Source organism: Acinetobacter sp. YH12231 (genome assembly GCF_013417755.1).
Taxonomy (GTDB): Bacteria; Pseudomonadota; Gammaproteobacteria; order Pseudomonadales; family Moraxellaceae; genus Acinetobacter; species Acinetobacter amyesii.
Genome location: NZ_VPDJ01000007.1, coordinates 115,344 through 173,014 on the forward strand (window position 1 = coordinate 115,344; position 57,671 = coordinate 173,014).

The window sequence follows — 57,671 nt, forward strand, 5'->3', positions numbered from 1 at the left end:
TTTGGAGGTATTGCGTGTAGAAAAACGTCTGCGTCAAGAAATACAGGGGTGGGTGATTCAAATGGAGTCAGCGACTGTACGGAATACGAAGGCGCAAGAAAACTTACAACTGTTGCAACAACAACATCACTTGATGCAAAAAGCGTATAAATTAGGTGAGTTGAATCTCAATGAGCTTTTGTTGCATTCGCAGCAATTGATTGAAGCACGTAGCCGAGTCGATCAAGCTAAAGTAGATTATGCAGAAAGTATGAGTTCCTTATTACTTGATTCTCATCAATTGTGGCCTTTACATGAGATGGATAGAATTTAACAGTAATATTTACGAGCATAGTAGGGATTATAAATTTGCGCTGTAGTTTGGTAAGCAAGAGAAAAAGGTGTTATGAGAGTTCTATTGGTAGAAGATGATAGCTTGTTGGCAAAAGCAACTGCACGTGGTCTAGATCAAATGGGCTTTGTAGTTGACATTGCGAGCACAGCAGAGCAAGCGTACCATTTTTTAGTGAGTTATCATTATCACTTTATTCTACTAGACTTAGGTTTGCCTGATCGAAATGGGATTGAAATTTTAAAATCACTACGTCGCAAAAAGAATCAAGTTGGAATTATTATTCTGACTGCTCAAGATCAAGTTGATGATCGTATTACAGGTCTAGAGGCAGGAGCTGATGATTTTGTTGTTAAACCTTATGATTTACATGAGGTCGTAGCAAGGATTCATGCTGTATTACGCCGAATTTCAGGAGAGGTAGGGGACCTAATTCAGGTTGGAAATATTAGTATTAACAAAGCGAGTAAACAAGTACTGTTAAATCAAGTCGAAATTGAGTTGACACATAAAGAGTTTCATTTATTGGAGTTATTTACTCTCAATCGTGGTCGTGTAATTTCGCGTGAAAATATAGAAAATTCATTTTATGCTTATGACGTTGATGTGAGTAGTAATGTTGTACAAGTCCATATTCATAACTTGCGTCGGAAATTAGGTAAAAATATTATCCGTACAGTACAAGGTTTTGGATATATCATGGATGAACAGCATTAAATGGCTGATCCAATTCGCAGCTATTCATTAACCCAGCGCTTATCTATAATTTTACTGGCAATTACCACTAGCGTTTGGTTGGGTAGTTTAGGAAGTATTTATTGGGGAATGCAAAACACTGCCAATAATATTTTTGATAAGTCATTAGCAGAAACTGCTCATGCTTTATTGTCTACGACTCTAAGTACCCTAGATGGAAAAGTACCGCAGCATACAGTGATTGAAAAAGCTAAGGGTGAGCATTATGACCAAATTGTATTTCAAATTTGGCATCGTGATGGACAATTAATTTATCGTTCTATTGGTGTGGAAACACAGCCATTTGTTCAGCAAGATAATTTTGGTTGGATTAAACTGAATAATAATACTTATCGTAGTTATTCTGTTTGGGATAGTACGCATACAATACAGGTACAAATTGCGCAGGTTTGGACAATTCGAAAAGATATTCAGCAAGATATGTTGCTGTTTTTGATTTTGGTTTCAATCATATTTTTGCCATTATTATTATGGTTGATTATTTGCACGATCCGTCGTCATTTATTGGCTGTATATAGCATTAGTCAAAACTTAGAAAAACAATCCATTGAACATTTAAATCCAATTAAGCCAGTTGTACCGAAAGAAATAGAACCTTTAGTGAGCTCTTTAAATACCTTACTTAGTGAGATTGCTGAAAGTATGCAACGTGAAAAACGTTTTACCTCAAATGCCGCTCATGAACTCCGTACACCATTAGCTGCTATACGCTTACATGCCCAAGTACTTCAAAATGCACGTTCCAATGAGGAGTCTAAGGAAGCTGCACAGGACATTATTACAGGAGTAGACAAAGCATCAAGAATGATTACTCAGTTGCTTACATTAGCGAGGCTTGAACCGAATGCCACACAAAACAAAAGCAATATTGATTTGGTAGATATTGTTAAAGGTACAGTTGAAATGATGGGTATTCAGTTCAGAAAAGCAGGTGTAGACTTACAATTGCATCTCACCTCAGTGTGCGTTTGGGGGCAGTCAGATCAGTTGGAAATTATGTTGAGAAATATACTCGAAAATGCCATTCTTTATCGTAGTTCAATACATAAACCTATTATTAAAGTCAGTTGTGGAAGTATTGGAAATGGTAGTTTTATACAGGTTGAAGATAACGGCATAGGTCTAGATGAAGCACAAATCCCATTTATATTTCAGCGTTTTTATAGAATAAATCAAGCCAGTTCTGTAGTAGGAAGTGGTCTGGGATTATCTATTGTGAAGCAGATTATTGACTCTCATTTAGGCAAGATTACTTTACAACGTGCAAATGCAGTTGGAGGATTGATTGTCAGAATTGAATTTTTCAAAAAATTGAATATTTATTAAAACGATAGTCAAAAAAATAGATTTTATCATATTGATTTATAAATTTAATTTAAATGCTGGCGTATATCGTTGTCCACTCATAATGTTCTCTCCTATGCAAAAAGAATAGACGAAATTTGTCTAGGAGAATGGTGGCAGTCCAGGGCCTGGTTCAAGCATGACTTGAGTAATACTCGGGCTGTGCTCATGATTTGCTTGAGCATTACTTGCGGATTTTCCCCAACGTGCTTGGGCTGCATTTTTGGTTTTATCAGATTTGATTTGAAATCAAAATATGTATAAGTTTTTGTAGCTCTCAGATTATTTTAAGTCATTTTTAAGATTCAAATTTTAGGCTAAAGCATATTAAAGTCTTTGAACTAAAAAAAATGCTTAAGCTGCCTTCTTTTCCCGGTCTACGCCAGATCAAACCCCTCAGCCTTGCACGCTTCAACCTGTTACTCGCCATTTGGCTGGGACTGGTCTTAAACTTTGCTTTCTATCAGAAAATCCATCAACTGACGCCTTATACCAACCTCAAGGCAGACGCATTATTGGCGGCTACAGTCTTGGTAGTTATCGGCTTGTACAATCTGGTCTTGCAGTGGCTGAACTGGAAATGGAATGCCAAGATACTGGCCAGTGTGCTGATCATTCTGGGCGGTTTTAGTGCTTATTTTGTCAATAGTCTGGGGGTTGTTATTACGCCGGACCAGATCCAGAATATGCTGCAGACCGATGCCCGGGAAGTCCGTGATCTCTGGTCAATACGGCTGGTGATCTGGACGCTGGTCTTTGTGATTTTTCCTTTGTGTATCGTCTGGATGCTGAACATTCAGCCTGCATCTTTCGGGCGTCAATTGTTGCATAAAAGCCTGAGCAGTCTGCTTTCGGCCGTATTGATTCTAGGACTGTTATTCTGTTTTTATGTCGATTATGCAGCCATCTTCCGCGAGCACCGCGATCTGAAGGGCATGATTTCCCCGCAAAATAGTATTGCATCCACCGTATCCTACTATAAAAAGAAAGCACCTAAAGCCAATTTGCCTTTGATTCCTTATGGTGAAGATGCCCATCTGCTGCAGCAGGCTCAAATACAGAAACAACCCAAATTGATGGTGCTGGTGGTTGGGGAGACTGCACGTGCCGAGAGTTTTGCTTTAAATGGTTATGCACGCAATACCAATCCTGAACTGAGCAAGTTACCGATAATTAATTTCAATCAAGTCAGTTCTTGCGGAACTGCCACAGCTGTTTCAGTACCGTGTATGTTTTCAGGGATGACACGTCAAAACTATAATGAACAGTTGGCTAGCCACCGAGAAGGTTTGCTGGATATTGCTCAGCGGGCCGGTTATCAGGTGACCTGGATTGATAATAATTCGGGCTGTAAAGGTGCCTGTGACCGCGTACAAAAATACCAGATTCCAGCCCAACTGAAACAGAGATGGTGTGATGCTGGTGGTGAATGTTTTGATGAAATCCTGGTGGATAGCCTGAAAGATTATCTGGCGCATCTGGATAAAAACAACTCGAAACCGCAGTTAATTGTACTGCATCAGATGGGCAGTCATGGCCCCGCATATTTCAAGCGCTCCAAAGCACCATATCAGCCATTTCAACCGACCTGTAATACCAATGCCATTCAGGGCTGCAGTACAGAAGAATTAAAGAATAGCTATGATAATTCGATTGTATATACAGACCATGTTCTTGCCGAGATCATTGAAACTTTAAAGCAACAGACTCAATATCAAACCGGTTTCTGGTATCTGTCTGATCATGGAGAATCTACCGGAGAGCACGGTTTATACCTGCATGGTGCTCCTTATAGCATGGCGCCCACGCAGCAAACCCATATCCCAATGCTGATGTGGTTTTCTGATACCTGGCAACAGTATAATGCCCTGCAGCTAAACTGTTTAAAAACACAGACCGGACAGGCACGCAGTCACGATCATCTTTTCCCCAGCTTATTAAGTATGCTGGATATAAAAACGCAAGTGATTGAAGCTAAAAATGATATGCTTGCACAATGCTCATCATCATTAAAAAACAGAGCTTGAAATGCATAAAATACTGATTATTGAAGATGACTTTATGATTGCCGAGTCGACTGAAACATTGCTTAAACTGCATCAGTTTGAGGTGTACTGGGTCAATAATGGGATTGAGGGTTTAAAACAATTACAGCAGCAGGTCTACGATATTGTGCTGCTCGATTTAGGTTTGCCAATGATGGATGGCATGTTGGTGCTAAAAAATATCCGGCAGAAGTTTCCGAATTTACCGGTATTGATTATCTCTGCCCGGGATCAATTACAAAACCGGGTAGATGGGCTGAATCAGGGAGCTGATGACTACTTGATTAAACCCTATGAGTTTGACGAACTGCTGGCCCGTATTCATGCCTTAATCCGACGTGCCGGCTTAAAAAATACTGTGACAGATATGAATAAGAAATTATCACACAGTGGGCTGGAACTGGACCTGGAACAGCACATCGTATGCTTTAATGGTGAACCGATCGAGTTGTCTAATCGGGAATGGTCTATTCTCACTGCACTCCTCATGCATCCTAGCAAAATTTTTTCTAAAAACGATTTAGAAGACAAACTTTATGATTTCGATAGTGATGTAAGTAGTAATACTGTGGAAGTCTATATTCATCATCTGCGCGCCAAATTAGGAAAAGACTTTATACGGACGATCCGTGGTCTAGGATATCGCTTAGGATAGAGCATGAAGCCAAAACGTTATTCCTTACAAAAACGTCTAATTATTTATATTTCATTGTTTAGCGTGGTATTGGGCTGTGTACTAATCTTTGCAGCATACCGGATTGCACTTGAAGAAATTAATGAAGTCTTGGACAAACAGATGCAAAGTCTCGCAGAGCGCATTGCAGAAAATCGTCCAGAACCGCTACAAAGCAAGATCGATTTAGAAAAACAGTATAGTGAGGAAGATTTATTTGTAGATATCTGGTCTTATACACATACTACATTACATCCACAGGATGTTTTGGTTGCATCGGTCAAGAAAGCAGGATTCTATACGCATCAGACCCCTTACGGGACTTGGCTAACTTATATTATTCCTGGAGACCAATTGCAGATCCAAGTGAGCCAGCAAAAAAATGTCCGGCAAGAATTAGCATTGGAACTCGCAGCGAACATGTTTCTCCCTTATGTACTATTTCTTCCTTTTGCTATATTCGGTTTAAGCTGGGTAATTCGGAGAAATTTTCAGCCTCTTAATGATTTTAAAACAGAATTGGCCAGCCGTAAGGCTCAAGAATTAAAGCCGATCGCAATGAAAGATTATCCCTTGGAGCTGGAACCGACCATTCAGGAAATGAATTACCTGTTTGGCCGTATTTCCCTATCACAACAAGAGCAGCGCCAATTTGTAGCAGACTCTGCACATGAACTACGTACACCACTGACAGCTTTGAATTTACAGTTGCAGATATTATTACAGCAATTTCCACAAAGTGATGCCTTGCACAACTTGAGTCAGGGCGTCTTGAGGATGCAACATCTGGTAAATCAGCTATTAAGTCTGGCCAAACAGGAAGTCACAGATGGTTTAACTGAGCCTGTACAATCCCTGTCTCTGAATCAAATGACAGTCGCCTGCATTGAGCAATTGATCCAACTGGCACTACAGAAAGAAATTGATTTAGGGGTGGAGCAGCAACAGGAACTGTTGATTCACGGCCAAGCTTCGGCCTTGCATTCAATTATTTATAACCTGATCGATAATGCGATTAAATATAGTCCGAAGGATGGCGTAATTAACGTATCGATTTTCCAGCAAGGCCAGCAGGCAGTTTTACAGATCGAAGATAGCGGAACCGGGATTGATACTGCTCAATTCAATCAGATTCGGCAACGCTTCTACCGGATACATAATTATGCAGAAATTGGCAGTGGTTTGGGTTTGTCCATTGTAGATAAAGCCACCGAACGCTTGGGTGGAACACTAGAATTTTCCCGAAGTCTCAATCTGGGTGGCCTTTGTGTACAGGTCAAATTTCCTTTAGCCAAAGCCTAAGGGGATAGGCTTAGGGCTATTTGGGCGTTGAGGCTGCTTGATTAAACGCGCTAAGGAACAGTTTTTTCTATCTCTAATTTGTGACTAAATAGCGCATAGCCGATAACATTCAGACACCAGATAATCCAGCCAGTCCAAAGGTTATGACTCAGGAAATGCGCTCCACGCATCATTTGTGCCCAGCCCATGGCTAACCCTAAAATTACCGCAGCGATCAGAAAGAAATAAGCCCGCTTGGGGTTAGACATGCGATAAACAAAATAGCCAGCCATTAAGGAAAAACCGCTAGAGGCATGCCCTCCAGGAAAACAGTGGCCAGCAGTAGCACTAAAATCCCATAAAATACCATCATAAGTAGGAATAACCATATTCCAGGGACAGGCATGGGCTGACTGGGATTTTAAAATTCCGATCGAGGCTGTGGTCACTGCTACCATGCTAAAGAAATAGCCAAATTCCCAGCGCCGCGTATGCCAGTTCTGCCATTTTAGTGAGACCTGCCAGCCTAGAAATAATAGGATATACACCAGAATCAGCATGTCTTTAACATAACGATGATTAAGTTCTGCCAGCGCCCAATTTTGCCGAAGGGGAAATTGTCCCTGACCATCGATAAAGGGATAGATAAGCTGTAAATCAAGCACTCCTCCAATATCAAAGAAGTTCAAAAGAACCAAAAAACTGAAACTCAGTAGTAATATTTGATTTAGTAAAAAACGAGATCGCTCTGACAACATTTTAAATATTCCATTCTTGTCGTTGTAGCAAAAATGAGGTCACAATGAATGACCGATTAAAATGATGCCCCAAGTTACGGTAATTAAACTGAGTGCGACAAACTGAGCGGCACTGCCCATATCCTTAGCATTTTTGGATAACTCATGCTGTTCTATGGAAATACGATCCACTACTGCCTCAATTGCTGAGTTAATCAGTTCAACAATCAGTGCTAGCAGGCACACAGCCACCATGAGTGCTTGCTCAGCTAGACTCTCGGATATCCAAAAACTAAGAGGAATCAAAATCAGGTTAATTAGCACGATCTGCCGAAAGGCAGCTTCAGTTCGGAAGGCTGTTTTAAGACCGGCCGCGGAATAACGGGTAGCATTGAAAATACGTTGTATTCCGGAAGTGCCTTTATAGAGTGAACGATCAGGGGACATAGAAGTGATTCAGTTAAGACGAGATTTGATTAATTTAAGTTCTTAACCTTAAAACTCTCTTAAAAATGGATGTCGATTTGATCCGCATTTATCTAATCAGATTTATGATCTAGATGTGTATTTCAATCAGCTTTCATATAAAAAATTAATTTGAATGGATTGGGGAGAATTCACCTTTTGAATGTTTGTGTAAAAAAGCTGTTTATTTATTTGTCATATTCTGAAAATATTTCTTCAATTTCATCCCACTGTGGCAATTTACAATTTTTTTTATTCACTTCGAATTGTAAACCAACACCATCAAGCACACGTTCAAATATGTCAAATGAACCTGTAAAACGGCCATTTTCCATCTCTGAAATTGTTGTTTTATTGACTTTAGTTTTTTTCTGCAAGACTTTTCTGTGTGTGGCCCAATCCTTTTCTGGCCAAACGTATTTTTTTACCTATTTCACCTCGTGTAGCCATTTTTTGCTCCCCAAATTTGTTAGCTATATAGCAAACTTTTAACTAATAATAGTTAATGTTCGCTATATAGCAAACTTTTATAATGATTCTTGAATGGCTAAATTGAACTTATAAGATTCAATTTAGCCTCGAATTAAGTTAATAGAATCCATATATGTATGGCAGTTATCAATAATGAGGCAGTTGTATACCTCTTGAGAAGAGGAACTTCTTATACCTTAAATTTAAATTATTAGACAAACAATGACTTTTTTTGTGTGTAATAAGGCCTTGTATATCTTAATATTTACCCTGAAGCCGAAGCCCTTCGACTACGTTTAATATAGTAATTAATCCCTGAGTAGTCTGAATCTGTTCTATTGGAATGCCTTTGGTTAACTTATTTGGTGCCTTCATAAAATGCTGCATCCATTTAGCCTCTCCACCTGTTAAAGCATCTAGTGATATTGCAATACGAATTAAAATAATTGCGAGCTCTCCCTGACTTGAATCAGGATCTAACTCAAGCGAATTTAAAGTTTCTATTGAATCTAAATTGAGAATGATAGCAAGCTGGCCCTGTGTCAAACCAAGTTGATTTGCAGATGATAAAACAGCTTTAGCTAATACCTTTTTTTGTTTTGCAATTTTTTCTGGTGTTTTATGCATGACTGATCTCTGTTTCAGACGTTGCTGATATCTAGAGTTTATACTATTTGATTACCATTTCTCATAGTTCAAATTTTTATTACAAACAGCTTAAAGATGAGAAACTATCATGAGATACATCAGTAATTTGAATACCCCAAGTGCTTTTGCCTCTTTACCTTTGAAGCAGAATTTAATTCGCCTTTCATTTTCATTCAGGCTGAAGTTTTCTGCCCGTAATGTTAAATCCTGTAATGTCTTTTTGAGCTCTGTCTTGCTCTGCTGAGAGAGTTCTAAATGAAGATATTTTTTGGGAAATAAGCTATGAATAAAAGAAAGAAGTTTCTTCAGTTGCCGTTTTTCATTCAGTTCAAAAATTAACTGGGCTGAATTTGGCTGAACTTTTTCAAGATAAATTGAGTAGATCATATGAAGCTGTTTTTTATATTTACTTTGTACATTTGCATAACGCTCCTGGACATGGTGAATGACCTTTTTCTCCTCCTGATTGGTTGGCAACATGGTAACTAATGCAGCAGGAGTTTTCCTTAAAAAATCTGTGGTAAATAACCTCGATGATTTTTTTTGGTTTACACAGGAGGTTTTCAAATGCAGGGCTCTGGCACGTAATTTTTGTGCGATTTGCAAAGGAATGCCTTCAGGTAACAGAAGATCTTGCTCTTTTTCTACTGCAAGAATGTGATGCAATAATTCAAAAGTCATCTCTGAGTCATGAGCTCCTAGCATCAGTGAATCAGGCGATTTCTGTTGCCTTTGTTGATATTGATGATCATGTTGCCTGTAACGGTCTTTAGTGAGTTGATCAAATAAAAACTGTTTGATCGCCCGCTGCTGAACAGGATATTTAATAGAATCATCATGTTTCAGAATATTAAAATAGGCTTCTTTAGGAAGCGGGCTGTGCATTTGATTCAGCTGGTAGCTAATTGCCAGATGCATTAAATGCAGATAGCTTGAACAAGTGGTTTCAGGCGTTAGGTGCCCGGCAAAATGAGAGAGTGCATACCAGGTTTGCTGACTATTTCTGTTTCGCAACAATGCATAACGGATACGTAATTGCTCATGTGGGCTATAGTCAGTAAATGCATCTGCAAGTGTTGAGTTTTTTAAAATCAGGTAAAGATGATTAAATGCAGAATGGCGCAGACTATGGTAAGTAAAATTGTGTTCTCCAAAAACTGGTTGGATCAATTGTTTAAATAGGGAATTCACTTCATTTTCATGAGTTTCCTCTAAGGACTGTTTTAAAAATAGCGGTTGTGCAACTGATTTTCCTTGTTTTTTTAGCAGACGTTTTCTATTCTGACTATATGTTTTAAATGCATGTAATTCGTCGGCTTTAAGTAGATGATGCAGGGGAATTTTGCGGTAAGCTGAGTAGCTTTTTTGATTTTTATTGCGATTGTTGCGAATGGTGAGTATCACTGCATCTTCACTAATAAATAGATCACGTACGAAGATATTTAATGTTTCATTGATCCGTAGTCCGACTCTGAACCCTAGAATAAAAATCAGTTTAAATATATTTTTATCCTGAATCGAAATATCTTGAGTATTTTCGAGCTGCTCTAGCACGTGGTGAAAAATATGGGGCGAGATCAATGCTGTTCTGCAGATTTTTACCTGGATTAAATTATCTAGATCGATAGTAGGTGCTTTAAAAAATAAGGTCTGTTTGTGATGAAACTCCTGTAGACGTTTTTGTAAAGTCGCTCTAGTTGTTTCTTTCTTTAATAAAAGCATTTCTCCATACAGATCTTCAAAATCAGCATCTGAAAATGATGAAATATCTTTGTCTTGCGTTGCCTGCAGCCAATGGACTGCAAACTGTGAAAACATGGTATTTAGAGAACTCTGCTTAATTGGCTGAAAATCTGCTTGTATAAGCTTACGTTTAAATCGTTGCAACTGTTGGATAATTTGATTAAGGCAGTCAAGTTGTGCCTCTGTTAATTTTGAGCGCAGAATAGTCCATAGCAGTAAACGCTCCAAGGCTGGAGGTTGTTCCTTGGCATATAATTCTATGAGTCGATCGCTATAGTTTTTTGCACGAATAGCTTGACGTATTTCTACTAAAGCATCAGCTATATCCATTGAAATATTGGTTATAGAGGGAGCCTGATGGTTTTCATAAGTATTCTCAATCTTATTGTTATTAGGATGAGCTTGTTCAACCTGAACAAAATAAGCTGCTAATTGTTTTTCGAGAGGACTGGAACTGTAAATTTCATTTTTTAAGATACAAATGGACATTTGATCCAGCCCGCTGTTTTTCAGGAACTGTGTATAGTAAAAACCGTATTTTAACAGGTCTTTACAACGCACCTTTTCCTCAGGGAAGCATTCAATAATACAAGCGTTAATCAGATGTTCTGCATCTTCAATATCCGAAAATAAATCAAATTTTTGATGTTTTAGTCTGTAGATCCAGCATTTCACAATATCGTGTAGCACAAACGTTTTGGTATAGCTGACTGAAAAATCAGGGTTATTTATACGCTGATTACCGAAATTCCGGTTCGGGATATCAAGTGAAACAATATGATTCAGGTTTAAAAAACTTTGAAATTTCTTTGTTTTTAAAATGATTTTTAAAAACTTTTGCAGTTCGGCATGGTTATAAATGCCATTAAATAATATTGAACTGATCAAGCAGAAGCCAAGTGATTGGGTTGGACTGAAGTCATTATGTCGTGTCCAGTAAGCAATCATATTTTTGGCAAATTGATTAACTTTTTTACCATGTTTTAAGGTTTCAATATTTTGTAGTGGCAGAGACCTTTCGTGCCTCACGGGGGCAGCAGGCACCGGATAGTGGTGATCCGATGAAAGATTAAAGCGCTTGATATATTTAGCAAATTCTATACGTGCTATTTGGTAGCTTCGGATATTGGATTTACAGCGCTCTAAAAGCCGGTCATCAATTTGTCGATAAACTTCAGGATAATTTTCAAGTGTCATCTCTGAGCATTTTTCGCTAAATAATTGCAGAAGAAACGCTTTTCTCTCTCTATGTTTCTTTAATCGTTTGAGCGAGTGAGGATGTTTGCTCATGTAATCATTATTCCTGTGAAATTTGACATGCTTTTAAGTTCTAAAATTTCGACCAGCTTGTCTTGTGCTGCTCTAATTTGATCGTAATCTGTTGTCTCAAAACCTGAATAGCGGTTAAACAGTTCCTGCATAGCTTCGTCATGACCAAAGATGCCTTTTATTAGATCTTCATTGCAGTATTGGGCAAAAAAATAGCGAGCGAAGTGGCGGGTCCAATTGCGCTGTAATGCTATTTCAGTACAGTATTTTTGAATATCAGAAAGTTCCAGATTTCGGACATATCCTTTCGAATCGTAAAATAAGAGCAAGAGATGTTCACCATCGAAGACCTCTTGGATTGCTTGTACTTGTTCTTGCGACAGATAGGCTTTAGTGAGGTGCAGAAAATGTTTCAAATACTTTAGGTAATGCTGTATTTCATCACGGAGAAAATTATTAAAAGGTAAATAGCGTCCAATGGTACTCGAATAACGCTGCTCTTTATCTGCAACTGCCATCAATTGGTTGTCAAGGTCAATATAATCTAGATTGGGTGGGAAGGACTCACTCGGCCGTGCTGAAGTTGTCAGCATGCAAATATGCCAAAGCCAGATTGAATAATGATTTAAAGTCTGAAAGGGATTGGGATTATTCCGAACTTGGTGGTCAAGCTGGTAAAAAAAAGACTGGACGAATGGGAGATCCGGTACTTGCTGACTGCCAAACGTAATAGGGGATTTAAATTCCTCAATATATCCAGTGTCAAGCTGAGGACCAACCAGATCAAGTGTTTGAATATAAATATCTAAGATATCAATAATTTTTGTTGAAAAATAATGGCATGGAGTGTAGTTGTTAACATTCTCCCCAGCGAATAATTTACTTTCTAACTCATATCCTAGTTCATTCAATGTAATATCACTGATTAAACGAGGAAGATTTTGAGCTGTTAAAGGGAAAGTAATATCATCGCTGATTCTACGTAGATACTCTTGCACATCAGAAGCAATATCAGCTTTATCCCAATTTTTTAACTGAAAGATTTGATCTAAATAAACTTTGGGTAAGGGTATTGTAAAAGAATTACCAATGTTGAGCATATATTCTTTTAATAATGCATCTTTAAATTTAGAGTTATCAATACTTTGCTTGAAAAAACAGTTTCCATGAGTAAAACGGATTTCTTTACTTTTTGAGCTTAGAAAGAAACGAGTTCTGAATACCAGTAGCTCTTCATAATGCGTGAAACTAAATACTGAGAATAAAAGCAATGCATGAATTGGAGAGTTTTCTGCCTGTTCTAATAAAATTTGCATAATGTACTGTGCAGTAGGCAAATCGAAGACATGAGGATTTGCCTTGCTCATTAATTCATTCTTGTTTTGATGCAGAATTTTGTTTTTGAGATTATTGATCTGAGCTGTAATAGAACATTGCTCTAGTGAATTGAATTCAAAATTATGGTCTTCAACTTTTTCTATAGTTTTATCCTCACGTGGTTGTTTTGCTATACCGCGTTCAAAATGAGTCTGATGAGTTTGCTCATAATCGAGAGTTATTTTTGATGTCTTCCTAACATCGGTTTGAGGAGGCTCTTGGACGCTTGGATTATTTTGTCGGTGTCTTTTTAGACGATCTGATTGAGTATACGCATACGTATAAATAACGCGGATATTTGCCAGTTGTCCAATTTGTTTTGCTGTTAATTTTGGAGTAGAACGTTCAAGTAAATCTTTATTCTCTACTTCAGTTTCATTTAAAAACTCAAGCAGATCCTCCAAATCCATAGGAAGAGCTGGTAAGAAGCTATAAAGCCAATGGTATTCCCGCTTTGTGCTGGCTAAACGAAAACGCATACAAAGATTAGCTACAGTGGAGGCATGTTCTTGGCTATCAAGCGATTCAATACATTGAGTATTGAAAATGGCCCATTTCAGTGCATTAGCTTGATAGGCTGAAGGGGTGTTGATCACTGCAACAAGGTAATGAACCAAAGGATATTCACTGATTGATTTGTCTGCAAGTTGTTGATTTATAATATTGTTGATTTCAACGATTTCAGTAGGTTTAATGAAGTCATTGAGTTTGATTGAATCCTGATAATTTTCCAGCTTTGCTTTTGCTAATTTTTTATAGAAGTCTCGAAATGGCTCAAGCTGTAATGCCTGAGTATCTACTAAATAACTATATCCGTTCATGATGAAATTCCCGCCAGAATTTTTTCTAATGACAATGGACCTGTATAATTTGAAATAGAACTTACCGGACTTTTGGATTTAGACAGCCCTGATAGTTCTCGTAGATGATTGACAGTTAAGGCTTCCTGACCGAAAACTTCCTGAAGATGTGCAGCTAAGTATTGTTCATTTAGCCAATGTGCGATGATATCTAAGCCATGAATTGAGTGATGTAATCCGGAACACAGTAAGCCCCTTACTTCGCTTAAAGCCTGGATGGTGAATTCGTAGGAATTATTTTTCTCATAAGCTCTGAACTTCAATTCAGTTTTGTTTTTATGGTGAAAATGAGCATAGATCCAGCTGAAATGACTACTAAAAAAATAGAGATCCGGTTTATTAGTTGTAAGGAGTGGGATGTCGACATGCTGTTTAAAAGTAAAATCCAAATGATAGTTTTGCTGTTTTTCATTAAGCTGGAAAAATAAGGCGATCCAAACTTGGTAGGCGTGCATACTGTTTGGATAGCATATTAATTGCAGATTTTTTGTGGGTACGCGGTAATAGGATATGCTTTTCTTTTTTACAGACATACAGTGATACTTCCCCATATTTGTGCCAAATGGCTGAAAATAAAACAATAATATTCATATAATTTTCAATAGTGGGACAATGGCTAAAAATACCATATATTGTGTTTTTATATTATTTAAATAACTATATATAGTTATTTGTTGTTTGTAAAAGTGTGATTTAAATCAAAAATAAATAAGTTTTTTCTAAGCAGGGGACAAATTTAACTTGATTGATACCGGGAGCCGTATATGGAAATTAAACAACTGAAACAGGTAGAAGTCGTTACCGATGTTTTATGTGATGTATGCAACCAATCAACGAAATTGGAGTTTGGAACTTTATCGGCACATTGGGGCTATGGCTCCAGGCATGACGGGGAAAGATATGAGTTGCAGTTATGTGAGAAATGTTTTTTTTATGCCTTGGCGACATTAAAAAAAGAGCGAGCAGATGAGTTTATGTTTGATGAAAATTTTGACCCTTCGACCCTAGATGGGTTTGGGTTGAAGTGAACCTATCATCGTGACAGGTTCTAAGAATCCAGAAAATACTGACTCAGATTCAAGCCAGCAACTTCATTTTTAATGGCGAGTAAGGGATTCAGGAAAAATATTGCTCTTTGCTTCGATGTCACTGAGTTCAGAAAAGGCTTGAATACCGCCTGCGGCTTTAATTGCATCTAAAGCGACAGATAGAGCTTCCTGATCTGACAGGAACGTTTCATCCCATACGGTAGAAGTACCACTTTGGCTCACCACTTCCAGTGTCCAGTCACTATCAGGTAATCGATAAATTAGAATTTTAATTTGCTCATTATCCTCTTGTAAAACATGAGATAAGGGAGAGTCGATTAAATCATTTTCATCATAATCCAGAGTACTGTCATTATCAGACATCAGCGGCAGCCTTTATTGTATTTAACATCCGTCCATAGTAATGAATGAATGAAATTTTGCCTAGCGGAATGAATATTATGGGTACAAAGCGCAGCTAATTCTAAAAAATAATAGCCCCGACAATAAAACAAAATAATCCAAAAAATACCCAAATCCAGACATTCGATTTGGGTTGCTCGGTATCTGATGTATAGACAGATTGTTGTTCCTGAGCAGGATTTTTTTGGTTGCCAGCTCTGTTCGTATAAGGTCGATGCTTTGAATAAGATAAGCCTGTGCCTGGAATACCAACGCTGGTTCGGGTGCCTTTTTTGCCAATATTTAAAGAAGCACCAGGTTTGCCAATGCTTGCACTGCTGATGCCTTTATGCGTCAGATTGATTTTTAATCCAGGTAATATTTTAATACTCTTACGAAATCTGAAGCCCATATTTTTTCCATTTACAAGAACCAGTTTGGTTTCTATCTCAGTTGTCCGGATACAGTGAAATAAGAGTTTGATTCATTCATAGGACTGATCATTTGACTTATCTAGTGAAATATCAGTATGTTCTTTAACATAAGATATTGGCTTTTAGACAATGAATCAAACATCAAATTATTACAATCAACATGCTCAAGCATTTTTTGAAAATACCTATCAGGTTGAAATGGAAAGTCTTTATGCACCATTTCTAAGATATTTGCCGGAACAGGCATTGATCCTGGATTTGGGCTGTGGCTCGGGGCGGGATACTTTGGCATTTAAGAAAAAAGGCTATCAAGTTGAGGCAATTGATTATTCTACCGAGCTGGTTGAAAAGGCGAGAGAGCTGACAGGCATCGAGGTACGTCAGCAAAGTTTTTATGAGCTGAATGAAGTAGCTAAGTATGATGGGATTTGGGCCTGTGCTTCTCTTTTACACTGTGAAAGAGATCGCCTGACTGAAGTGCTGGCGCGCATATTTAAAGCATTAAAGCCAAATGGTGTGTGTTATATGTCTTTTAAATATGGAAATACAGATCGTGAGAAAGAGGGGCGTAGCTTTACTGATCTAAATGAGCAGCAAGCTCATGACTTACTCAAACAAATCGACCAGGCTTTACTTTTACAGCAATGGATTACAGTAGATAAACGTCCAGACCGTACAGAAGAGTGGTTAAATATCCTGATTAGAAAAATGCAGGCTTAGCCATGTTGTTTAGTACAGCTGAAATACCAACACCTCAAGAACAGCTGAAATTTTTGAAGCATATTCAGCAGATATTGCAGTCAGGGACTTTTACTTCGACATATAAGTTTGCTTTGCTGATAAGTATCACGCGTCTGGCGATTGAACAGGGTCAAGATACTGGTGCTGCCTTGCATTTGGAATATCAAGATATTGCTGAAAAGTTTATTGACCTGTACTGGAAACAGTCACTGCCGTTTCAGTTTAACCAGTATGAGCCTTTTACTATTCATCAAAGCACTGGTAAGCAGGCAAAGATCATCAGTGAAATTCAGAATGCACAGCAACAATTCAAAACGCTGGCTGCGTTAAGAAAAGACCAGTTTCACTGGAATCAGCTCAGAAAAGTGGTTGCAGCGACCGTCAAGCAAATGCCGGTGGTGTATTTGCAGAATCTGAATGGTCAAACCGTAGAGTTTCTCTATCATCTGCAGGATTGCAAACAGTCACTTAAGCTGTTGCCCAAGGTGATGTATTGCTTAAGACAATTCAGTGAAATTATTGAAGAGCTGTGCCAGAAGCGCTGGATTGATTTTGTCCGACTGAACAAGCAGAACCTAGTTGTACTTGATGGCTTGCCTGACCTAGATGAATTCATGTTTGCTCCAAGTCGTAATCAATTGGGGCAGGTCGCGGACTTCTTAATCGACTTACAGCAATGCCAGTGTTTTTACTGTGGCAAAAGCCTGAAAAACTCAAAATATGCCGTGGATCATTTTATTCCTTGGTCTCTATATCCTGCCGATACCGGGCATAACTTTGTTCTGGCGGACGACAAATGTAATTCACAGAAAAGCAATTATTTGGCATCCGGGCAATTCTTGGAGCAATGGATGGAACGTAATCATCTGCATGATCAGGCGATTAGTCGGGAGATTTCGCAACTCGGTTTTTTGACTGATCTGCAGCGTTCACATCGGGTTGCAGACTGGGCCTATCAGCAGGCGATTGAGCATGAGTATTTAGTTTGGTTGGGGGGCAAAGATAAACAGATATTGGCTCATCCTATATCTGGTGTCTTTTGAGACCGTTATTCTTTGCAGAGATTCTGTTATCCCAAGACCAATATTTTCAAGAACAAATTGAATATTCAGCAAGATAGTATTCTATAGACAGCTGAATTAGAGCTTTCAGCCCTTACAGACTTTTAACTGGAGGCCTTCATTCTCACAATATGCTGCTACAAAATTTAGAATATTCACCTGTTTGGAGATTGAATTGACAGATCACTTGGCTTGAGCACGGAAATTTATGTCCTTTTCCATCTTTTTACTGCTACATGATTTAGAATTTTAGGTAAAATCATTTGATTAATGATTCACTTAATTGGACTTCTATAACAATGACCCAGGTGCAACTGCAACAATTACAAAAACAACTTTGGAATATTGCCAATACTTTGCGCGGCACCATGGGCGCCGATGAATTCCGTGATTACATTCTGGGTTTTATTTTCTTTAAATATTTATCAGAAAAGTCGGTGAAATTTGCCAATGAATTGCTCGATGGCGAAGACCTCAGCTTTTTAGAATTAGATGAAAATAATCCTGAGCATGTGCCGTACATCGAAGAAATTAAAAAGAATGCCATTGCCGAAGTCGGTTATGCGCTCACACCAAAACAACTATTCCATACCTTAGCCGAGCGTGGTCGTCAGGGCGAATTCATTTTGGATGATTTAACTGCAACCTTAAAATCGATTGAACAAAGCACTTTAGGCACCGACTCTGCCGATGACTTTGCCAACCTGTTTGAAGATTTGGATCTAAACTCGACCAAGCTTGGCAATAATGCCAGTGACCGTAATGCACTGGTGGCGAAAGTCCTGAGTCATTTAGATGATATTGATTTTGATATTAGTAATACTGAAGCCGATGTACTGGGTGATGCTTACGAGTACCTGATTGGTGAGTTTGCCTCAGGCGCGGGCAAAAAAGCGGGGGAATTTTATACACCGCAAACCGTATCGACTTTACTGGCGAAGATTGTCACCCAAGGCAAAGACCGTTTACGTTCAGTCTATGATCCGACTTGTGGTTCGGGTTCGTTGTTACTACGGGTAAAACGTGAAGTTAAAGATGTCGATATGATTTACGGTCAGGAAATGAACCGTACTACCTACAACTTGGCACGCATGAACATGATTCTGCATGATGTGCATTTTGCCAAGTTCGACATCAAGCAGGAAAATACTTTAACCCGTCCGCAGCATTTAGATAAAAAGTTTGATGCGGTGGTGGCGAATCCGCCATTTTCTGCAAAATGGTCTGCCGATCCGTTATTTTTACAAGATGAACGCTTTGCCGCGTATGGCAAATTGGCGCCAAGTTCCAAAGCCGATATGGCTTTTGTACAGCACATGCTGTATCAACTGGATGACAATGGCACTATGGCGGTGGTGTTACCGCATGGCGTATTGTTCCGTGGTTCGAGTGAGGGCGTGATTCGTCAGTATTTGATTGAGCAGATGAACGTGGTGGATGCCATTATTGGTCTACCCGCCAATATTTTCTATGGTACTTCAATTCCGACCTGTATTTTGGTGTTGAAGAAAAACCGTGAGCATAGCGGCAATATTTTGTTTATTGATGCCAGCAATGAGTTTGAAAAGCAGAAGAATCAAAACAAGTTATTGCCTGAGCATTTGGATAAGATTGTTGCGGCATTTGAACAGCGTGAAAATATTGAAAAGTATGCGCATGTGGCGACCTTGCAAGAAGTCAAAGATAACGATTACAACCTGAATATTCCGCGTTATGTAGATACCTTTGAAGCGGAAGCCGAGATTGATTTAGATGCGATTGCAAAACAGCTTCAAGCTTTGGAAGTTGAGAGCCAAAAGACCGATGCCATCATTGCAGATTTTTGTAAAGAGCTAGGCATTGTTTCACCGTTTGCGGAGGTGAAGTAATGGCTGCGCCAAAGTTAAGATTTAAAGAGTTTGATGGGGACTGGAACAAAAATACTATTGGTAATTTTGTATTAAATTACAAAGGTGGTGCATCTCTAACACCAGCAGATTTTGTAGAATATTCAGATTGCGAAGTTATTCCTAAAAAAGCTATATCTTCTGGTGGATTACTTCAATTGGATAAAGTTGTTCCAACTTTTTGCACTCTTGAATTTTTTAATTCAAATCAAAATTATATTGTAGATAGTGAATATTTAATTACAACTCTACGAGATCTTGTGCCTAGTGGTCCAAGTATTGGTTATATCGTTAAATATGAAAGTAATAAAAAATATATTTTAGCTCAAGGTGTTTATGGATTCAGAATAAAAAATGATCTTAATAGAGATTTTTTAATCCAGTTCTCAAATACTTCTAAATTTAGACTACATATGCAATCTATCATGGTTGGCAGTACCCAAGTGCATATTAGAAATCAAGATTACTTTTCTACTGAGCTTTATACTCCGTCGTTACTTGAACAAACCAAAATTGCTTCTTTTCTTTCCGCAGTGGATGAAAAGATTAGCCAACTCACCCAAAAACATGAACTGCTCAGCCAATATAAACAAGGCATGATGCAAAAGCTGTTTAGTCAGCAGATTCGTTTTAAAGCGGATGATGGGAGTGAATTTGGGGAGTGGGATTTTATTGAACTAGGTACAGCTACTGATGTGACCAAATTAGCAGGCTATGAGTTTACCAAACATATTGTTTATAAAGACTCAGGTAATTTAATTGCTTTACGTGGTCTTAATGTTAAAAATAATAAATTAGATTTATCAGATGTAAAGTATATTGATGATAGTGATTTGAAAATGTTAGGTCGAAGTAAATTATATATTGATGATCTAATATTCACATATGTAGGAACGATTGGTGATGTCGCATTAATCCAAGAAAATGAAAAATTTTATTTAGCTCCTAATGTTGCTCGGATACGAGCTAATAAAGAGTTATTGAATCCTGTATATTTATTGCAATATTTTAATGAAACAAGTTTTAGGCGTAATGAAATCGAGAAATTTATTGCAACGAGTTCCCAGCCAGCTCTGTCAATGACAAATATTAGAAAATTTCACATAGCTAAACCTTGCCTAGATGAACAAACCAAAATCGCTAATTTCTTATCTGCAATTGACCAAAAAATTGAAGTCGTGGCACAGCAAATTGAACAAGCCAAACAGTGGAAAAAAGGCTTGTTGCAGCAGATGTTTGTGTAGGGGGAAAAGATGACCGATTACTTTCAAAATCTTGTATTGCAATTGCTCCAAGAACCCAGTGAGCAAGAATGGTTAGAGTTTAAAGAAAACTACCATAGTGCCGAAGAAATTGGAGAGCGTATTTCTGCCCTATCCAACGGTGCATGCATACGCAACAAGCGGTACGGTTATTTGATTTTTGGAGTGAAAGACCATGATCACAGTATTGTTGGTACTCATTTTAATCCCAAAAAACAAAAAGCCAAAGGCAATGAGGATTTAGAGTTTTGGTTACTGACACGCTTAAACCCACGCATTGACTTTAAAATTCATGAACTCGACATTGATGGTAAGCATCTTGTTGTATTTGAGATTCCAGCAACTAGCTATGCACCTGTGAGTTTTTTGCATGAAGCCTATATTCGTATTGGGAGTTATACCAAGAAACTCAAAGACTATCCTGAAAAAGAAAAGCAAATTTGGCAAAGCATGTCTTCGGATTGGAGTGCAGAGATTTGCCAAGATGCGACACTTGAAGATTTAGACCCGATCGCCATTGCTACAGCTAGACAGTTATTCATTCGGAAAAACCCACGATTAGCTGAAGATGTCCCAACTTGGGATGACCTCACCTTTTTAAACAAAGCCAGAGTCACAATTAAAGGGAAAATTACACATACCGCTATCGTATTGCTCGGCTTGCCTGAATCAGCACATTTTATTAATCCTGCGGTAGCACAAATAACGTGGATTTTAAAAAGTGCTGACGGTGTAGAAAAAGACTATCAACACTTTTACACGCCATTATTGTTAGCTGTAGATGAGGTCTATCAGAAAATTCGTAACCTAAAATATCGGTATTTGATGGATGGGACGCTTTTCCCCGAAGAAGTCGACCAATATGATCCTTATATTATTCGAGAAGCATTAAGTAATGCGATTGCCCATCAAGATTATCGTATGCGTGGGCGAATTACGATTGTAGAAAAAGAAGATTCAACTTTAACTTTTCAAAACTACGGTAGTTTTTTACCCAAATCTATTGAAAACGTAATCTTAAACGATACACCTGAACAGCAGTACCGTAATACCTTCTTGGTCAATGCCATGATGCAATTAAATCTAATTGATACCATCGGCAGTGGTATCCGCAGAATGTTCATCAAACAACGAGAAAAGTTTTTCCCTATGCCTGATTATGATTTCGCAAATAATCGCGTACAGGTCAAAATTACAGGTAAAGTTTTAAATATAGATTACGCAAGGAAACTTGCCGAACTTCCTGAATTATCTTTAGACAATATTATTGCCCTTGATCAAGTACAGAAGAATCATTTAATTAATGATGAAGATGCCTACGACCTTCGTAAAAAAGGGCTTATTGAGGGGAGAAAACCAAATTATTGTATTTCGGCAGATGTTGCACAGCATACGGATCAACAAGCTGAATATTTGGATATGCGTGGGTTAGATGATCAGCATTATGAAGGCTTGATTTTGGAATATTTAAAAAAATTTGGACAAGCAAAACGCTCAGAATTAGAAAAGTTATTGTTAGATAAACTTCCTCAGGTTTTAGATGAACCTAAAAAAATAAATAGAATCAGAAATTTAATGCAGAAAATGAGACGTAACGGCTTAATTAAAACTGAAGGAAAAACATGGAAAATAGCTAAGAAATAACTAAAAAATAACTAAACTTAGCTAAAATAGCTAAGTTTAGTTATTTTTATACATAAGTAATTGTTAAGTATTAAATTAATTCAAAGGAATAAAATGACATTCCAAAGCGAATACCAACTTGAAAATGAACTGATTAGCCAGCTCAAGCAATTGGGATATGCTGCGGTGACCATCAAGGATGAGAGTCAACTACTGTCTAACCTCAAAACCCAGATTGAACGTGCCAATGGACTAGCGCCACTATCTGATACAGAGTGGAAGCAGGTCATTAGTTTTCTGAATACCGGCACGGTATTTGAACGGGCCAAGAATCTGCGTGATCTGTTTCCAGTCAAATTTGACGATGGAACTAGCAAGCACATCTTTTTTCTGTCGGATGATCCAAGCAAGAACATCTATCAGGTCACCAACCAGATCACCATTGACCACCGCGACTATAATGGCAGAACCAGCCGTTTTGATGTGACTTTACTGGTCAATGGTTTGCCTTTGGTACAGATCGAGCTGAAAAAGCGCGGTATGGAAATCGCCGAAGCCTTTAATCAAACCCAACGCTATATTCGTGAAGCGTATTGGGCTGGGCAAGGGCTATTTGGCTTTATCCAGTTGTTTGTGATTAGTAATGGTGCCAATACCCGTTATTACTCCAACGGCACCACAGGCATCGAGTTTGCCTTTCCATGGGCGGATGTCGATAACAAACACATCAATGAAATTGTCGACTTTGCCGAAGCTTTTTTCAATCAGCAGCATCTGACCCAAATGCTGACTCAGTACATGGTGCTGCTAGAAACCACCAAAAGCTTGATGGTGCTGCGTCCCTATCAGATTTATGCAGTACAGAAAATTGTGGAGCATGTGCAAAACTCCGATCAGAACGGCTATATCTGGCACACTACAGGTTCAGGCAAAACCCTGACCTCATTTAAAGCCAGTCAGATCATCATGCAAATGCCCGATGTTGAAAAGGTCTTGTTTGTGGTCGATCGTAACGACCTCGATACGCAAACCTCACGCGAATTTAATGCTTTTAAAGCCGACAGCGTCGACAGCACCGATAACACATCGACCTTGGTAAAACAGCTCGATCAACGTCATGACAAACTGATTGTGACCACCATCCAAAAACTCAATCGAGCCATCAGTACTGACCGATATTTAGAATCGATTGATTATCTTAAAAATAAAAAAGTGGTCTTTATTTTTGATGAATGTCATCGCAGTCAATTTGGTGAGACCCATCAGAACATAAAAAAATTCTTCAGCAATGCACAAATGTTTGGTTTTACCGGTACGCCTATTTTTGAAAAGAATAGCCAAAGCAAAGCAGGTTTAAAACTCACCACAGACTACCTGTTTAATGCGTGTTTGCATAAATACGTGATTGTAGATGCGATCCGCGACCGTAACGTCTTGCAGTTCCAGATTGATTATCGTGGCAAATACACCGCCAAAGGCATGGCGACGAATGAAAGTTATGAGGAAGACGTAGAAGGCATCGATACCAAAGAACTGTATGACAACCCACAACGCCTAGAAATGATTGCCCGCTACATTGTCAATATTCACGATACCAAAACCCGTAATCGTGAATTTACCGCAATGTTCTGTGTCAGTTCGGTCGAAACACTGACCCAATATTACGACCTCTTTGAAAAGGTGCAGGCTGAAAAGCAAATTGAAGATGAAGCACAAGGTCGGATATTTAAACCGTTGACCATTGCCACCATCTTTTCGTATGCGGCAAATGAGGCTGTACCGACTGATGACTTAACTGGCTTGATTCATGAAGAAGCCGCAGATATTCCAACTCAGGTCAACTCATCCAGTCGGGATAAGCTAGATCGCTACATTGCCAATTACAACCGACAGTTCAAAACTAACTACAATTCTGGTGATCAATTTTATGCGTACTACCGCGACATTGCACAGCGCGTAAAAAACAGACAGATTGATATTCTAATCGTGGTCAATATGTTCCTCACGGGCTTTGACTCTAAGCCGCTAAATACCTTGTATGTCGATAAAAACCTAAAATATCATGGCTTGATTCAAGCATTCTCTCGTACCAACCGTGTCTATAACGATAAAAAACCATTTGGCAATATCATCTGTTTCCGCAACCTAAAACGTGCAACGGATGAAGCGCTGGCACTATTTTCCAATAAAGAAACCACCAAGATCGTCCTTGTTCCAAGCTATGCGGAAATCGAACAGGATTACCAAGCAGCGGTGAGCAAATTGTTTGCCTTAACGCCCAATTACCAATCAGTCGATGATCTTGTTACTGAAGAACAGCAACTGGAATTTATTAAAGCTTTCCGTGAAGTGATGCGCTACAACGCGCAATTACAAACTTTTATTGAGTACGATCAAGACCAAACACAACTGGATAAACAGCACTTTGCGAATTTCGCCTCTAAGTATGCTGACCTATGCCGTGCCGTTAGAAAGACGACCAAGAAAGAAAAAGTATCGGTATTGGATGATGTCGATTTTCAGCTGGATTTACTGCACAGTGACCGCATTAATGTTGGCTATATTATCAATCTACTACAGCTTGTTGTTGATACGGACTCAGAGGACAAGCGTCAGAAGTACCAAGCGCAAATTTACGATTTAATCAGTAGCGATATTAGTTTGCACGATAAGCAAGACCTCATTCAAAAATTCATTGAAGAAAACATGCCGAAGATGATCAATGGACAGAGCGTCCAAACGGCTTTTGCTGCATTCTGGGATGCTGAAAAAGAACAGGCCTATCAGCATCTTTGTAAAGAAGAAAATCTGAAACCAGAAGCGATGAAGCAGGTTCTGGAGCATTATGAGTTCACCAAACGCCTACCACGTAAAGAAGAGTTGAAGGACTTACCAAACTATAAGGTTAAGCTGTTTGAGCGGGAGAACGTGTTTAGCAATTTGCTGGCCAAGACCCGGAAACTGATTGAAAAGTTTTATGTGGGGTTTTAAATTGTCAAAGAAGTAAAGCACCTTAGTGGTGCTTTACTTCTTTAGGTGTATGCATTTGTTCCACCCTTTCTAAGACAGTGGCAGAGAACGGTGTCAACGGCATTCTAAAATTGACCCCTTTGACCTCGTATTAAGTTTCAACCTGTGGCTGAATCCCTATTCTTTTTTTATCCTTCAAACGGCTTTGTTGCACAAACCTATCTGTAAAGGCTTTTTCAGCGATATAATTTTCAAATGAAGAAGCCTACACACAAAATCTATTGCACAACCAATTGGCCCGCATATAACCGAGCACTCATGAGTCGCGGAAATATTGCCATTTGGTTTGATCCTGCTACGCAATGGTATGCTCCATCAAAAGGCAAACAAGGGCGAAATCAAACCTACTCCGACGCAGCTATCCAATGCTGCTTAATGATTAAATCCTTATTCCGTCTATCTTTACGTATGGTCACTGGCTTTGTGCAAAGTCTGATTAAACTTTGTGGATTAAATTGGACCGCACCAGATTACAGTACGCTTTGCAGAAGACAAAAACATATTGATATTGCGATTAATTATCAAAAAAGCAGTGGTGGGCTTAACTTGCTGGTAGACTCAACCGGTCTAAAGTTTTTAGGTGAAGGTGAATGGAAAAGGAAGAAACATGGACCTGAATATCGTCGCCAATGGCGTAAACTTCATATTGGTATAGATGCTGAAACCCTTCAAATACGCGCCATTCAACTCACTACAAATAATGTGAGTGATTCACAAGTGCTTGGTGATTTACTCGATCAGATTCCACAAGATGAGCAGATTGACTCTGTTTATACCGATGGAGCTTATGACACCAAGCAATGCCGTCAGGTCATTGCAGATCGGCAAGCGCATGCGGTGATTCCACCTAGAAAAAATGCGAAACCATGGAAAGATACAAAGATCAGCTCGCTAGCGCGAAATGAATTACTTCGAACAGTTAAACGTTTAGGCAGGACATTATGGAAAAAATGGTCCGGCTATCATTGCCGAAGTTTGGTCGAAACTAAGATGCATTGCATCAAATTATTGGGGGATAAACTCAGTGCAAGAAAATTTGATAGCCAAGTCAATGAAATTCATGCACGTGTAGCAGTCCTCAACAGATTTACGGAATTAGGTCGACCACTTACCCAAGTTACGCCTTAAATTTGGCTCAATTAGGGGGGCTTTGTATTTCAAATCTTTGTGCAACAAAGCCTGTTGAAACCAAAAACAGATGTAAGTAAAGAATTAATGCAAATTAACCAGTATATACCTGAGCTTATTGAGAATTAACATGAACTGATTATGCTCTGACAAAGATATATTATGGTACTAGTTTTGATTTTTTTATTAGACCTTCAAATTAATTTAATTTAGGTTCTACTTGGATTTATCAAATTATTAAATTTTTATATGTAAAAAACCAATTATCTCGGAAGATAATTGGCTTGAGCAAAGAGTTTGGCTATCCGCTTATTCGTCGATCATCCCAATAACACGGTACTACAATCAAATTGTTTTCATGTAATCGTGACCATAATCGGACACCTAAATCCTGCTGCATATTTTGGACTGTGAAATTGGAAATCAGCAGGGTAGATTTCATATTGTCATAACGGCTATACAGAACCTTATGTACCATTTCCAGACGTTTCTCATGCCGGTCATGCAAGCCATATTCATCAATCACTAATAAATCAAAACTGGAAAAATGCTCGATAACTTCCTTTTCAGAGCGTGAAGCATCTGACCAGGTATCCATCATTTTTTGAGCAATTTCTGCACTGGTATAGTAGCGTGCAGATTTTGTACTGTTATGCAGAATGTTGCGAATAATTGATGCACTCAGATGGGTTTTACCTGTACCCGGCGTACCAATCATCAACATGTTCGGGTTGTGGTCAGAAATAATCTGCTGTGCAAAGGCCTGACATAGTTTGATGGCATTGTCTTGTGCAGGGCATGCAACTACATAATTCTTGAAGCCACGATCTAGGTAGCGTTTATTGAGCCCTGAATTTTTAATTTTCTGTTGTAGCAATCGCTGTTGCAGTTCATTCTCATAGGCTGCATGTGAGTGATGAACAGTTTCTTTGGCACACAATTTACAGAGCCTGTGACCAGCAATTTCCATCAGGGGTATATGATGGGTAGCGCAAAGTGTTTCCGTTGTTTCTGCGCGAAACTGGAGTGTTTTAAGCATGGTATTCATGACTAATCTCCTAAATCCACTTTGAATTTTCTAAAAAACTCTCATTTTTTTCTTCAAAATTTGAAGATGAAGATGAAGATGAAGATGAAGATGAAGATGAAGGGCATGATTCAAGCATGGCTTGAGTAATACTCGAGCTCTTCTCAGGAGCTGCTTGAGCATTTACTTTTCGTTGCTTGGTTGATGCTTGAGCATTACTAGCGGATTTCCCCCAACGTGCTTGAGCTGCATTTTTAGCTTTATCAGATTTCATTTGCTGATTTTGCAATGCTTGGCTTTTTAAACTGCTTAAGAAATTTGAATGAATCTGCTCAGACTCGACTTCAAACAATTCTAGGGCCATCAGCGTATTTAACAAAGTTTTAGCCTTGGTGTGCTGCGGTAATTTCGTGATGCTACATACAGTAGCTAGGTCATGAGGAATGGCACCATTTTTCCAGAAATCCATCATTAACAGCAGTGCCGCACCAATTTGTTCTGCTGTCATTCGTGCAAATTTTGCCTGTAGGTCGCCAATATAGAGTGGCATCCAAATTGAAATATCTTTATGCATGTGTTCACCTTTTTTATAGGTATAGAGGGGCTAAGGTCATCAATTAGATAACCTTGTATATTTATTTGATCAGGGAGCCAGGCTCATTAACCGGATGCGGGCCTGTTGGGCCAGGTCGTCGTAATGGGCTTGCCCTTCATCCAGCATTCGCTGTAACCAGAGTCTCAATGCTTGGTGGTCATCGAAGCATTTGTTGATCTCCAGCAAAAATGCCAGATTGTGCAGTTTGGGAATGTGTAGCTCATGGATTAATTCACGAGCGACCATATCTGCTTCAAAACTGACGACCACACCACCAAAGAAAGCTTTACTATTCATGTGCAAGCTCCTCTGTATTTAGTTTTTCCAGCATGGCTTCAAAAGCACTGCCATCACGACGTGTGACGTTTGGAATGTAGCGGCTGTAAACACGGAACAGCATTTCAGTGGTCGAATGACCTAGCTGACGTGCAATCCATTCAGGATTTTCACCAGCAGATAACCAAAGTGTGGCAGCTGTGTGACGTGTCTGATAAGCACGACGAGGCGTTAATCCTAAAAAGCGCAGGATAGGGTGCCATACACGCTTATTAACTAAACGGTAGTCTAGAGGACCACCATCACGGTTGCAGAAAACAAAACTGGATTTACCATTATTTAAGCTTTTCTGTTGCAGAAAGGCTTGGTACACCCGGTCATTCATCTGGATCGTGCGGTCAGAACCATACGTTTTGGTTCCACCAAGAACACCATTCACTAACGCTTCACGGATATGGATCTCACGACGTTGCAAGTCGATATTTTTCCATTGAAGGCCATCGATTTCACTGGTGCGCATACCCGTAAAAAAGCGGATGGTGTAATAAGGTTTAAAGTCGTCACGAACAGATGTAATAATTCGCTGAACTTCTTCAAGAGAGAAAGGCGTGACTTCAATCCGACCTTCTTTCAAACTTTTTATGTTTTTGTAAGGGCTATCAAAATCATATCGTTCGGATGCGCTATCTAGTATCATACGAAGTACTGTCATAATCTGGTTGATTCGTGATGGTGAAAGGCATTCTTGGTTATTTCCGTATGTCACTTTGGCGAGGGATGAACGGAATCCAAGGATGTCTGACTTTTTAATGTTAATAACAGGAATTGTTCCGAAATATGGAGTTAAATATTTTCTAATAACAATCCTAATTTTTTCTGCATAGCTGCTACGCCATTCTATTTCTTTATCAGCAACCCATATTTCACAGTACTTAGAAAAAACAGGTGCTTTAGAACTCACTGCATTGATTTGGTTTTCAGCAGCTTTAATTTCTGCCAGTCGAGCACTTTTGGGAAAATATTTTGCATAATCAAATACACCTAAGAGCATTTCAGCTTCCATACGTTCAATCGCTTTTTCAAGTTTTTTACGATTGTTAGGTGTATCTTCCATTGCAGTTGTTTCACGGCAACGCTTATTTAAGTACCGAAAATCAATTGTAAGCTTGCCGTATCTTGTACGGATTGAGGCCATGTGATTGAACTCCTATTGTAGTTGTAGGCTATGAAGAGAGCCGAACGAGGTTTTTGTCATATCTTCCTCAATGCGTTCCCAAACAAAAAGAATTTTGCGCCCACCAAATGGGCGAATGTAATGAACGCCTTCAAGTAAGACGCTATCTTTGAGTTGATTTCGGATAGTACGCTCGTTGTAATGAATTCGTTCCGAAAGTTCTTTTGTAGTAAGATACGTGAAGTTCATATGTATATCCTTTTAAAAAGTATCACAATGATGTTATTTAAGATTACAATGCAATACTATAAGCATTTAATACATCATGCAAGTACTTTATTACACAATGGTGGTAATTAATGATAGTTTGCAATTTGCCAGTCTTATTAGCAGAACGCAGAATGAAGGTTGCGGATGTTGCGCGTGAAACAGGGATGAGTAAAACCACTCTGCATAAACTTTATAATGGTCAATCGACTCGTATTGATTTTGAAACTATTGAGAAGCTCTGTTTATTATTGAATGTAGAGGTAGGAGATCTTCTGAAATTACAAGCTGAAGAATCTTAAGACGATGAAATATTTATGAAATTAAGGTGACCAAATTTGGTCACCTTAATTTTTTTAGAGTATTTTTGATTGTGGGACAAGTATGTAGATATTGAGTAAGTAGGGCTGAATTTTAAAAACTTAAAATGATCTGTATTTATCGAGAGTTTTATTGCGTGACCAAATTTGGTCACGATCCTATTTGATCTTGTAAAAATATTGAATTGAAAATAATAGAAGTCTAATGACATAGAAATTTTCGGTGGAATAATTTTTTAAGCAGTTTTAGAAAGGGGTTCTTATCTTTTTGATTTATTGAAGGCACTTTTTGGTCACTTATGGTCACCATGCAAATTGAAGACGTTGGGATAGACGTTATTTGAAAGCAGTCTAAAAAGCTTTCTTATTTTAAAAAATCTAATAAAATCAACAATAAAAAAGCCCCCATCTTTCGATGGGGGCTTTTTGAATTTGGAGCGGGAAAGGAGACTCGAACTCCCGACCCCAACCTTGGCAAGGTTATGCTCTACCAACTGAGCTATTCCCGCGGAGTCTATCCTGTTTTTTTACTAAAAAACTGAATCGAAAAAAATTTGGAGCGGGAAAGGAGACTCGAACTCCCGACCCCAACCTTGGCAAGGTTATGCTCTACCAACTGAGCTATTCCCGCGGAGTCTATCCAATTTTTTAAATAAAAAACCGAATGAAAAAATTTTGAGCGGGAAAGGAGACTCGAACTCCCGACCCCAACCTTGGCAAGGTTATGCTCTACCAACTGAGCTATTCCCGCATAGCCACGTATAATACATTAAGGATTTTTCAGGTCAATAACTTTATGAAAAACTGTGCATCGTTTGCATAAAATAAAAACAATTTGTTTGAAAATTGGAATATTTTTGCAGGTCAAAGGCTTCCATTTTGATGAAATCATGCAATTCAGGCGGTTTCAGCAACTTTGCGACACAAGAACTTCAACAAATACAGGCTATACTAAGACCAGTTGAACTTTTTTTGAATTTGGGAGAGCCGTTTTGAGTTTAGAACAGCAATTAATTGAGCGTCTACAGACATTAGCGCCTACACATCTTGAAGTGGTGAATGAGTCCGCAGGTCATGGTGGTTATTTCCCAGGTAAAGAATCGCATTTTAAAGCTGTGATCGTGAGTGAGGCTTTTGCAGGCTTGCGTTTGGTGCAACGTCATCAAAAAGTCTATGCCGCAGCCGGTGATTTACTTAGTCCGGGGCAAATTCATGCCTTGGCCATTCATGCGTTTTTACCCGAAGAATGGAAAGGTCAAGACACCACTAGCCCTGAATGTGCGCATGCACCCAAGTCATCTTAAGGTGAGCCATGGAAACGCAATTAATCATTAAAATCATTCATATGTGTGGCGTGGCTTTAGGCTGTGCTGCCATTTTCATTCGTGCTTTTACGCTGTTTAAAGGGACGCAGGGCAATTTACCGAATCCAGCAGGTCGTAAGTTTTTTGTTGCATTGCAACATGGCTCAATGGCTTTAATTGCTGTGACAGGGATTATTTTATTGTTTATGAATAACTTTGATGTGCAGCCATGGTTCTATGCCAAAGTTGTGTTGTTTTTGGCGCTGCTGTCTTCTTTATCTAAAGCGTATAAAAAAGATGACAGTGTTTTATTGGTTCAGCGCCGTGCGGGCTTATTTATTGCAGCTATTGCACTTATTTTCATCATTACATTGGTTATAATCAAACCAGTTTTTGGATAAATGGCTTATCCACATGGCCGATTTCAAGGCTTGAGTAGAAAAACAAAGATTAGAGGGTTTTGAATGCGTACGCGTGTGGTATTTAACCAAAAAGGTGGTGTGGGGAAATCGAGTATTACGGTCAATTTAGCTGCGATAAGCGCGCACCAAGGTTTAAAAACTTTGGTGATTGATCTCGACCCTCAAGCCAATTCAAGTCAATATTTGTTGGGGGATGATGCGACGTATTCGGCAGATAAGCCTGCACTTGAACCCAATATTGAAAATTATTTTGAAGAAGTCTTGGGGACACAACAAAGTAAAGGTTTGTTGGGAAATGCCATCGGTTCGATTTTGAAAGGTCGTGCCAAAGGTTTGGAAAGTTATGTGCATGCATCACCTTATCCACGCTTAGATGTGATTCCTGCCAGTCCAAATTTAGGCGCGTTGGCACATGCCTTAGAATCTAAGCATAAAATTTACAAACTCCGCGATGCTTTGCAGCAGATGAGCGGTCAATATGATCGAGTGTTTATTGATACACCGCCGGCCTTTAACTTTTTTACCTTATCTGCGTTGATTGCGGCAGATCGCGTGCTGATTCCATTTGACTGCGATGTGTTTTCAAAACGTGCCTTACAGACCCTGATCGAAAATGTGTTAGAAACGCAGGATGATCATAATGATCATTTGGAAATTGAAGGCATTGTGGTCAATCAATTTCAGGCACAGGCGAAGTTGCCGCGCGAAGTTGTACAACAACTCAAAGATGAAGGTCTGCCTGTATTGGACAGCATGTTGCCGCCTTCGGTGCTGATGAAAGAATCTCATCATAAAAATCAACCTTTAATCCATTTGGCTGCAGATCATAAATTGACGCAAGCCTATCAATCATTGTTCAATGAAATTGAGCAAAAGTAGTATCGAGAAAAGTATGAATGCACTTAAATGTGGTCTAGTTGCTTTCACTGCTGTTGTATTGGGTGCATGTGCAAGTACGCCTAAACCAAGCTATGTTTCACCTACACAGTATCAGTCTTTGAGTTGCCAACAATTGCAAAGCGAATACAACCGAATCCACGACTATATTCAAAATGGTGTAGAAACACCGAAGCGCACAGGCGTTGGTGTCGGTGTTGGCCTTGGTGGTGGCTGGGGCAGCCGTGGAGGTTGGGGCATTGGTCCGAGTATTTCGGTCAATATGGGACAATCTTCAAATACCAAACGTACCGAACTTTCACGCGTTCTAGGTGAGCAAGAAGCGATTGTACAGGCAGCAAAATTTAAGGGTTGTCCGATTATCGTTCGCACAAATTCGGCTACTGCAGCAAAATCATAAACGGATCATGAGCAGAGGCTTAGGCCTGTGCTATGAGAAAAGTGTAATAAAATTTGTCAGTAGGCGAGGCGTCTACTGGCATTTTTTTTGAGCCAAATAAACTGCACTATTTAGAGCCAATAAAATATTTAAATCTATGAAAAAATTAAATTAAATATCATTCGTAAATTTTAATACCTTCTTCTGGTCTTGAACATTCAGCGTGAGTGCATTGACTTGTACAAGGATAAAACTGACCTAGCGCGTACTTGTTTTTTTAAATTCATTTCGGCTAAGGTGTGCGCTTTGAAACATTGTCTGGGTATTTATGATTGAGAGTTGGCTTTTTGTATTGGCAATGATTGCGGTGATGATGACGCCGGGACCTAGCAATGCACTAATGGCAAGCTCTGCACATCAACAAGGCATTGCAAAGACGTGCATGCTGATTCCTGCAGAATTATTGGGCTATTTCTATGCCATTAATTCGTGGGCGTTGATTATTCATTTAAGCGCTCCAGTGTGGCCGAATTTAATTCACTTGCTACATTTTCTCAGTATTGCCTATGTTTTATGGTTGGCTTTTCATTTGTGGAAATCGACGCATTTACACCAGTACAATCAAAAACATCCTTCAATTCAACCACGTGAATTATTCATTTCCTCATTAAAAAATCCGAAAGCGTTGCTTTTTGCTGCAGGTATTTTCCCGATTGAAACTTGGGCAAGCCCATTAAATTTTATTTTGGTTTTCGCTGTATTTAGCGTGGTTTTGCTGCCTGTTGCGTTGTTTTGGATGTCATTTGGCCGGACGATTTTGGCGGGTAAGACTCAAAAAATTAAGGCCGATCTTCTATATAAAGGATCGGCCCTGATGCTGATTTTATGTATGTTCCCTGTGGTTTTACGCTTTTTTGCTTAAAGGCGTTCACCATATCAGTTTACTTTTTTAATTTTGCTCGAATAAAACCAATCACACCCGGTAAAACACTAATAATAATGATGCCGAAGATCAGATGGGTGAAGTTATCTTTCACGATGGGCATATTGCCAAATAAATAACCCAAAGTGATAAATGAGCCAACCCAGCAAATCGCACCAATCATGTTAAAAGTCAGGAAGTACTTGTAGTTCATGCTGCCTGCACCTGCGACAAAAGGCGCGAAGGTTCGTGCAAAAGGAATAAAGCGGGCAAAAATAATGGTTTTACCACCGTGTTTTTCAAAGAATTTTTGCGTATTCACCAAATGTTGACGGTTAATAAAGCGTGATTCAATTTCAAAGACACGTGGGCCAATATATTTACCAATATGGTAATTCAGCGTGTCGCCCAAGACCGCAGCGATAAACAGCAAAATCACCAAAACCCATGGATCCATGGCACCTGTTGACGCAGCGAGCGCGCCTGCTGCAAACAGAAGACTGTCACCCGGTAAAAAGGGCATGACCACTAAACCGGTTTCAACAAAAATGATCAGGAACAGAATTGCATAAATCCATACGCCATAATTGGTAATAAACTCGAGTAAATGGTCATCAACATGTAGTATAAAATCAATCAGTTCCATGGGGCTTATATGTGTAAAATAGTGGTCTGATGCTATCAGTCTGGGGCAGCAAAGTCAGTATTAAAACGTAATTAATTATCAGTAAAATCGTTCTATATATGGAATGATGAGTATTATAAAAGCATATTTAAAGAGAATAAGAAACGACCTAATCTAAGCACATCTTTTGAACAGTATTAAAAATAGGTTTCAGTATGTTTAATCCAAATCTAGTGGTGAAAAATCTGAGTCAACAGCCGCAAATCAATGCAGTGATCAGTCTCGTTGCACGTATTTTGATGGCTTATATCTTTATTGTGGCAGGTTGGGGCAAAATTACCGCTTACACTGCAACCGGAGGTTATATGGAGTCAATGGGTGTGCCAGCTGGGCTTCTTCCGATTACTATCTTAGTCGAGCTAGGTGGCGGCTTAGCTTTATTGTTTGGTTTTCAAGCGCGTTTTGCGGCATTGGGTCTAACCGTATTTAGTTTAATCACTGCATTTTTATTCCATGGTGGTGCAGAAGATGGCATTAACTTTATGAAAAATTTGGCGATGTCAGGCGGCTTATTATTTCTCATGTTACATGGTGCAGGTAAATTCAGTTTTGATCATTGGATCGAAAAATCAAAATAAAGCGGTCATGAGTCCGAGCATCCATCAAAGCGGCGTTCTGCCGCTTTTTTCATGTCTATCGCTGATTTAAAGTAAATCAATAAAGCCCTGAAATGTGTTGTAAAAAACATCGTTTGGCTTGTGGTTTTTGCCCCTGTCCGAATAGTGTGCGAAAGTCCAAGAAAAATGTTAGAATACGGCGCTTATATTCGTTGCCTGCATAGTTGTTTGCCATGACTACCAATACCCAAATTACTGAAGACCGTATCCTGATTTTGGATTTCGGTTCTCAATATAGTCAGCTTATTGCACGTCGTGTACGTGAAGCTGGTGTTTATTCAGAAATGTACGCATTTGATATGTCTGAAGAAGACATTCGTGCATTTAACCCAAACGGGATCATTCTTTCAGGTGGTCCAGAAAGTGTTCATGAAGAAGGTAGTCCGCGCGCACCACAAGTTGTATTTGAACTTGGTGTACCTGTTTTAGGTATTTGCTATGGTCTACAAACCATGTCAGAACAACTTGGCGGTAAAGTTGAGCCAGGTACTGTGCATGAATTTGGTTATGCAGAAGTTGATATTAAAGTCCGTGATGCTTTAATTGGTGATCTTGAAGATACTAAAGACCAATTAAAAGTGTGGATGAGTCATGGCGATAAAGTGACTCAAATTCCTGAAGGTTTCCAAATCACTGCAAGCACACCAAGCTGCCCAGTAGCGATGGTTTCTGATGAAAAACGTCGTTTCTACGGTATCCAATTCCACCCAGAAGTGACACACACTGCGAAAGGTGCTGAGTTATTGTCTAACTTCGTACATGGCGTATGTGGTTGCCGTAACTTGTGGAACTCAGAAAACATTATCGATCTTCGCGTAGAACAACTGCGTGAGCAAATTGGTGATCAAAAAGTTCTATTGGGTCTTTCAGGTGGCGTAGATTCATCTGTTGTAGCTGCACTTTTACACCGTGCGATTGGCGACCAATTGACTTGTGTATTCGTAGATAACGGTTTACTTCGTTTGAACGAAGGCGAGCAAGTGATGGACATGTTTGCGAAAAACATGGGTATCCGCGTGATTCGTGCCGACGCTGAAAATCGCTTCTTAACAGCACTTGCTGGTGAAGTTGATCCAGAGAAAAAACGTAAAATCATCGGTCGTGAATTCATTGAAGTGTTTGCTGAAGAAGCACGTAAGCTTGACGGTGTGAACTTCCTTGCTCAAGGTACCATTTACCCAGACGTAATTGAATCTGCAGCAAGCAAACAAGGTAAAGCACACGTGATTAAATCACACCACAACGTAGGTGGTTTACCTGAAGATTTAGCATTCGAATTGGTTGAGCCAATCCGTGATTTGTTCAAAGACGAAGTACGCCGTTTAGGTACAACTTTAGGTCTTCCATTTGAAATGCTTTACCGTCATCCATTCCCAGGCCCAGGTCTAGGTGTACGTATTCTTGGTGAAGTGAAAAAAGAATATGCAGATATCCTTCGTCTAGCAGATGACATCTTCATGCAAGAACTTCGCGCAAGCGGCTGGTATGACAAAACTGCACAAGCATTTGCTGTATTCCAACCTGTGAAATCTGTGGGTGTCGTAGGTGATGGCCGTCGTTATGCATGGGTGATCGCGCTTCGTGCTGTAGAAACTGTGGACTTTATGACTGCACGTTTTGCACATCTTCCATACGACTTAGTAGACAAGATTTCTACACGTATCATGAACGAGATTGCAGAAGTTTCTCGTGTTGTTTATGACGTATCGTCTAAACCACCTGCTACGATTGAGTGGGAGTAAAACTGGGGTTTCACGAAGCACTGCTTCGTGCCAGTTTTACGCCAAGAGCTATGCTCGCGGCAGTTTTGGATTTCAAGAAACAACGTTTCTTGCCTAAATTACGGCAAAGGCTATGCCTGCGCCAGACTGGGGTTTTACGAAGCACTGCTTCGTGCCAGTTTTACGCCATGAACAAAATTTAAAGCACTGCTTTAAATTTTGTGCAAGATGCCTGTGGCAGTATCTCATTTAAGATATATCCAATAAAAAAAGGACGCTTCAGCGTCCTTTTTTTATATCTCAACATTCTATTTATAAACAATTGACCAACTACTATCGCTTTCATTATTCGGTTCAGCTTTGGGCTTTGCTTTATGGGTAAAGCTTTGCCAAGACTTTGTCGATTTACGTTCCGGTTTCATACTTGAATCATAGCGCTCTACACGGTTACGGCCATTTTCTTTTGCCTGATACAGCGCAATATCCGCTTGCTTAATCAGTTCAGTTAAATTTTGCTTATGTGATTTAAGCTGTGAAACACCAATGGAAACGGTAAATTGGATCGGATGATTTGCGACATTCAGCAAAGATTGATTTTGAAGCGTTAAACGAATACGTTCCGCGATCAACATTGCATCCTGTATTTGCGTTTCAGACAGAAGCACAATAAATTCTTCACCACCAAAACGAGCCAAGACATCTTTTTGGCGCATTTCTTTGCGGGTGGTTTCAGCGATACATTGCAGTACCTGATCACCAACATCATGCCCGTAATTATCATTAATATGTTTAAAATGATCGACATCAAACATCAATAAGCAAGTGCTTGCAGGCGTTGGCCATTCATGGATGCGATGCTCAGCCAATTGAACAAACTGACGACGGTTGTATAACTGGGTGAGCTCATCTGTATGCGCAAGATTTTTCAGCGTATGCATATTCCAGTCGTCAAGCAGGGTACGTAAAAAATGACGGCGTGCATTGAGCGTATTGTTCCAACTCATATGCAGGCTGATCATCCAAATAGGAATAGACACCACCACAAAAATCAGTGCTTCTTGCCATGATAAAAGCTGACTCACCGCAAAATACACCAATAGCGAAATGAGGCCCGAACAATACAAGGCGGGCTTAAATTGTGTTTGTACGCAGACATTGGCAATTAAAATAAAGATCGACGCACCATAGATATAGGACGAGACCATTGGGCTATTTGAAGCCAGTAATAAGCCAATCCAAATCGCGGTGCTGCAGACTGTCCCAATCGGTAAGATCATGTCGAGCACACGAATATCTTTTTTGTATTTAAACAGATAGAAGCTGACCAATAAGGCAGCAACAATCATGGCCACTCGAGAAAGACCTGACCAAAAGAACATGTCAGGGATAATAAAAATGTCAGCAAAAAAATAAAGAAGAAACGTAATCTGCGCCATGTAGTTTACTTGACGCAAATAAGGTAACTGATGGGCATACTGATGTTGTAGAAAATAGTTTCTAAACTGCGTAGGAATACGTGCAAAGGGATCTGCAATAGCTTGTTCAATCTCGGCACGATTGGCAAGATCACACTCAGAAAGTTTCAAAGTATGAGTATGATTTTTACGAACTTCCTGAGCAGACGAATTAGTCCGAGAACTCATTCGTACATCAACAGACATGTCCCTTCTCCATAAATGGCTTAGGACAAATTATGAACAAAAAACACACAAAAATATCTACCTGAAACTAGGGATTTTTCGAATGAATGAAAAAAAATCGTCTGATGAATGTTACAAAATATATTATTAACTTGCTGTTTTATAAGTTGAAATTTGATTGCGTCCTGCAGATTTTGCTTGGTAAAGTGCCTGATCGGCCATGCGAATGACACTTTGTAAATCTCGGTTTTTTTGACCAAATTCGGCAACACCAATTGAAACGGTAAATTTAAGTTTTTGTAGTGTATCAAGTTCTAAATAATCATCGGCTATTGCCCGTCGTAGACGTTCGGCAATATCTTGAGCCTGACGCAGGTGTGTCTGCGGTAAAAGAATTATAAATTCTTCACCGCCGAAGCGGGCAATGATGTCTTGGCTACGTAAGGTATGTCGGCACGTTTCTGCAATTTGTTGTAAAACATGATCACCAATATAGTGCCCAAATTGATCATTAATATTTTTAAATTTGTCGACATCAAAAATCAGTAATGAAAGCGGCTGTAACGGTTTGGACTGATGATGAATATGATAATTGGCAAGTTGAATAAATTGACGGCGATTGTTTAAGCCGGTCAGCACGTCGGTATGCGCCATAATATTGAGCGCTTCACGGTTCAACTGATCGAGTTTACTGTGTAAAAAAACAATTCTGGATTTTTGCGTTGAATTCCAACTGATATACAAACTAAATAACAACACAGGGGAATAGATCAAGATAAACAGTTGCAGTTGATGGATATTGCCAGAAACGGCGAAATACACCCCAATCAGCAAGATTAGACTGATACACAGAGAAATGAGCACAGCAGCTTTAAAGCGGATTTGCACACATAAATTGGCTAACACGATAAAAACCAAGGATGCATATAAATAAATCGGCACATCAGGGCTATTGGATAAATTGAGTAGACTAAACCACAGGGCAGAAGCGCCAACGATCGATAGGGGAAGCATCAAGTCAAAGAGTAAAATGCTCTTGCTATATGTATAAATGACCCATGTGATGCCCATCATCAGTAAGGTATAGGCCGTTTTTAAGCCTATCGCGAGCAAGCCCACATCGGGCAACATAAACCAATCCGCTATGGCATAAGAGAGATAGGCCAATTGTGCCACGATGTTGACTTGGAAAAAGAATTTAAAAAGTTGACGACGATGGTAGTGGAAAAATTCTTGACGAAATTGAGCAGGAACGCGAACAAAGGTTCCTTTCAAGGCTTTTTGGATCAGTGCACGTGATTCTTTCTTATACTCATTGATCATGCAAGATTACCGACAGGTGAGCATGGTTTGTATGTAAATTTATGTAACTCAAATAATCTATATTATTCTTATTTAAAATTAAACACGTTATTTCAATGATTTGTGAAGTATTTGGTATTGTTTGGTTAAAAGTGAGTGTTAATTTGTGTTACTTAGATTTACATTTCACGTGATTTTAACAAATAATTTTGCATTGGGTTTGTCTAAAGAAGCATCGATAACTGCTATCTGTATGTCATATTAGGCAACAAAAAAACGATTGTCCTATCTCTGTGATTCAGCGTATTAATGACAGCTGAAGAAGATTGAGTTAATGCAGATATAATGGAAAAAATGCATAGCTCTAGCCGATAGTCCTTGCATCGGCTTAGCCAAATTTAGGGTAAGAATATGACCAATACCAATTACACAGAAATATCTCATTCCGACGATTGTGAAAAATACGTCAATCAGTTCATTCAAGAATTTCCACTGCGCCGTGCTGAAATTGGTCAAGGCACAGTGATAAAACGTGCTTTACCGAGTCGGCATAAACGGATGATTGGGGCATGGTGTTTCCTTGACCATGCCGGTCCAGTGCATTTTCCGCAAGGTGATGGCTTAGATGTTGGGCCGCATCCACATATTGGTTTGCAAACATTTACCTGGATGATTGATGGCACCATGATGCATACCGACAGTTTGGGCACACATCAGTTAATTCAGCCCAAACAAGTCAATCTCATGACGGCGGGTTATGGTATTTCGCATACTGAGGTTGCTCCAGAATCTGAAACGCAAATGCATGCTGCGCAACTTTGGATTGCATTGCCAGATGACAAAATCAATATGGCGCCCCAGTTTGACCATTACCCAGAGTTGCCTGTGGTGACACAAGACGGGATTGAATTGACGGTATTGGTGGGTGAATTTTTACAGACTAAATCGCCGGTAAAAGTACATAGTGAATTATTGGGTGTCGATCTGCGTAGTTCGGAAAGTCAAAGTACCGTCCTGCCGCTCAATCCAAAATTTGAATATGGCTTTATGGCCCTCGAAGGGACTGCCAGTATCAATGGTCACGAGCTAAATGAAGACAATATGGTGGTACTTGAGCCGGGCTTAACCCAAGTCAAAATTGACCTACATGCAGGTGGTCGTGTTTTATTATTAGGAGGTGAACCTTTTGAATCACCGATTTTGCTGTGGTGGAATTTTGTGGGGCGCACACAAGAAGAATTGAATATTGCCCGTGAGCAGTGGATTAATCAGGACGAACGCTTTGGCTCTATTCCAGACTATGATGGTCCACGACTAGAAGCACCGGCGTTCCCTGATAAAATGCGTCCATCACGTTAACTTAAAAATAAAAATGAACAGCCGTACCTGTGGTGAAAATGGTGCGGCATAACCATGAGGGAGTCATTATGGGTATCGTCGCAACGGCAACAGTAAACACCTTACAAGCACCGTGGTCAGGTGAAATTCAGATTGGAAAACATCAACTTATTACCGATAAGCCCGAATCATTTGGCGGTGGGGATTTAGGTTTAGCACCGTATGATTTACTGTGCGCCTCTTTAATTTCATGCACCATGATTACCTTGCGCATGTATGCAGCACATAAACAAATCCAATTGGGGGAGTTTAGTGTCGAGGCAGACTTTTGTGCGAACCGTGAAGGTGCTGAATGGGTTGAGCGACGCCTGCATTTTCAAACATCCTTGGATGCAGAATTAGAGCAAAAGATCTTGTCCATTTGTGAAAAAACTCCAGTGACAAAAAACTTTATTGCGCAGTGTAGACATTAAAACCACTCTAGTTTAATTTAAAAGCAGGTCGCTGCTGTACTGTGCAAAATTTAGTTTTGATATAGCCCTAAGCAGTGATCTGACACTTTTTATGATTTAAGTACTTCAAAATAATAATGGCTTGCCAGAAATAAGAAAATTTTAGACTTCATATAGGAGATGAACCCATGCGGGTGCTACATCATCTAGAAAAATCTCGTTCATTTCGTATTTTATGGGCAATGCAGGAATTAGGACTGGATTATCAGGTTCAGTTTTATCTGCGCCAGCCAAATTTGTCTGCTCCCCCTGAGCTTAAAGCCATCCATCCTTTAGGGAAGTCGCCCATATTGCAGGATGATGGACTGGTCTTGGTAGAATCTGCAGCGATCTTGGAGTATTTACAAGAGAAGTATGATCGGCATGATTTTTTTGCAGCCAAGGCGGAACATTCAAAACAACAATATCGCTTTTGGATGCATTATGCCGAAGGTTCTCTAATGCCGTTGTTGGTGATGCAGTTGGTCATGAGCAATGTGCCACGCCATGTACCTTGGGTCATCAAACCCGTCGCTAATCGCATTTGTGATGGGGTCAAAAAAGGTTTTGTACGACCTCGCTTAAAAGAAAATATCGAGTTTTTAGAAAACCATTTAGCGGAAAATGAATATTTTGTGGGACCGTTTAGCTTTGCGGATATTCAGATGACATTTCCATTAGAAGCCGTCATGACCAGAACTCAAGGGCGATATCCACAAATTCAGGCTTTCTTACAACGGATGCAACAGCGTCCTGCATATCGCCGTGCCAAACAACAAGAACAACAGTTGGAAGCACAGCAAGACCGGCAGGATGATTCTGCTTAGCTCACATGATACAAGCGTTCTTTAGGGAAGACGACTTTAAACAGCGAACCACGGTTTTCTTTGGACTCAATTTCAAGGTGTGCCTGATGTTGCATCAAAACGTGTTTCACGATGGCAAGACCTAAACCTGTTCCTCCCGTTTGGCGACTACGTGCGCTGTCCACACGGTAAAACCGTTCCGTTAAACGGGGTAAGTGTTTCGGGTCAATCCCGATACCCGTATCTTCAACGGTAAAATAACCATGCGTACCATCATCATGCCAACCAATGGTCACAGTACCGCCTTTCGGGGTGTATTTAATTGCATTGGTGATGAGGTTACTAAAGGCACTCGCCAATTCCATATCTGATCCGATCAGGTCACAGTGACTATCAATTTCAAGATTCAGTGTATGTCCATAATCCACATTGTAAGCATGTGCATCGTCATACAGTTGGTTCATTAAACTTGGCATTTCAATGATTTGATTTTTAGCGACTTTTTTATCATTTTCCAGACGAGATAATAATAACAAGTCATTGACCAAAGCATTCATACGGCGGGTTTGAGATTGCATTTGATCGAATGCACGTTTCCAGCGTGGATTTAAATCTTCCTGATCGGTAAAGGTTTCGATATAACCACTTAAAACTGTGAGCGGTGTGCGTAACTCATGTGAAATATTATCGACAAAGTCTTTACGCATCTGCTCAAGGTTATGCATGCGTGTGACGTCATAGGCCACCAGTAAACGACTTTCGCGACCAAAACGGGTCAATTTCACTTGCACATAATGGTCTTCAAGCACCGATGATTTCATTTTCAAACCATCGGGGGCTAAATCGATATTGGTAAAGTATTCGATAAAACTGGGCTGTCTTAAAATACTTAAAATATTGCGCCCTTGATCGAGCTGTTGAATCCCCAAAAGCTTTTCTGCAGCAGGGTTCCACCATTCGATTTGGTGTAATTCATCAATCAATACCACCGCTTCAGCAAGTGCCACTAAGGAAGATTGGGCGCGGTCAATCAGGCCGACCATTTCAGCTTGTACAATGCGTTCTTGGCGCTGCGCACGGTAAACATTAAAGAGCAAAGCCCCCCAAATGCCATCTAAATTCGGCGGGACATCATAGGGACGGTTTGAAATCCATTCGTTGACCAAGTACAGCGAACGCATTTGCAATGCAAAGAACACTGCAAAGGCAATTAAGATGCAGATCCATAAGTACCCGATACCAAAGCCGATGAGTGCAGCAATGAGCAGGAAAAATGCCAAAAGTCTTAAATCCTGCTTGGCAAAAGTCCATAAACTGCTGTAACGGAATTTTTTATGTTCACTGGCAAGTTCAGGGACGGGATACGGTTCGTACATAGAAAATTAAAGACCTAAAATGACTAACCCATCACAGCGTCTGCACGGGTAGAGAAACGGTAACCTGTACCACGAACAGTTTGCACATAACGATCGGCTTGGAAAGGTTCAAGAACTTTACGCAAACGACGAATATGAACGTCAATGGTACGGTCCTCAATATACACGTTTCCACCCCAAACCTGATCTAATAATTGAGCACGAGTGTAGGCACGTTCAGGATGAGTCATGAAAAAGGCCAGTAGACGATATTCAGTCGGTCCCATATCTAAAATGGTGTTGCCAAAGCTGACACGTTGGCTGACTGGATCGAGGATTAAGCCATTGGCATCAATGGTTTTTTCTCCACCCAATGCATTTGAGCGACGCAGCACCGCTTTGATGCGTGACACCAATTCACGGGTGGAAAAGGGTTTGGTCATGTAGTCATCTGCACCCGCGTCTAGACCTTGGACTTTATGGTCTTCTTCACCGCGTGCAGTGAGCATGATGACTGGAATTTCTGACAAATTTTCATCGCGTTTTAAACGACGACAAAGGTCTACACCACTCACGCCACCAGGCATCATCCAATCCAATAAAACCAGTGCAGGACGCTGATCTACAATCATTTGGTGCGCTTGTTTGGCATCTTCAGCTTGCTGACATTGAAAACCAGCCATATCCAGTGAAGTATGGATCATTTCCCGAATCGGGAGTTCGTCGTCGACGATTAAAATATAGTCATCTTTCACAGCGCAATACCCTATTTTATGTAAACGGTAGACCGTTTTATATTTATGACAGGCTTATTACAAAGATTAATTATGACAGTATCATTGCAAAAATGATCTTTCATTGGGGTTTAGAAAGAAATTGTGACAATTTAAATCCTGAAATATTCAACAACATGGGCTGTGCATCATGCTGTTGTCACAAAAAATCATTCAAAAAATTGTAAAGATCAGTGTTGAGCTCAGAATTTATTTCCTGGGTTTTTCAGAAAAAGCATCCAACAAGGCCAAAAAGACCACGCTACATGACGATAAAACTTCGTCCATCGGTTGTTTATAATCACTCATGACCCAGCGAATCGCGATTTGGGTGACATAACCATTGAGACCTGTTGCGACCATTGAAATTTCGCGTTCTGAACGATCAATATTCGGCATCATGAGCATGACAAAGGCATGAATCATACGGTCAAAGCGCATCATGGTTTCATGAATTGTGGCTTGGTTATGTAGCTCTTGTACCAACATGGCATCGATGTAAATGATGCGCGCCATACGGGGATTATTTTTTAAAGTTAACAATAGGGCGGTTAAACCCGCTTCAATCATTTTTTTAGAATCGGTAGATGCTTGCATGATGGCTTGCATCACATTTTGTTGCAGTTCATCGATTAATTTTAAAAAGATGGTCTGGAACAGTTGCTCACTTTTCTTAAATGATTCATAAAAATAGCGTTCGGTCAGCTTGGCTTCCAAACAAATATCTTTCACAGTCACTGAAAAAAAGCCATGTGTTCCATAGGCTTCTATACCGGCTTCAATCAGTTTTTCACGTCGCGCTTGCTTACGTTCACTGAGAGAAAGCCCTTTAAATTGACGTTCCTTCACATTTTTTGCCTGTTGTTGTTCTGTGTGATTTGTTGCATCTGTCATGAAAATATACGCTGAACTAAAGCAGAATTTTGTCTTATTTTAGCAATAATTTCAGTTTAAACCTATGTTTAAGCATTGGCGATTTCAACAGCTTAGCACGTCCTAAGATGACATTGACAATATGTATTGTCAAAACTATATTAAGTTGACGAACTGCACACATTGGCAAATGAGATCACGCTGTGATAAAGCCAAGCGGCAGCATAAAGGAATAAGGAATCACAATGAAAAACTTCAAAAATAAAGTGGCTGCCATTACAGGTGCAGGTTCAGGTATTGGTCAGCAATTGGCTGTGCTTTTGGCTAAACAAGGCTGCCATCTGTCTTTAAGTGATGTGAATGAACAGGGTCTAGCGGCAACCGTAGACTTAGTGAAAGCCAGCAATGTACGTGTAACCACGCAAAAACTCGATGTGTCAGACCTTGCGGCAATGAAAGCATGGGCAGCACAGACCGTTAAAGATCATGGTTCGGTGAATATGATTTTTAACAATGCGGGTGTGGCATTGGGCACGACCGTTGAAGGGGCAAGCTACGAAGAGCTGGAGTGGATTGTTAATATTAACTTCTGGGGTGTGGTTTATGGCACCAAGGAGTTTTTACCGTATATTAAGCAAAGTGGTGAAGGTCATATCATCAATATTTCCAGCTTGTTTGGCTTAACGGCACAGCCAACACAGTCGGCATATAATGCCACTAAATTTGCAGTACGTGGCTTTACCGAATCTTTACGCCAAGAATTGGATATTGAAAACTGTGGCGTGAGTGCGCTATGTGTACATCCGGGCGGGATTCGTACCAATATTGCCAATGCCGCAAAAATGAATGATAGCCTGAAAAGTTTAGGCATGAACCCGCAAAAATCGGCACAGTCCTTTAATAAATTCTTGCGCTGTCCACCTGAAGAAGCGGCTCGTCAAATCATTGAAGCAGTACAAAAAGATAAGCGTCGTTTATTGATTGGTAATGATGCAAAAGCGATTGATTTAATTCAACGTTTGCTACCGACGGGTTATCAAAAATTAACTGCCATGGCGACTAAATTTGGTCAATAAGCGGTAATTAAAATCAATTGAAAAGAACCCACGTCAGTGGGTTTTTTTATGCTCTAGTAATATCAGAAGCGCAATTTGATCCAAATAAAAGAACGATACGCGGTAGTGTCATCCGCAATTGTTTGAGACAAGACGATTTTTAATCAAAAATATTTTTACGATCCTTTGAATCATTTGATGGTATTGAACGAGTTTTGTCGGTGAGGTGTATTGCACCGCAAGATGGTTTCCTTGCGAAGCACGCTTCTCATTTTGTCGAATGAGAAACAACGTTTCGTAAGAGTACCTCCAGCCGAAGACTAATCCCGTTATTCAATCCCTAGATGTAAGACTCCATCGAATAGATTTAAAAATCATTTTAAAAATCCGAAATTACTTTTACAGGCGTAACATCAGTTATTAAAAGCCCAAAGCGTATTTCTTATTTCATAAAATGAGATATAAAAATGGAAATAACTGATGATTTGAAATAAGCAACTGTTGAATAATCAACAGTTTTTTGGCGTTAAAACCAACAGAATTTATCAGATTTAAATAATAAAACTTTAAAAAATACATACTTAAAATGTTGGCACAGTTGTTGCCATATTAGAGTGAACAAAACTCACCACTGTATGGAACATTTATGAGTACTTTTACGCATCGATATCTTTCTGCTTTTCGTGTCCTACAACAGGCATGTTGTTGTGCTATGACACTCGCGATGATGCGCGCTTAAATTCTAAAAGCTGTCTTCGAGTTTCGGTCGTGCATAAGTTGAATAAAACCTACGACCACTCAGATTAATTTTTAAAAAACCCACGCAGTACATTCACTTCATGCACCTTGCATGGGGTTGGGGGATTTTGCGCTTTGGGAAAAATGTTAGTGAAACCAAATCATGAAAAAAACCACATTAACCGTTGCGGTCGGACTGATTTTATCCGCAACCAGTCAGCTGAGTTTTGCATCGGATGAAGCACTTCAGCAAGAACTGAGTAGCTTAAAACAACAAATTGAGAGTTTGCAAAAACGCTTAAATGCCGTGGAATCTGGTGCGACGAAAAGCCAAGTCGTCGAAACGGCCGCTGTGACGACAGACGGTACGACCAACGCCGCTGATGTTGAAGGTGAAACGCAGGTTGCAGAAGTAACCACAGCAACATCCGAAGATATCGACGGCTTACGTACAGATATTGAAAACTATAAGTACGATCAGTCACGTCAATATGAACGTCAAACCACAAAATCGACCCGTGACACAACCCTGTATGGCACGGTTCAACTACGTGCCAGTGCGCTCGATGAAACGGGTGTGTTGGGGGCAACCAAATCGACATTTGATATTGGGACTGCGCTAATTGGTGTGCGCGGGAATTTATTTCGTGATTATAACGAAGGCAAAAACCTCGATTATCAATTGTCCTTTGGTTATGGCAAACGCAATGATGGCACCAATAACAGTAACTTTAACTTACTAGATGCCTTTGTTCGCTATAACGCTTTTGCCACCAATGCGGGCCCCGAAACAGCCAAACTCAACTTTACGCTCGGTCAGCAGTTATTGCCCTTTGGTCTAGATGAGCAGTCTCCTGAAGATTTGCGTCCGACCATTAGTACCGCTGCAGCTTCGACCTTTTTAGGACTGTTTAACCGTCAAAATGGATTTATCGTCCGTGGTGATGCCAAACCTTTTGTCGACTTTGCATCGAACTACCGTGCGCCGCTGTTTGAGTATGCCTTAGGGGTAACCAATGGGAATGCCAGTAATAAGGCGGATGACAACAACGGCAAAGATTATATCGGTCGTGTGGCTTTTACATTGCCAGTGGACTACGCCAGCATTTTCCGTGAGTTAAAGTTTGGGGCTTCTTATATCAAAGGCGAATCGAAAATTTCAGCCGGCGGAATCACTGATAATGCTGCAAAACGCGATCGTTTGGGTTTCGATATTTATTATAACCACGCTCCATTTGGTGTGACCTATGAATATCTGCAAGGCAAAACCGATTATGTCGACACCATAGCCCAAGACATCAAAGAAGCCAAAGCGGAAGGGCATACATTTACTGCCTTCTACACCTTGGGCGATCAGTTCTACAACAGTATTAAATCCAACGCCAAATTTGATGATTTCTGGCCGAAGTCAGTCCAAGGCTATTACCGTTTTGACCGCCATAACCCGAATAAAAACAACGCAAGCTATCTCGATACCGCGAGCGGTCGTATTGGTGAATATGACATTCACTCTTTGGGTTTAAACCTATTTTTTGCGCAAACCACAAAATTCCAATTACAGCTGAATCACTATCTGTTTGATGTCGAAACGGCAAATCAAAAAGACACCAATGAGCTGCAAGCTCAGGTTCAGTACACCTTTTAATTCAAATATTTAAACCATTAAGGAACATTTAAAATGAAAATTATCTCTAAAAAAATCGCAGCCACATTCTTGGCACTTTCAGCACTTGGTTTAAGCGTTCAATTGCATGCTGCCAATCCCAAAGAAATTCGCATTTCAGTATCAGCTGCGGGTGAGGGGGGTAAACCCAAAGTGGGCGGTAGTTTTGTAGCTACAGCACATTTACGAGGTGTGCTCGAACAAGAATTTAAAAAAGATGGCATTAAGGTGAATTGGCTCTTTTTCCCAGGAGCAGGCCCTGCAACCAACGAAGCTTTAGCCAATGGCAAAGTGGACTTTGCATTGCATGGCGATTTGCCCTCATTGGTTGGACGTTCAACGGGATTAAAAACCAAAGTCTTGTTTTCAACAGGGCGTTTTGGTCCTACCTATGTGGTGGTGCCTGCCGGATCAAATGCTAAATCCTTTGCAGATCTAAAAGGCAAAAAATTCTCCGTCTTTAAAGGCACCAATGGTCAGATCGTCTTTAACCGTGTATTAGCAAAATACAATTTAACTGAGCGCGATTTACGAGTGATTTCGCAAGATGCCTATTCGGCGCGTACTGCGTTAGCGACAGGTGATATTGATGCCACGATTACTTCACCGTTTAGTTTGCAAGCGCGTGGTGTGGCGAAAACATTACTAGAAATTAAAGATCCCAAAGTTGCACCGATTGCGCACTTTTGGGTGACAGAAAGTTTTGAAAAACAATATCCAGAGGTGGTGCAACGTGTCGTGACGACACTGATTAAACAAGCGCAGTGGAGTTCTCAAGAAGCTAATCGTAGTGCGCAATATAAACTTTGGGCACAAAGTGGCATTCCGTTGGTGGATTATCAAAAAACGTGGGATGGCTGGAATTTAAAAGACCGTACTACACCGCTATTAGACGAGTTCCACCGTTCACAAATTGACAGTGCTTTAAAAATTGCCAAAGACGCTCGTTTAATCCGTCGTGATGTGGATACCAAAACATGGTATGAGCCGAAGTATCTGAATAATGCCTTGAAAGAGCTGAAGTTAGAGGGTTACTGGCGCCAATTTAATGCTCAAGGTCAACCGAAGTAAGTCGCAGCCATGAGTCGTCCGATTGAAAGCAATGTGATTGCCAGTCCATTAACCACCAAATTTATGAGCAGTTTTGTGCTGCTTACGATTTTGGCTGGACTGGGTGTGGGTGTAGCACGGGTATTAATTTCCTTGTATGCCGTGCATTTAGAAGCCACCGAATTGCAATTGGGGCTAATTTCTGCAGCGCAAAATTTTGGCATTTTGATCATGGCATTGCCGATTGGCGTGTTGGTACAGCGCTTTGGGTCTTTGAAAATATTCTGCATCGGCAGTGTGTTGGGCGCTGTGGTCTATAGCTTAACGCCACTCAAAGCTGGTGCATGGTATCTCTTTGCAGTCACAGCCTTAGTAAGTTTTGTCTTACCCATGCGCTTTGTTTCGATCAATACCGTTTTTTTGAGCAACTTAAAACGTTTAGGTCCAGTCCGTGCGGGTTGGTTTCGCGGTTCGCACATGATGGGATATTTCCTGATTGCGCCTGCATTGAGCGTGTTGTTGGTCGAGCATTTCGGCTATGGCGGAAGTTTTTATGTGGTGTCTTTGCTTTTTTTAGGCACCTTGCTGTTGGCTCCGTGGTGCTTTCAACGTAGCACTCCGCAAGCGACGAATCACCCGCATTTTCAATGGCGAGATATTGTGGCGCCTTTGGCACTCATCAAAACCCATGCCTCGCTGCGGATTGTTTGCATATTGGAATTTTTGAGCAGCGTGGCAAATAACTACTTTGGCTTTTTCATTGTGGTGATTGCTATCCAAAGTTTTGCACTTTCAGAGCCAATGGCGGTGATGCTGCTGACCGTACAAGGCATCGTCTTTGTGGGATCGCTATTTAGCATGGGCGGTTTGACTGAGCTGATGGGTTATCAAAAGTTTTATTTGATTGGCCTAAGCCTGATGGCAACGGCATTACTGATTTTAGCCTTAACCAAAATCACGCTGTTGATGTGGCCTGCTTCGGTCATGTTTGGACTAGGGCTCGGTATGTTGCATATCGCCAATTTTATGTCTTTCGCCCGAGTCGGTGAGCAAACCGCGATGGCTAAGATTTCTCCAATTTTAGCCCTCGTCGGACCTTCGGGTGGACTGTTGGGTGGCTTGATAGGCGCCGTATTTGGCGCACAGGTTGGACTACAAAATTTATTTTTACCAATCGGGCTGGTGTTTATTGGTCTGATTATTTTGATCAGCAAAGATCAGGAATTTATTCAATTTTTAAAACCTGATGTCTCAGAACAGAGCGTAAAAGGACAAGAATTATGAGCCTTACGGATGTATCTGCACATTCGGTTCCCTTGCAAAGTGACCGAAGTGCGTTGGATTTTTTTAAGACCTATTTAAAACTAACTTTGCAAGTGGCGTGTGGACTCCTGATGCCAGTTTTGTTGTTGGGTCTATGGTATGTGGCAACACTTAAACAGTGGTTGCCTGAGCAGATTTTACCTGCACCGAGTCTGGTGTGGCAAAGCACAGTCGAATTATGGCAAAGCGGTGAATTGAGTTTTCATTTTGCCATCAGTGCCAAACGTATTTTATGGAGTGTCTTGCTTGGTGCCAGTGTCGGGATTTTGCTTGGTACTGTGTTGGGATTAGCAAAGCGTAGTCGGGACTTTATTTTTCCGACGGTGAATCTTGTTGCGCAATTTCCCATAGTTGGCTGGATTCCATTATTGATGATTTTCTTAGGCATCGATGAGGCTTTGAAGATTGCCGCTATTTCATTGGCTGTTTTACCACCGGTGTTGATTGCAACCTATAAGGGCATTACTCATGTGCCGAATAGTTTGATGGAAGTGGCAGAGGTTTACCAATACAGCAATTGGCAGAAACTCAAAGAAGTGATTTTCCCAGCTGCACTACCCAGTGTGATCAGTGGTTTACGTCAAGGCATTATGCAGGCGTGGTTGGCATTGGTTTTTGTCGAGTTATTAGCGAGTAGTGAAGGAATTGGTTATCTCATGGTGTGGGGACGTCAGCTAATGCAGATGGACTTGATCTTCATGGCGATCATTCTGATTGGTATTACGGGCTATGTCTTAGATACCTTGCTGGCTTGGTTAGAAAAAACTGCGCGCTTTCACGCAACCCGAGTAGGAGGCAACTCATGAGCATTCTTTCATTACACGGGGCAGCGCGCCAAGTCTTAGTTAAAGCAGCAAAAGCACTCGTTCTACCTGTGACATTTATCGCACTGTGGGCAGTAGCCTCACAGCAAAATTGGGTCGATCCAAAGTTGATTCCTAGTCCATGGCTCGTGCTGCAAAAAGCAGTAACCGTGCTCCAACAACCGAGCTTTTTGACAGGTTTTGGCGAAAGTTTGGCACGTAATTTTATTGGCTATGGCATAGGTGCGATAGCGGGTGTGTTGTTTGGCATCTTAATCGCGAGTTCACGTCTTTCAAATTGGTTATTTGCACCGAGCTTTCATGTATTGCGTCAAATTTCACTGTTTGCATGGTTGCCACTAATTTCGACTTTTTTAGGTGAGGGACATGGCGCCAAAGTGCTGTTTATTACTTTGTCGGTGTTTTACCCCGTGGCGCTACATACCTTTGAAGGCGTGAGCAGTATTTCGCATAAATATCGTGAAGTGGCCGAAGTCTACCAATTTCCCAAGACATACGCGTTTCGTAAATTGATATTACCCGGTGCTTCTGCGCAGATTTTTGTCGGTTTACAACTTGGGCTGATTTTCGCATGGCTTGCCACTATTGGCTCTGAATTTTTATTGGCGAACTATGGCAATGGTCTGGGCAATATCGTGATTCAAGGGCGTCAGGCTTTTGATGTCGAACTGATTATTTTTGGCATGTTGCTGATTGGTGCTGTAGGCGTGTTGCTCAATACGGTACTGACTTGGGTTGAACGTAAAGTTTTAGCTTGGCAGCAGGTTGGATAGGAGAACATAACAATGAAAAAAATGACAATCCATAACATTCCTCAACTCTGGCGCAATATGTTCCTTGCAGCATTGGTCGGTGGCACAGCCTTGGTTGGTTGCAGCACGCAGCGAGTGGATGAACCTCAGCAAGTGGCTTTAAAAGAACTACGCTATCAAAGCTATCCGGGACTGGTGTCCTTACCTGAATTGGCACAAGACTTGGGCTATTTAGGCGACGTTAAACTCAGTTATGTCGGCACGGTACAAGGTGGGCCACAAGATTTACTCACTTTGGTGGCCGGTGATGTTGATTTTGCTGGCGCCTTTAATGGTGCTGTGGTGAAGGTCATCGCTGCGGGTCTAGATGTCGTTCCCGTAGTGGCTTCTTATGGCAGCGATGCTGAGCAAAATGTGGGTTTCTACGTGCTAGAAAATAGTCCTATTCGTGGCCCACGAGACTTTATTGGCAAGAAAGTCGCAGTGAATGCCTATGGGGCACATTATGACTTTGTGGTGAAAGATTATTTGGCCCGTCATGGCTTAACTGAGGATGAAATCCGTCAGGTCGAACTGATTATGTTGCCACCGGTGAGCTCAGAACAAGCTTTACGGAATAGGCAAATTGATATTGCGGTGTTCTCAGGCATTTTGGAAAAACGGGCCTTAAAACATGGTGGTGTACGTAGCATCTTTAAAGATATTGATTTATACGGGCCCTTTACCGCAGGCAGTTTTTCGATGCGCGGTGAGTTTATTCAAGCGCATCCCGAGTTGGCTCGCACTTTTGTCAGTGGCGTGGCCAAAGCTCAAGAATGGCTACACCACACGCCGAAAGAGCAAATCATTGCCCGTATGGAAAGTATTATCGAAAAACGTCAACGCAATGAAAATACAGCACTGATTCCATATTACACAGGCACAGGTGTCCACGAAGTGGGTGGTGTGCAAAAAGATCAGGATTTTGCACCATGGGTGAGTGCCTTAGAAAAAGAACACAAATTAAAACCAAATCAAATTGAGGTCAGTCGCATCTATAGCAATGAATTTAATCCCTATGCGCAAGACCAAAAATCAAAAGGAACATAACAATGACCAGTGCATTACATTTAGATCACGTGCGTAAGGTATTTCCTGCACAAAACCATGTCGGCAGTAAAAATTATAAGCCTGAATTTGTTGCCGTAGAAAATGTCACTTTGGATATTCAACCGGGTGAATTTGTTTCAATCGTAGGGCCAAGTGGCTGCGGAAAATCTACATTATTAGACTTAATTGCGGGTTTAACCAAACCTTCGGCAGGGCAGATTTTACTGAGTGGCAAGCAGATTACTCAACCGGGTTTAGACCGTGGCATTGTGTTCCAGCAATATGCGCTCTATCCATGGTTAACCGCACTGGAAAATATTGAATTTGGTCTAGAAGCCAAAGGCGTAGCAAAAAAAGAACGCCGTGAAAAAGCCGAATACTATTTGCAGCTTGTAGGCTTAAGTGGCTTTGAAAAGCATTATCCAAATGAGCTTTCCGGCGGGATGAAGCAGCGGGTTGCGATTGCCCGAAGTTTGGCTTATGAACCAGAAATTTTATTAATGGATGAGCCCTTTGCTGCCTTGGATGCGCAAACCCGAGAAACCTTGCAAGCCGAGTTGATCAATATCTGGAAAAGCTCGAAAAAAACCATCGTTTTTATTACTCACAGTATTGATGAAGCGATTTATCTGAGTCAGCGTGTGGCGATTATGACATCAAGACCGGGGCGGATTAAGGAAGTGATTGAAATTCCGCAAAGCCTGCGCAGTTCTAGTGAAGATGTCCTTTCATTGCCTGAATATGGCCGAATTCGCCACAAAATTTGGTCATTGCTCAGTGAAGAAGTGATAAAAGCGCAAGCCCTCGAAAAACATAAACAGCTTGCACATAACTAAAATATTCAGAGGATTTATTTATGTCATCGACTAAACAAGCCATCAGTTATACGCAAACCTATAACGACATTAAACCCCGACTACAGTTCACATGGTTAAACACGGTCTTTAAACGCACCATTGCCATTGTGGCTTTTTTCTTGCTGTGGGAGATTCTGCCGCGGAGTGGTGTGGTCAATCCAGCCTTTTTACCGCCGCTATCTGTGGTGTTAGAAACCACATGGCAGCTATATCAAAGCGGGCAATTAGGCATCCATTTCTTGGCCAGTATTCAGCGTTCCATTATTGGTTTCATTTTGGCCCTAGCGATCGCCATTCCATTGGGTCTCATCATTGGTTGGTACAAGCTCGTGGCTGAAACCTTAAATCCATTGTTAGAATTGTTTCGGAATACCACAGCACTGGCGTTAATGCCGCTGTTCATCTTATTTTTAGGCATTGGTGAAACCTCAAAAATCAGTCTGTTGGTGTATGCATGCACATGGCCGATTTTATTGAACACCATTACAGGCGTACAAACGGTCGATCCTTTACTGATTAAATCGGCACGAACCATGGGCCTAAAACCCTATCAATTGTTCAGAAAAGTGATTCTACCTGCATCCGTACCCACGATTTTTGTCGGTATCCGTCTGGCAGGGGCGATTTCGATTTTGGCCTTAGTGGCAGTAGAAATGTTTGGTGCCAAAGCAGGTCTGGGGTATCTGATTATTTATTCGCAGTTCAGCTTTGAAATTCCACAAATGTTTGTGGGGATTTTAGTCATTACTCTTGTAGGCTTATCCTTTAACTACTTCTTGATTGGTCTAGAGAAATACTTCACAGCGTGGAAACGTAACCCCGTGGAATAATCTAGACGAAATAGAAAAATAAAAAAACCTCGGGATATACCGAGGTTTTTTTATTGCTGATTTTTTATATTTAAAATAATGCAATGAATAAAAAATAATGTGGATGAATATTTATTTATCATTTTTGTATGGATTATTATTTTAATGTGGAGAAAATAAAAATATGACTTATTTATAATAAGCCATATTTAATCAGGCGAGTACGAATCACGTTGCGTGTCACTCCAAGCAAACGAGCCGTATGCACTTGATTGTATTGACAGTGCTGATATGCACTTCGGATAAATTTTTCTTCAATCAGCTCATTAATATTGTCTTGCTTAAGTTGATTTGCGGCTTGAAAAATTTGTAAAAAGGTCTGCTCAAGTAACTGTCCAGCATCTTGAATATCCTTGATATTGGCTACAGCCGAGGTGGCATTTTGTAAGTTAAAAGGTTCTGCACGTGAAAATGACGATGCGCTTTGAATACTCGAAAAACTAATATCTTCCGGTTCAATCACACCTTTTTCACTGACTAAAATCGCATGTTGAATGGTATTTTCTAATTCGCGAATATTGCCCGGCCAACTATGTAAACTGAGTTTTTTGAGAGCCAGTTGGCTGAGGCGTAATGGTGTGTCATGTGGGTTGGTTTGATAGACCTGAATGAAGTGTTTGACCAAAGGCAAAATGTCGCCACGACGCTCTGCGAGACGTGGAATGCGCAGCAAAGCCACATGTAAGCGGTAGAATAAATCTTCCCTGAAACGCCCGTCTTGTACGGCATGCTCTAAATCGACATTGGTTGCGGCTATGATCCGAACATTAATCGGAATGGATTTGAGGGAGCCGACTCGAACGATCTCTCTTTCTTGTAAAACACGGAGTAATTTGACTTGCATCGGCAAGGACAGATCATCAATTTCATCTAAAAATAAGGTGCCATTATGGGCTGCTTCAAACCAACCGACACGGTTGTTAATAGCCCCTGTAAACGCTCCTTTTTCATGTCCAAATAGTTCGCTTTCGACCAAGGATTCGGTAAAGGCGCCACAGTTCACCGCGATAAAAGGACCTTTGGCACGATGGCTCAATTGATGAATTTGGCGTGCAACCAACTCTTTACCTGTGCCCGTATCACCAATGATGAGTGCATTGGCCTCACTTGGTGCAATTTGTTCAATTCGAGACAACAATGCTTGCGATAACGGGTCTGCAAAGACCGTCGCTGTTGCCCGTTTATGTTTCAGTGCAGAGGGCACCGCAGGGTGGGTCAAAATAGACATATCGTTTCTTATAGTTGTTGAAAATGCAGATCATGATGAAAGATTTAAAAATAAAAGATAAATAATAATTCGATATTTAAATATCAGTTTCACCGATAAATTCATGTATGGATTATTTATCTGATTTTAAGATAAATAAAATCGGGATAACTAAAGGATAAATCAAGATATAGCAAGTGATTGAACTGTTTTATAGTAAAGCTCTCTTAATAACAAAAGGCATAATTAAAATGGCGATTACTTCAGTAAATGTGCGAAACCAATTCAAAGGCGTGATTAATGAAATCGTAGAAGGTCCAGTGGTTTCAGAAATTGATGTGGAAACCAAAGCAGGCTTTTTTACGTCCGTGATCACGACGCGTTCGGTGAAGGATTTAGACTTAAAAGTAGGTTCAGAGGTGGTGGTGTTAATTAAATCGACGGAAGTGTCACTGGCTAAACTCT

At 40.3% G+C, this 57,671-nt stretch carries 54 protein-coding genes, 3 tRNA genes and 2 pseudogenes (2 of these 59 cut by a window edge); 35 read left to right on the forward strand and 24 right to left on the reverse strand.

Annotated elements, in window-relative coordinates; genetic code table 11:
* The 6 genes from FTV11_RS05155 to FTV11_RS05180 form a co-directional block, all read left to right on the forward strand.
* A protein-coding gene (locus FTV11_RS05155) for a TolC family protein (protein WP_004974304.1) crosses the window boundary here: on the forward strand, positions 1 to 313 show its end. 995 nt of this gene lie to the left of the window's left edge; only the last 313 of its 1,308 coding nucleotides appear in the window; its start codon lies off the left edge, out of view; its stop codon occupies positions 311 to 313.
* A gap of 72 nt (positions 314 to 385) precedes the next feature.
* Positions 386 to 1,048, forward strand: coding sequence for a response regulator (locus tag FTV11_RS05160; protein ID WP_154320134.1), 663 nt, complete (start codon positions 386 to 388; stop codon positions 1,046 to 1,048).
* Positions 1,049 to 2,413: an ATP-binding protein gene (locus tag FTV11_RS05165; protein ID WP_004974307.1), complete on the forward strand. Its 1,365-nt coding sequence runs from the start codon at positions 1,049 to 1,051 to the stop codon at positions 2,411 to 2,413.
* Positions 2,414 to 2,781: 368 nt separating this feature from the next.
* A complete protein-coding gene (locus FTV11_RS05170; RefSeq protein WP_180006176.1) occupies positions 2,782 to 4,458 on the forward strand; it encodes a phosphoethanolamine transferase in 1,677 nt (558 codons plus the stop codon).
* Between the two features lies 1 nt (position 4,459).
* Positions 4,460 to 5,131 (forward strand): response regulator transcription factor, encoded by a 672-nt coding sequence (locus FTV11_RS05175; RefSeq protein WP_151203559.1) that lies wholly within the window; start codon positions 4,460 to 4,462, stop codon positions 5,129 to 5,131.
* Between the two features lie 3 nt (positions 5,132 to 5,134).
* Positions 5,135 to 6,451 carry an ATP-binding protein gene (locus FTV11_RS05180; protein WP_151203561.1) on the forward strand — a complete coding sequence of 439 codons (1,317 nt, stop codon included), beginning with the start codon at positions 5,135 to 5,137 and terminating at the stop codon, positions 6,449 to 6,451.
* Positions 6,452 to 6,501: 50 nt separating this feature from the next.
* Here FTV11_RS05180 and FTV11_RS05185 read toward each other — a convergent pair whose 3' ends face one another.
* The 7 genes and pseudogenes from FTV11_RS05185 to FTV11_RS05215 form a co-directional block, all read right to left on the reverse strand.
* On the reverse strand, positions 6,502 to 7,188 hold the full coding sequence (locus tag FTV11_RS05185; RefSeq protein WP_151203563.1) for a phosphatase PAP2 family protein: 687 nt from the start codon (positions 7,186 to 7,188) through the stop codon (positions 6,502 to 6,504).
* 39 nt (positions 7,189 to 7,227) lie between these two features.
* Positions 7,228 to 7,614: a diacylglycerol kinase gene (locus tag FTV11_RS05190; protein WP_151203565.1), complete on the reverse strand. Its 387-nt coding sequence runs from the start codon at positions 7,612 to 7,614 to the stop codon at positions 7,228 to 7,230.
* A gap of 206 nt (positions 7,615 to 7,820) precedes the next feature.
* A pseudogene (locus tag FTV11_RS05195) lies at positions 7,821 to 8,082 on the reverse strand (helix-turn-helix domain-containing protein).
* A gap of 279 nt (positions 8,083 to 8,361) precedes the next feature.
* Positions 8,362 to 8,730 (reverse strand): MbcA/ParS/Xre antitoxin family protein, encoded by a 369-nt coding sequence (locus FTV11_RS05200; protein WP_004974310.1) that lies wholly within the window; start codon positions 8,728 to 8,730, stop codon positions 8,362 to 8,364.
* Positions 8,731 to 8,820: 90 nt separating this feature from the next.
* Complete coding sequence (locus tag FTV11_RS05205) at positions 8,821 to 11,784, reverse strand: site-specific integrase (protein ID WP_180073540.1); 2,964 nt, start codon at positions 11,782 to 11,784, stop codon at positions 8,821 to 8,823.
* A complete protein-coding gene (locus tag FTV11_RS05210; protein ID WP_180073541.1) occupies positions 11,781 to 13,961 on the reverse strand; it encodes a hypothetical protein in 2,181 nt (726 codons plus the stop codon). Before FTV11_RS05210 ends, FTV11_RS05205 begins: the two co-directional genes overlap by 4 nt.
* Positions 13,958 to 14,455 (reverse strand): hypothetical protein, encoded by a 498-nt coding sequence (locus tag FTV11_RS05215; protein WP_180073562.1) that lies wholly within the window; start codon positions 14,453 to 14,455, stop codon positions 13,958 to 13,960. The genes FTV11_RS05210 and FTV11_RS05215 overlap by 4 nt, the downstream gene beginning before the upstream one ends.
* 309 nt (positions 14,456 to 14,764) lie before the next feature.
* Between FTV11_RS05215 and FTV11_RS05220 the strand changes: the two genes are divergently transcribed.
* On the forward strand, positions 14,765 to 15,028 hold the full coding sequence (locus FTV11_RS05220; RefSeq protein ID WP_168369839.1) for a hypothetical protein: 264 nt from the start codon (positions 14,765 to 14,767) through the stop codon (positions 15,026 to 15,028).
* Positions 15,029 to 15,097: 69 nt separating this feature from the next.
* Here FTV11_RS05220 and FTV11_RS05225 read toward each other — a convergent pair whose 3' ends face one another.
* Both FTV11_RS05225 and FTV11_RS05230 read right to left on the reverse strand, forming a co-directional pair.
* Positions 15,098 to 15,412: a hypothetical protein gene (locus tag FTV11_RS05225; RefSeq protein ID WP_180073542.1), complete on the reverse strand. Its 315-nt coding sequence runs from the start codon at positions 15,410 to 15,412 to the stop codon at positions 15,098 to 15,100.
* A gap of 100 nt (positions 15,413 to 15,512) precedes the next feature.
* Positions 15,513 to 15,842 (reverse strand): DUF4236 domain-containing protein, encoded by a 330-nt coding sequence (locus FTV11_RS05230; RefSeq protein ID WP_180073543.1) that lies wholly within the window; start codon positions 15,840 to 15,842, stop codon positions 15,513 to 15,515.
* Positions 15,843 to 15,993: 151 nt separating this feature from the next.
* Here FTV11_RS05230 and FTV11_RS05235 point away from each other — a divergent pair, with 151 nt between their 5' ends.
* The 7 genes from FTV11_RS05235 (at position 15,994) to FTV11_RS05265 (ending at position 26,595) form a co-directional block, all read left to right on the forward strand.
* Complete coding sequence (locus FTV11_RS05235; RefSeq protein WP_004895771.1) at positions 15,994 to 16,584, forward strand: bifunctional 2-polyprenyl-6-hydroxyphenol methylase/3-demethylubiquinol 3-O-methyltransferase UbiG; 591 nt, start codon at positions 15,994 to 15,996, stop codon at positions 16,582 to 16,584.
* Between the two features lie 2 nt (positions 16,585 to 16,586).
* Positions 16,587 to 17,648: an HNH endonuclease gene (locus tag FTV11_RS05240; RefSeq protein WP_180073544.1), complete on the forward strand. Its 1,062-nt coding sequence runs from the start codon at positions 16,587 to 16,589 to the stop codon at positions 17,646 to 17,648.
* A 317-nt stretch (positions 17,649 to 17,965) separates the two neighbouring features.
* Positions 17,966 to 19,534: a type I restriction-modification system subunit M gene (locus tag FTV11_RS05245; protein ID WP_180073545.1), complete on the forward strand. Its 1,569-nt coding sequence runs from the start codon at positions 17,966 to 17,968 to the stop codon at positions 19,532 to 19,534.
* Positions 19,534 to 20,796, forward strand: a complete 1,263-nt coding sequence (locus tag FTV11_RS05250) for a restriction endonuclease subunit S (protein WP_180073546.1) — start codon at positions 19,534 to 19,536, stop codon at positions 20,794 to 20,796. The genes FTV11_RS05245 and FTV11_RS05250 overlap by 1 nt, the downstream gene beginning before the upstream one ends.
* 9 nt (positions 20,797 to 20,805) lie before the next feature.
* Positions 20,806 to 22,458: an RNA-binding domain-containing protein gene (locus FTV11_RS05255; protein ID WP_180073547.1), complete on the forward strand. Its 1,653-nt coding sequence runs from the start codon at positions 20,806 to 20,808 to the stop codon at positions 22,456 to 22,458.
* Between the two features lie 93 nt (positions 22,459 to 22,551).
* The gene (locus FTV11_RS05260) at positions 22,552 to 25,428 is read left to right on the forward strand and encodes a type I restriction endonuclease subunit R (RefSeq protein ID WP_180073548.1); all 2,877 of its coding nucleotides are present in this window, start codon (positions 22,552 to 22,554) and stop codon (positions 25,426 to 25,428) included.
* Between the two features lie 234 nt (positions 25,429 to 25,662).
* Entirely contained in the window at positions 25,663 to 26,595 is a 933-nt protein-coding gene (locus tag FTV11_RS05265; RefSeq protein WP_180073549.1) for an IS5 family transposase, read from the forward strand.
* Positions 26,596 to 26,896: 301 nt separating this feature from the next.
* On the opposite strand, the gene FTV11_RS05270 is transcribed toward FTV11_RS05265, so the two are convergent.
* The 5 genes from FTV11_RS05270 to FTV11_RS05290 form a co-directional block, all read right to left on the reverse strand.
* Positions 26,897 to 27,643 carry an ATP-binding protein gene (locus FTV11_RS05270; RefSeq protein ID WP_180073550.1) on the reverse strand — a complete coding sequence of 249 codons (747 nt, stop codon included), beginning with the start codon at positions 27,641 to 27,643 and terminating at the stop codon, positions 26,897 to 26,899.
* Between the two features lie 10 nt (positions 27,644 to 27,653).
* A complete protein-coding gene (locus FTV11_RS05275) occupies positions 27,654 to 28,196 on the reverse strand; it encodes a DUF1376 domain-containing protein (protein ID WP_180073551.1) in 543 nt (180 codons plus the stop codon).
* Between the two features lie 69 nt (positions 28,197 to 28,265).
* A complete protein-coding gene (locus FTV11_RS05280) occupies positions 28,266 to 28,514 on the reverse strand; it encodes a hypothetical protein (RefSeq protein ID WP_180073552.1) in 249 nt (82 codons plus the stop codon).
* Complete coding sequence (locus FTV11_RS05285; protein WP_130130608.1) at positions 28,507 to 29,688, reverse strand: Arm DNA-binding domain-containing protein; 1,182 nt, start codon at positions 29,686 to 29,688, stop codon at positions 28,507 to 28,509. Before FTV11_RS05285 ends, FTV11_RS05280 begins: the two co-directional genes overlap by 8 nt.
* Before the next feature lie 12 nt (positions 29,689 to 29,700).
* Complete coding sequence (locus FTV11_RS05290; RefSeq protein ID WP_004684369.1) at positions 29,701 to 29,916, reverse strand: hypothetical protein; 216 nt, start codon at positions 29,914 to 29,916, stop codon at positions 29,701 to 29,703.
* Between the two features lie 110 nt (positions 29,917 to 30,026).
* Between FTV11_RS05290 and FTV11_RS05295 the strand changes: the two genes are divergently transcribed.
* The gene (locus FTV11_RS05295) at positions 30,027 to 30,236 is read left to right on the forward strand and encodes a helix-turn-helix transcriptional regulator (protein WP_084792783.1); all 210 of its coding nucleotides are present in this window, start codon (positions 30,027 to 30,029) and stop codon (positions 30,234 to 30,236) included.
* A 451-nt stretch (positions 30,237 to 30,687) separates the two neighbouring features.
* On the opposite strand, the gene FTV11_RS05300 is transcribed toward FTV11_RS05295, so the two are convergent.
* The 3 genes from FTV11_RS05300 to FTV11_RS05310 all read right to left on the reverse strand — a co-directional run bounded on the left by FTV11_RS05300 (position 30,688) and on the right by FTV11_RS05310 (position 31,005).
* A tRNA-Gly gene (locus FTV11_RS05300) sits at positions 30,688 to 30,763 on the reverse strand.
* A 46-nt stretch (positions 30,764 to 30,809) separates the two neighbouring features.
* Positions 30,810 to 30,885 (reverse strand) — tRNA-Gly (locus FTV11_RS05305).
* A 47-nt stretch (positions 30,886 to 30,932) separates the two neighbouring features.
* Positions 30,933 to 31,005, reverse strand: a tRNA-Gly gene (locus FTV11_RS05310).
* A 241-nt stretch (positions 31,006 to 31,246) separates the two neighbouring features.
* Between FTV11_RS05310 and FTV11_RS05315 the strand changes: the two genes are divergently transcribed.
* The 5 genes from FTV11_RS05315 to FTV11_RS05335 all read left to right on the forward strand — a co-directional run bounded on the left by FTV11_RS05315 (position 31,247) and on the right by FTV11_RS05335 (position 34,178).
* A complete protein-coding gene (locus FTV11_RS05315) occupies positions 31,247 to 31,558 on the forward strand; it encodes a BolA family transcriptional regulator (RefSeq protein WP_078191519.1) in 312 nt (103 codons plus the stop codon).
* An 8-nt stretch (positions 31,559 to 31,566) separates the two neighbouring features.
* Positions 31,567 to 31,959, forward strand: coding sequence for a SirB2 family protein (locus FTV11_RS05320; RefSeq protein ID WP_180026160.1), 393 nt, complete (start codon positions 31,567 to 31,569; stop codon positions 31,957 to 31,959).
* Between the two features lie 63 nt (positions 31,960 to 32,022).
* On the forward strand, positions 32,023 to 32,859 hold the full coding sequence (locus FTV11_RS05325) for a ParA family protein (RefSeq protein ID WP_180003554.1): 837 nt from the start codon (positions 32,023 to 32,025) through the stop codon (positions 32,857 to 32,859).
* A 13-nt stretch (positions 32,860 to 32,872) separates the two neighbouring features.
* A complete protein-coding gene (locus tag FTV11_RS05330; protein ID WP_180026158.1) occupies positions 32,873 to 33,277 on the forward strand; it encodes a hypothetical protein in 405 nt (134 codons plus the stop codon).
* A gap of 307 nt (positions 33,278 to 33,584) precedes the next feature.
* Entirely contained in the window at positions 33,585 to 34,178 is a 594-nt protein-coding gene (locus FTV11_RS05335; protein WP_180026157.1) for a LysE family translocator, read from the forward strand.
* A 19-nt stretch (positions 34,179 to 34,197) separates the two neighbouring features.
* Here FTV11_RS05335 and FTV11_RS05340 read toward each other — a convergent pair whose 3' ends face one another.
* Entirely contained in the window at positions 34,198 to 34,824 is a 627-nt protein-coding gene (locus FTV11_RS05340; protein ID WP_078191514.1) for a DedA family protein, read from the reverse strand.
* Positions 34,825 to 35,018: 194 nt separating this feature from the next.
* On the opposite strand from FTV11_RS05340, the gene FTV11_RS05345 reads away from it, so the two are divergent.
* Positions 35,019 to 35,441: a DoxX family protein gene (locus tag FTV11_RS05345; protein WP_180026156.1), complete on the forward strand. Its 423-nt coding sequence runs from the start codon at positions 35,019 to 35,021 to the stop codon at positions 35,439 to 35,441.
* A gap of 212 nt (positions 35,442 to 35,653) precedes the next feature.
* Positions 35,654 to 37,222, forward strand: a complete 1,569-nt coding sequence (gene guaA, locus FTV11_RS05350) for a glutamine-hydrolyzing GMP synthase (protein WP_078194056.1) — start codon at positions 35,654 to 35,656, stop codon at positions 37,220 to 37,222.
* Positions 37,223 to 37,509: 287 nt separating this feature from the next.
* Here guaA and FTV11_RS05355 read toward each other — a convergent pair whose 3' ends face one another.
* Together FTV11_RS05355 and FTV11_RS05360 are read right to left on the reverse strand one after the other, a co-directional pair.
* Positions 37,510 to 38,844: a GGDEF domain-containing protein gene (locus FTV11_RS05355; RefSeq protein WP_180073563.1), complete on the reverse strand. Its 1,335-nt coding sequence runs from the start codon at positions 38,842 to 38,844 to the stop codon at positions 37,510 to 37,512.
* 144 nt (positions 38,845 to 38,988) lie between these two features.
* Entirely contained in the window at positions 38,989 to 40,164 is a 1,176-nt protein-coding gene (locus tag FTV11_RS05360) for a GGDEF domain-containing protein (protein WP_180073553.1), read from the reverse strand.
* A 390-nt stretch (positions 40,165 to 40,554) separates the two neighbouring features.
* Between FTV11_RS05360 and FTV11_RS05365 the strand changes: the two genes are divergently transcribed.
* The 3 genes and pseudogenes from FTV11_RS05365 (at position 40,555) to FTV11_RS05375 (ending at position 42,799) form a co-directional block, all read left to right on the forward strand.
* Positions 40,555 to 41,502 (forward strand): pirin family protein, encoded by a 948-nt coding sequence (locus FTV11_RS05365; protein ID WP_078194052.1) that lies wholly within the window; start codon positions 40,555 to 40,557, stop codon positions 41,500 to 41,502.
* 68 nt (positions 41,503 to 41,570) lie between these two features.
* Positions 41,571 to 41,970, forward strand: a pseudogene (locus FTV11_RS05370) (OsmC family protein).
* Between the two features lie 151 nt (positions 41,971 to 42,121).
* Complete coding sequence (locus FTV11_RS05375) at positions 42,122 to 42,799, forward strand: glutathione S-transferase family protein (protein ID WP_180007973.1); 678 nt, start codon at positions 42,122 to 42,124, stop codon at positions 42,797 to 42,799.
* Here FTV11_RS05375 and phoR read toward each other — a convergent pair.
* From phoR to FTV11_RS05390, 3 genes are all read right to left on the reverse strand, one after another.
* Positions 42,796 to 44,154 carry a phosphate regulon sensor histidine kinase PhoR gene (gene phoR, locus FTV11_RS05380; protein ID WP_078191505.1) on the reverse strand — a complete coding sequence of 453 codons (1,359 nt, stop codon included), beginning with the start codon at positions 44,152 to 44,154 and terminating at the stop codon, positions 42,796 to 42,798. The genes FTV11_RS05375 and phoR overlap by 4 nt on opposite strands.
* Positions 44,155 to 44,177: 23 nt before the next feature.
* The gene (gene phoB / locus FTV11_RS05385; RefSeq protein ID WP_078191504.1) at positions 44,178 to 44,888 is read right to left on the reverse strand and encodes a phosphate regulon transcriptional regulator PhoB; all 711 of its coding nucleotides are present in this window, start codon (positions 44,886 to 44,888) and stop codon (positions 44,178 to 44,180) included.
* A 228-nt stretch (positions 44,889 to 45,116) separates the two neighbouring features.
* Entirely contained in the window at positions 45,117 to 45,800 is a 684-nt protein-coding gene (locus tag FTV11_RS05390; RefSeq protein ID WP_180007972.1) for a TetR/AcrR family transcriptional regulator, read from the reverse strand.
* A 224-nt stretch (positions 45,801 to 46,024) separates the two neighbouring features.
* Here FTV11_RS05390 and FTV11_RS05395 point away from each other — a divergent pair, with 224 nt between their 5' ends.
* From FTV11_RS05395 to FTV11_RS05435, 9 genes are all read left to right on the forward strand, one after another.
* Complete coding sequence (locus tag FTV11_RS05395) at positions 46,025 to 46,855, forward strand: SDR family oxidoreductase (RefSeq protein ID WP_180007971.1); 831 nt, start codon at positions 46,025 to 46,027, stop codon at positions 46,853 to 46,855.
* An 880-nt stretch (positions 46,856 to 47,735) separates the two neighbouring features.
* On the forward strand, positions 47,736 to 49,217 hold the full coding sequence (locus FTV11_RS05400; protein ID WP_180073554.1) for a carbohydrate porin: 1,482 nt from the start codon (positions 47,736 to 47,738) through the stop codon (positions 49,215 to 49,217).
* A gap of 33 nt (positions 49,218 to 49,250) precedes the next feature.
* Entirely contained in the window at positions 49,251 to 50,306 is a 1,056-nt protein-coding gene (locus FTV11_RS05405) for an ABC transporter substrate-binding protein (protein ID WP_180022184.1), read from the forward strand.
* Positions 50,307 to 50,315: 9 nt separating this feature from the next.
* On the forward strand, positions 50,316 to 51,569 hold the full coding sequence (locus tag FTV11_RS05410) for an MFS transporter (RefSeq protein WP_180073555.1): 1,254 nt from the start codon (positions 50,316 to 50,318) through the stop codon (positions 51,567 to 51,569).
* Positions 51,566 to 52,414 (forward strand): ABC transporter permease, encoded by an 849-nt coding sequence (locus FTV11_RS05415; RefSeq protein ID WP_180073556.1) that lies wholly within the window; start codon positions 51,566 to 51,568, stop codon positions 52,412 to 52,414. Before FTV11_RS05410 ends, FTV11_RS05415 begins: the two co-directional genes overlap by 4 nt.
* Positions 52,411 to 53,205, forward strand: coding sequence for an ABC transporter permease (locus FTV11_RS05420; protein WP_180073557.1), 795 nt, complete (start codon positions 52,411 to 52,413; stop codon positions 53,203 to 53,205). Before FTV11_RS05415 ends, FTV11_RS05420 begins: the two co-directional genes overlap by 4 nt.
* Positions 53,206 to 53,217: 12 nt before the next feature.
* Positions 53,218 to 54,273 carry an ABC transporter substrate-binding protein gene (locus FTV11_RS05425; protein ID WP_257223185.1) on the forward strand — a complete coding sequence of 352 codons (1,056 nt, stop codon included), beginning with the start codon at positions 53,218 to 53,220 and terminating at the stop codon, positions 54,271 to 54,273.
* Between the two features lie 2 nt (positions 54,274 to 54,275).
* Positions 54,276 to 55,109, forward strand: coding sequence for an ABC transporter ATP-binding protein (locus FTV11_RS05430; protein WP_180073558.1), 834 nt, complete (start codon positions 54,276 to 54,278; stop codon positions 55,107 to 55,109).
* 20 nt (positions 55,110 to 55,129) lie between these two features.
* Complete coding sequence (locus tag FTV11_RS05435) at positions 55,130 to 55,960, forward strand: ABC transporter permease (protein WP_078191495.1); 831 nt, start codon at positions 55,130 to 55,132, stop codon at positions 55,958 to 55,960.
* Positions 55,961 to 56,132: 172 nt separating this feature from the next.
* Here the strand turns inward: FTV11_RS05435 and FTV11_RS05440 are convergent, their stop codons facing one another.
* Positions 56,133 to 57,227: a sigma-54-dependent Fis family transcriptional regulator gene (locus FTV11_RS05440; RefSeq protein ID WP_180073559.1), complete on the reverse strand. Its 1,095-nt coding sequence runs from the start codon at positions 57,225 to 57,227 to the stop codon at positions 56,133 to 56,135.
* Positions 57,228 to 57,457: 230 nt separating this feature from the next.
* Here FTV11_RS05440 and FTV11_RS05445 point away from each other — a divergent pair, with 230 nt between their 5' ends.
* A protein-coding gene (locus FTV11_RS05445; protein ID WP_067765474.1) for a molybdopterin-binding protein crosses the window boundary here: on the forward strand, positions 57,458 to 57,671 show its 5' portion. It continues 2 nt past the right edge of the window; 214 of the gene's 216 nt are visible here — the first part of the coding sequence; the start codon lies at positions 57,458 to 57,460; only part of the stop codon is in view: it crosses the right edge, with 1 base visible at position 57,671.

Bases quoted from the DNA above. Each gene is read 5' to 3' on its own strand.
- FTV11_RS05160 (WP_154320134.1), top strand. From the start codon at position 386: ATGAGAGTTCTATTGGTAGAAGATGATAGCTTGTTGGCAAAAGCAACT.
- FTV11_RS05165 (WP_004974307.1), top strand. From the start codon at position 1,049: ATGGCTGATCCAATTCGCAGCTATTCATTAACCCAGCGCTTATCTATA.
- FTV11_RS05170 (WP_180006176.1), top strand. From the start codon at position 2,782: ATGCTTAAGCTGCCTTCTTTTCCCGGTCTACGCCAGATCAAACCCCTC.
- FTV11_RS05175 (WP_151203559.1), top strand. From the start codon at position 4,460: ATGCATAAAATACTGATTATTGAAGATGACTTTATGATTGCCGAGTCG.
- FTV11_RS05180 (WP_151203561.1), top strand. From the start codon at position 5,135: ATGAAGCCAAAACGTTATTCCTTACAAAAACGTCTAATTATTTATATT.
- FTV11_RS05185 (WP_151203563.1), bottom strand. From the start codon at position 7,188: ATGTTGTCAGAGCGATCTCGTTTTTTACTAAATCAAATATTACTACTG.
- FTV11_RS05190 (WP_151203565.1), bottom strand. From the start codon at position 7,614: ATGTCCCCTGATCGTTCACTCTATAAAGGCACTTCCGGAATACAACGT.
- FTV11_RS05200 (WP_004974310.1), bottom strand. From the start codon at position 8,730: ATGCATAAAACACCAGAAAAAATTGCAAAACAAAAAAAGGTATTAGCT.
- FTV11_RS05205 (WP_180073540.1), bottom strand. From the start codon at position 11,784: ATGAGCAAACATCCTCACTCGCTCAAACGATTAAAGAAACATAGAGAG.
- FTV11_RS05210 (WP_180073541.1), bottom strand. From the start codon at position 13,961: ATGAACGGATATAGTTATTTAGTAGATACTCAGGCATTACAGCTTGAG.
- FTV11_RS05215 (WP_180073562.1), bottom strand. From the start codon at position 14,455: ATGCACGCCTACCAAGTTTGGATCGCCTTATTTTTCCAGCTTAATGAA.
- FTV11_RS05220 (WP_168369839.1), top strand. From the start codon at position 14,765: ATGGAAATTAAACAACTGAAACAGGTAGAAGTCGTTACCGATGTTTTA.
- FTV11_RS05225 (WP_180073542.1), bottom strand. From the start codon at position 15,412: ATGTCTGATAATGACAGTACTCTGGATTATGATGAAAATGATTTAATC.
- FTV11_RS05230 (WP_180073543.1), bottom strand. From the start codon at position 15,842: ATGGGCTTCAGATTTCGTAAGAGTATTAAAATATTACCTGGATTAAAA.
- FTV11_RS05235 (WP_004895771.1), top strand. From the start codon at position 15,994: ATGAATCAAACATCAAATTATTACAATCAACATGCTCAAGCATTTTTT.
- FTV11_RS05240 (WP_180073544.1), top strand. From the start codon at position 16,587: ATGTTGTTTAGTACAGCTGAAATACCAACACCTCAAGAACAGCTGAAA.
- FTV11_RS05245 (WP_180073545.1), top strand. From the start codon at position 17,966: ATGACCCAGGTGCAACTGCAACAATTACAAAAACAACTTTGGAATATT.
- FTV11_RS05250 (WP_180073546.1), top strand. From the start codon at position 19,534: ATGGCTGCGCCAAAGTTAAGATTTAAAGAGTTTGATGGGGACTGGAAC.
- FTV11_RS05255 (WP_180073547.1), top strand. From the start codon at position 20,806: ATGACCGATTACTTTCAAAATCTTGTATTGCAATTGCTCCAAGAACCC.
- FTV11_RS05260 (WP_180073548.1), top strand. From the start codon at position 22,552: ATGACATTCCAAAGCGAATACCAACTTGAAAATGAACTGATTAGCCAG.
- FTV11_RS05265 (WP_180073549.1), top strand. From the start codon at position 25,663: ATGAAGAAGCCTACACACAAAATCTATTGCACAACCAATTGGCCCGCA.
- FTV11_RS05270 (WP_180073550.1), bottom strand. From the start codon at position 27,643: ATGAATACCATGCTTAAAACACTCCAGTTTCGCGCAGAAACAACGGAA.
- FTV11_RS05275 (WP_180073551.1), bottom strand. From the start codon at position 28,196: ATGCATAAAGATATTTCAATTTGGATGCCACTCTATATTGGCGACCTA.
- FTV11_RS05280 (WP_180073552.1), bottom strand. From the start codon at position 28,514: ATGAATAGTAAAGCTTTCTTTGGTGGTGTGGTCGTCAGTTTTGAAGCA.
- FTV11_RS05285 (WP_130130608.1), bottom strand. From the start codon at position 29,688: ATGGCCTCAATCCGTACAAGATACGGCAAGCTTACAATTGATTTTCGG.
- FTV11_RS05290 (WP_004684369.1), bottom strand. From the start codon at position 29,916: ATGAACTTCACGTATCTTACTACAAAAGAACTTTCGGAACGAATTCAT.
- FTV11_RS05295 (WP_084792783.1), top strand. From the start codon at position 30,027: ATGATAGTTTGCAATTTGCCAGTCTTATTAGCAGAACGCAGAATGAAG.
- FTV11_RS05320 (WP_180026160.1), top strand. From the start codon at position 31,567: ATGGAAACGCAATTAATCATTAAAATCATTCATATGTGTGGCGTGGCT.
- FTV11_RS05325 (WP_180003554.1), top strand. From the start codon at position 32,023: ATGCGTACGCGTGTGGTATTTAACCAAAAAGGTGGTGTGGGGAAATCG.
- FTV11_RS05330 (WP_180026158.1), top strand. From the start codon at position 32,873: ATGAATGCACTTAAATGTGGTCTAGTTGCTTTCACTGCTGTTGTATTG.
- FTV11_RS05335 (WP_180026157.1), top strand. From the start codon at position 33,585: ATGATTGAGAGTTGGCTTTTTGTATTGGCAATGATTGCGGTGATGATG.
- FTV11_RS05340 (WP_078191514.1), bottom strand. From the start codon at position 34,824: ATGGAACTGATTGATTTTATACTACATGTTGATGACCATTTACTCGAG.
- FTV11_RS05345 (WP_180026156.1), top strand. From the start codon at position 35,019: ATGTTTAATCCAAATCTAGTGGTGAAAAATCTGAGTCAACAGCCGCAA.
- guaA (WP_078194056.1), top strand. From the start codon at position 35,654: ATGACTACCAATACCCAAATTACTGAAGACCGTATCCTGATTTTGGAT.
- FTV11_RS05355 (WP_180073563.1), bottom strand. From the start codon at position 38,844: ATGAGTTCTCGGACTAATTCGTCTGCTCAGGAAGTTCGTAAAAATCAT.
- FTV11_RS05360 (WP_180073553.1), bottom strand. From the start codon at position 40,164: ATGATCAATGAGTATAAGAAAGAATCACGTGCACTGATCCAAAAAGCC.
- FTV11_RS05365 (WP_078194052.1), top strand. From the start codon at position 40,555: ATGACCAATACCAATTACACAGAAATATCTCATTCCGACGATTGTGAA.
- FTV11_RS05375 (WP_180007973.1), top strand. From the start codon at position 42,122: ATGCGGGTGCTACATCATCTAGAAAAATCTCGTTCATTTCGTATTTTA.
- phoR (WP_078191505.1), bottom strand. From the start codon at position 44,154: ATGTACGAACCGTATCCCGTCCCTGAACTTGCCAGTGAACATAAAAAA.
- FTV11_RS05390 (WP_180007972.1), bottom strand. From the start codon at position 45,800: ATGACAGATGCAACAAATCACACAGAACAACAACAGGCAAAAAATGTG.
- FTV11_RS05395 (WP_180007971.1), top strand. From the start codon at position 46,025: ATGAAAAACTTCAAAAATAAAGTGGCTGCCATTACAGGTGCAGGTTCA.
- FTV11_RS05400 (WP_180073554.1), top strand. From the start codon at position 47,736: ATGAAAAAAACCACATTAACCGTTGCGGTCGGACTGATTTTATCCGCA.
- FTV11_RS05405 (WP_180022184.1), top strand. From the start codon at position 49,251: ATGAAAATTATCTCTAAAAAAATCGCAGCCACATTCTTGGCACTTTCA.
- FTV11_RS05410 (WP_180073555.1), top strand. From the start codon at position 50,316: ATGAGTCGTCCGATTGAAAGCAATGTGATTGCCAGTCCATTAACCACC.
- FTV11_RS05415 (WP_180073556.1), top strand. From the start codon at position 51,566: ATGAGCCTTACGGATGTATCTGCACATTCGGTTCCCTTGCAAAGTGAC.
- FTV11_RS05420 (WP_180073557.1), top strand. From the start codon at position 52,411: ATGAGCATTCTTTCATTACACGGGGCAGCGCGCCAAGTCTTAGTTAAA.
- FTV11_RS05425 (WP_257223185.1), top strand. From the start codon at position 53,218: ATGAAAAAAATGACAATCCATAACATTCCTCAACTCTGGCGCAATATG.
- FTV11_RS05430 (WP_180073558.1), top strand. From the start codon at position 54,276: ATGACCAGTGCATTACATTTAGATCACGTGCGTAAGGTATTTCCTGCA.
- FTV11_RS05435 (WP_078191495.1), top strand. From the start codon at position 55,130: ATGTCATCGACTAAACAAGCCATCAGTTATACGCAAACCTATAACGAC.
- FTV11_RS05440 (WP_180073559.1), bottom strand. From the start codon at position 57,227: ATGTCTATTTTGACCCACCCTGCGGTGCCCTCTGCACTGAAACATAAA.